Below are 57,671 nucleotides of genomic sequence, written 5' to 3'. Positions count from 1 at the left end.
CTCATCCAGACGGCGTCCTCGCCCTCCTGGGCCAGACCGAAGACCTCGTCGGACCGGCCGATGGCGGCCAGCGCCTCCCCGGTACGGCCCATCCTCGCCCACGCCCTGGCGCGGGCGTTGTGGAGCATGGCCTGTTCGCGGGGCGTGAGGCGGTCCGCGCGCACCAGCCCGTTCTCCGCGTGCGTGAGTCCGTCGTCCGGGGTGCCGCACCAAATGGACTGCCGGGCGAGCCAGTTGAGGGCAGCCGCCCTCAGGTGCCAGTCATCGGCCCGTTCGGCACACAGCCGGCCGAACCGCAGGAGCCGCGTCGCGTCCTCATGTTCGTACGCGTCGAACGCACTCGCCCCCATCACGATGGACAGGCGCCCGACCGCGGCGAAGAGATCCGCTTCCAGGCAGGAGGGGTACTCGGCGGCGAGAAGGCCCCGGGCCCAGGACAGTTGGCCGTACAGGGAGCTGCGGACGATGCCGCCGCCCCCGTAGAGGTTGTCCCACTCGGCGATGGTCGCGGCGGCGGCGAGCACCTGGGCGATGTCCTCGGGGCGGACGACCGTGGGCGGTGCGGCCTGCTCCAGACCGGCGAGGCCGGGCGGAGATCCGTCGAGTAACCCGTCGTCCCGCGCGACACTCCCGGCCTGCGGGCGTACCGGAGCGGAACTGTCCGCATCGGCGCACTGCCCGGCGGCTTCCTTCTCGACCAGGCGCCACAGCCGTCGCAGCGCTCCACCGGCCTCCAGGGCGTCGTCGAGCCGGCCGGCCAGCTCGGCGCCGCACAGGCGCTCATCCTTCTCGATGCGCTCGATCATCGTGCCACTGAGGTGCACTTTCGCCCCCAGCCGCTTCGAGGAGAGCCCTCTGGCGTTCCGCCAGTTGCGGAGTTCCTTGCCCCACCAGGCGCGTGCGGACTTGGTGTCATCCAGGGGCTTCGGCTTCTGCGGCATTTCCTCTTCCATCGGCGCCTTGACGCGGACAGCTGTCGCGGCTGTGGACTGTCTGCATCACCATCGGCCGATGCGGCTTTCCCCTGCCCCGGCCATGTCCTACTCGGACTGGATACCGTAACCAGGCGTCGGGACAGGCTGTTTCAGGCAGGATCACGCGCATCGGCGGGGCCGCCGGACCGCGGACCGGGTCGGCGGGACCGGGTCCCGCCGCTGCTGCGCAGGGATGCGGTGAACCGGCCCCAGGCCGGGTGCGTGAAGGCGAGGACGGCGCCATCGGCCGTCTTCGAGTCGCGCACGAGGAGAGTGTGCTGCCACCGGGCGCACTCCACGCACTCGCCGTTGGCGTGGGCGCTGTAGCTGCTCTTGAAGAAATCTGGCTGGAACTGTCGGGCCACGGGTATCCCTCGTCACTTCCGGCTGCGCAGGTGCGTCCTGCTCGCCTCGGCGATCAGTTCGGCCGAGGCGGTCGCGTCCAGCGCCTCCTGGCGCAGGAAGTCCATGGCCTCGGTGTACTGCTTCAGGGCCGGGGGCTCCTCCAGGAACGACGAGCCGACCTGATTCTCCAGAAAGACGACGTCCAGGGAGGGGTCGGGGCCGCCGAAGACGATGAAGGTACTGAGGGCGGCGCTGTACGCCCCCGCCGAGAACGGCAGCACCTGGATGCTGATGCTCGGCTCCTGCCCCCGGGCGAGCAGATGGTCGAGCTGGGCGGCCATGACCTCACCGCTCCCGACCCTGCGCCGGACCACCGCCTCGTCCAGGATGACGTGGTAGACGGGCGGGGCCGCGCGGTCCAGGATCCGCTGGCGCAGCATGCGCACCCTCAGGCAGTCCTGCAAGTCCTGTGGCGGAAAGGTGTTTCCCGGGGTGGCCTTGATCTCCTGCGCGTAGCTCAGGGTCTGGAGCAGCCCCGGTACGACGCCCACGGTGTGGTGCCTGATGCGCGACGCCTCGTTCTCCAGGGCGAGCAGCATCCGCATCCGGCCGGGTAGCTTCCCGGCGAACGGGGTCCACCAGACTTCGGTGTCCCTGCTGTTCTTCGCCAGTTCGACCAGGGCCCGGCGCTCCTCGTCCGAGGCACCGTACGCGCGGCAGAGCTGGTCGACCTGGTTCCACCGCACGTTCCCCTTGGCCCGCTCGTACCGGCTGACGGTCGCCTTCGACACCCCGGCGCGCTGACCGGCTTCCTCGGCCGACAGACCACACGTGTCGCGCAGGGCGAACAGCCGGACACCGAGCTGCCGCCGCCGCGTGATCGGCCCCGTCCCTCCGGGCGGCTCCGCGGCCCCGGCAGGCACCGTAAGCCTTTCCGTCATGGCACTACCCCCTTGGACGCGTGCCGCCCCGGATCTCCCCGCCGGCGCGTAGCAGCCTCAAGGAAGTTACAGTGCGGCACCAGGATCGCGCTGCCGCCGCGTCGGCCCGCGCAACGGCCATGCGGACACTTGCGCTGCGAGCGTTACACCGGGAGAGATCCAGGGCCATACTCCAACTCGGTAGAAGCACAGGGCACTTCGAACCCGTTCCGAGTTGCCTGGTGTCGAATTGTCTCCACACCGAGGACTTCCGCGATGGGCCACACTCCGAGCAACCGCGCAGCGGATCGTCGCTGTGGGTTCCCGAACGCTCGCCCTGCCGCCTGCCGTACGCCGGCCGGTCCGATGCCCGTGGGCGGCCTCGGCGCAACCGTTCCGGATGCCGAACACACCGTACGGATCAGATCTGTTCGTCCCGTGTGAGAGCCGGGACCGCTGGCCTCGCGCCGGTCCCGCAGGTCCTCGGCAGCCGCCCACGCCCACCGTGCGGACGGCCGAGCCGCGCGCCCGCCCATGCCACCCCCGGGCCGTCCCGGCGGCCCGGCCCACAGACCCGGACATCCCGGCACTACGGAGTACGGACCTCATGAAACGCCATCTCCCGCGTATCGAGCAGCACGCCCCGACCGGCGGCATTCAGCCCAGGGTGCACGTCCCGGCCGGCTGTTCCTCACGCTCAGACCGGGCAGCCGTCTCCCTCACGTTCACGGGGGTCCGATGCTCGCGCTGACGCTGGTCCTCGCGGTGCTGGTGGTGGTCGGCTCGGTGCCGGCGGTCCGATTCCGGAGCTCGGCACGCCGGGCGGAACAGCGGGCCGGCCACCTGCACGAGCACGCCGAGCACCTCACTCGGCAGATGCAGATGACCGAGTACTTCGTGCGGCACCTGGCGACCACCGCCGTTCCGGTCCCTGCCGGCGGGGCCGGGACGGCTGAGGCGCGCGGTGTCGATGTGGCGGTTCCGCCGCAGCTGGCGGGCGTTCCGGTCGCCGAGGCCGTCGGAGCGCTGGCCGGACAGTTCTCCCTCGCCCTCGCGGTGGCCGGGAGAACGGCCGAGGAGAGGCTGGAACAGGCCCGCCGCGAGAACGGCGAGCAGGTCGCCCAGGTGCGCAAGGAGGCCGTGGACGTGGCACGGGCGGCGGTGAGGTCGTTCGCCGCCGGCACCGTCCACCGGGCGTCGAAGCTGGGCACCAAGGTCAGTTCGGGAGTACGTCAGCACGTCTCGGACGACGCGTACGAGACCCTGGTCGAGATCGACCACCTGACGCAGCAGATGCTGCTGACCGCCAGCGGGTACGCGGTGCTGGCCGGCGACAAGCTCTCGCGGCGCCATCCGGTGACCGCGCTCGGTGAGATCGTGCGCTCCGCGATGGGCCGGGTCGAGGGCTTCCAGCGGGTGCAGCACGCGGACATGAACACCTTCGCGGTGGAGAGCCGGGCGGTGGAGGCGGTGATCCACACGCTGGCGATCCTGCTGGACAACGCTCTGCGTTATTCGGCGCCGAACACCCGGGTGCACGTCTCCCTGGAGCACGGCAACGACGCGGTCTTCCTGATCGTGGACGATGCCGGGCTGCGCATGGAGGACGAACGGCTGGAGTGGGCCCGCCGGGTGATGTCCGGTGCGGAGCGGGACGACATCACGAAACTGGGCGCCTACCCGCAGACCGGCCTGCGCGTGGCCGGTGTCCTCGCCGCCGCCTACGGATACCGCGTCGAGGTGACGGCCCCCAACGTCTACGGCGGGACGCGCGCCTTCATCGTCCTGCCGCAGAAGCTCCTCACCAGGCCCCCCGCCCCGCAGCCGGCCGTCCCGGCGACCGCACCAGCCGCCCACCGCCGGCCGGCTCACGCCCCCGTCGCCGCGCCGGCCCCTGTCGCCGAAGCGGCCCCGCTCGCCGAACCGGCCGCTGCTGCCGAACCCGCCGCCGTTGCCGAACCCGCGCCTGCGGACTCCGGCACCACGGTGAGCGGGCTCACGGTCCGCCGGCGGTCCGCGCCGCCCGCCCGGCGTCACTCCGCCGCCGCGGAACCCGTGGAGCCCGGCCGGCCCGAGGTGGCGACCGCCTGGCTGAACGGTTCCCGCAGCGTCCGCGACACGCCGGGCACTCCCCCTGAGACCGAAGGACGTTGACCATGTCGACCACCAGCAACTCCCTGGGCTGGCTGCTGGACGAGCAGCTCGGTGAGATCGAGGGCGTCCGCTTCGCCGTGCTCATGAGCAGCGACGGCCTGCTGAAGGCGCGCACGAGAACCATGAGCCAGGAGGAGGGCGAGAAGTTCGCCGCGCTGACCGCCGCCATGCGTGCCGCGGGAAAGGCGTGGGACGACTTCACCGGCGGGGGCGGTGTCCGTCAGCAGATGATCGAATGCATCGCCAACATCGGCCTGACGACGGCTGCCGGGGACAACACGATGCTGTCCGTCTGCACCACCGGCCCGCACGCGGACGTGGGTCTGATCAGCCGCGAGATGGCGCAGCTCGCGGTGCAGGTGGGCCGGCAGCTGAGCACCGCGGAACGCGTCCCGGCGCAGGCGGACGGCGGCTTCCCGGCATGAGCGGGCCGCGGCGTGACGCGGATCTGGTCAGGCCGTACGTCCGCACCGCCGGACGGGTCCGTCCGCGCCAGGACGTACGCCTGGAAAGCGTGGTCATCGCCGCGACCGGCCCGACGGGCGCGCTCGGCCCCGATGCCCGGGGGCTGATGGGCCTGTTCGCCGGCGGGCACGGCGGTCTCGCCGTCGCGGACATCGCCGCCGCACTTCAGATGCCGCCCTCCACGGTGCGCATCCTCGTCTCCACCCTGATGGACAGCGGCCATCTGACCAGTCCGGTCGCCGCGGTCTGCGACCGACCCGAATCCGACCTCCTGCGAAGGGTGCGCGATGGCCTACGAGACCTGGTCTGACCCGAACGTCACCTATGTGCCGGCCACGGTGACCGAGTCCGCCAAGATCGTGGTCGCCGGAGGTTTCGGCGTGGGCAAGACGACCTTCATCGGCAGTGTGTCCGAGGTGACTCCGCTGCGCATGGAGGAGCCCATCACCGTCGACAGCACGGAAGTCGACGACCTGCGCGGGACGCCGGCGAAGACCACGACGACCGTGGGCATGGACTTCGGCCGCATCCATCTGGCCCGCGGTCATCTGGTCCTCTACCTGTTCGGGCTGCCTGGGCAGGAGCGCTTCCAGCTGCTCTGGGAGGACCTGGCCGAAGGGGCACTCGGGTGCCTGGTCCTGGCCGACACCCGCGACCTCGACGCCTGCCACGGCGCCCTGGGACTGCTGGAGACGCAGGGCATCCCGTACGCCGTCGCGATCAACACCTTCCCCGGCGCCCCCGCCTACGACCTGGACGAAGTCCGCCAGGCCCTCGCCCTGGACGCCGTCACCCCCCTCATCACCTGCGACGCCCGCGACCGCGGCTCCTCGCTCCACGCCCTCGTCGCACTGATGGACCACCTCGTGGAGCACCGCCCGGCCGCGCCCCCAGCCGCACCCATGGAGCCACTGGAGCCCCTGCGATGAATCCCACCAGCACCCGGCCACTGTCCGGGCAGGCCCGGTTCCCCCTGTACGGACCCGAGTTCGCCGACGACCCGCACGCCGCATACGAGCGGATGCGCCGCACGTTCGGCGCCTTCGTGCCCGTCGACCTGTCTCCCGGTATCCCCGCCACTCTGGTGATCGGCTACTCGCAGGCGCGCAGCATCCTCAACGATCCGCTGCGCTTCCCCGCCGACCCCCGGGTGTGGGAGCAGCAGGTGCCGACGTCGTGCCCGGTGCGGCCGATGATGGAGTGGCGGCCCAACGCCCTGCGCAGCGGCGGCACCGAGCACTCCCGCTACCGTTCCGCCAACACCGCCGGCCTCGACGCGATCGACCAGCACGAGCTGCGTGCCCTGGTGGAGAAGGTCGCCGCCGACGCCGTCAGCGGCTTCGGCTCCACCGGCCGTGCCGATCTCGCCACGCAGTACGCCTTCCCGATCGCCTTCCGTGTCCTGAGCACGCTGCTGGGATGCCCCGACGAGATCGGCGCCCGGATCGCCGACGGCATGTCGCGCATCTTCGAGACCACCGACGCCGCCCGCGGCAACGAGATCGTCACCGCGGCCATCGCCGACCTCGTGGGCCTGCGCAGGAGCCACCCGGCAAACGACGTGACCTCCCGCCTGATGGCCCACCCCGCGGGGCTGGACGACGAGGAGATGGGCCATCAGATCGTCACCCTCTACGGCGCCGGCATCGAACCGATGACCAACCTCATCGTCAACACCTGGTGGAAGATCCTCACCGACGACGAGTTCTCCGCCACGCTGCACTCCGCCGAGTCCACGATCCGCGACGCCCTCGACACCGTCCTGTACACGGACCCGCCGATGGCGAACTACTGCATCAGCTATCCGCGTTACGACTCGGACGTCGACGGCACCCTGCTCCCGGCCCACCAGCCGGTCGTCATCTCCATGGCCGCCTGCAACAACGACCCCGCGCTCACCGGCGGGCTCCCGCCGGAAGCCTTCATCGGCAACCGGGCCCATCTGTCCTGGAGCACCGGCCCGCACACCTGCCCGGCCCGCTCCCACGCCTACCTCATCGCCGAGACCGCCATCAGCTACCTCGCGGACGCCTTCCCGGAGATGGACCTCGCGGTCCCCGCCGACGAAGTGCGCTGGCGGCCCGGCCCCTTCCACCGTGCCCTGGAATCCCTCCCCGTCGTTTTCCCCGCCACTCGCTGAGGAGCCCCCGTGCCCGAACACCCGATACTCGTCCTGGACCCCGTCGCGGCGGACCACCACGCCGAGCACGAGGCCCTGCGCTCCCGCGGGCCGGCCGCCCGCGTCGACATCCTCGGTGTCACCGCGTGGTCCGTCACCGACCCCGTCCTCCTCAAGGAACTCCTGACGGACGCGCAGGTCTCCAAGGACGCGCGAGCTCACTGGCCGGCCTTCGCCGACACCGTCTCCACCTGGCCCCTGGCCCTGTGGATCGCGGTGAACAACATGTTCACCGCCTACGGCGGTGACCACCGGCGGCTCAGGCGCCTGGTCGCGCCGGCGTTCACCGCACGCCGCGTCCAGACCATGGAATCCTCCATAGAGGCGATCGTCACCGCCCTCCTCGACACCATCGGCTCCCGGCCGGCCGGGGAGAGCGTCGATCTGCGCGAGGAGCTCGCCTATCCGCTGCCGATCGCCGTGATCGGCCGGCTCATGGGCGTTCCCGACGACCGGCGCGAGGGCTTCCGCAGCCTGGTCGACGGGGTCTTCTCCACCGCGCTCGACGCCGACGAGGCCGCCGCGAACACGGCCTCCCTGTACAAGCTGCTCGACGAGCTGATCGACACCAAGCGCGCCGGGCCGGGCGACGACATGACCTCCCTCCTCATCGCCGCCCGGGACACAGAGGGCGACGGCAGCGCGCTGTCCGACGACGAACTGCGCGACACGCTCCTGCTGATGATCAGCGCCGGTTACGAGACGACGGTCAACGGGATCGATCACGGCATCACGGCCCTGCTCGCCGACCCCGAGCAGCTCGCCCACGTCCGCGCCGGCCGCGCCGACTGGAGCGATGTCGTCGAGGAGACCCTGCGGCACGAACCCGCCGTCAAGCACCTCCCGCTGCGCTACGCGCTCAAGGACCTGCCCCTGCCCGACGGACAGACGATCCGGGCCGGCGAGGCGATTCTCGCCTCCTACGCCGCGGCCAACCGTCACCCCGACTGGCACGGTGAATCCGCTGACCGCTTCGACGTCACGCGGCCGTCCTCGGAGCACCTCGCCTTCGGGCACGGCGTGCACTTCTGCCTCGGGGCGCCCCTCGCCCGACTGGAGATCGCCTCGGCGCTGCGGCTGCTGTTCGAGCGCTTCCCCGACCTCGAACTCGCCGTGCCCGTGGCCGATCTGAAGCCGCTGGCCTCGCTCATCAGCAACGGACACCAGTCTCTGCCCGTGCGGCTGCGGCCGACGAGCGCCTGACGCCGCTCTCGTCGGCGCCGAACGCCCGGGGCCGGCGCCCCCGCCGCGCGAGCCGGTTCGTTCTCGCGTAACGGGGGGGGCGGCGCCGGGCGGCTGCGACGGATCCGCGGCTACCGCCGCCCCAGCGCGGTGAGGGTGGCGTCGAGGCCGGCGGGGCGGGGACGGTTGTGCGGCAGCCTGGCGAGGACGGCGGCCATGCCGCAGGTGTTGGTGAGGGCGGAGAAGACCAGGCCACCGCCGATGGCGGCGGAGAGCACTCGGGCGGGGCGGTAGCGGGCGCCGACGGCGAGGCCCAGGACGACGAGGGACCCGGCGGCGAGGCGGACCTGGCGTTCCATGCCCCAGACGCGGGAGGCGTCCGTGGGCCGGTCGAGGGCGTGGCCCTGTTCCGCCCAGGCGGTGGTTCCGCCGACGAGATCGGCCGCGGGTATGCCCGCGGCGGCGAGTTCGCCGCACGCGGTGGCGGAGCGGTTGCCGGAGGCGCAGACCATCAGCAGGTCGCCGCCGCTGGCAGCGGCGGCCCGCAGCTCGGGCAGCGCGCTACGCACGTCGCCCAGGGGGATGTTGTGGGCGCCGGGAACGTGGCCGGAGGCGTATTCGCCGGGGGTGCGGACGTCGATGACGGTGTAGTGGCCGAGCCGGGCCGCTGCCTGGACGGGGAGGACGGGGATGGGGGCGGTCATGTGCGGTGTTCCCTTTCTGTGCGGGCCGGGGCCGGGTGCCCCGAACACGGTAGGATACCCCTAGGGGTATGAGTGGAGGAGGAAGCGTGGAGCTGGAGATGGCGGCCGATGAGCTGAAGTCGGTGCTCAACCGGCTGAAGCGGGCCCAGGGTCAGATCGCCGGGATCATCAAGATGATCGAGGAGGGCCGGGACTGCGAGGACGTGATCACGCAGCTGGCGGCGGTCTCCCGCGCCCTTGACCGGGCCGGGTTCGCGATCATCGCGACGGGCCTGCAGCACTGCATGGCCGATGGCGGGCAGGCGGCCGGGGACCGGGACCAGATGCGGGCCCGCCTGGAGAAGCTGTTCCTCTCCCTGGCCTGACGATCCGGCCTGATGACATGGCCTGATGACATGGCCCGACGACCTGACCTGACGATCCGGCCCGACAACGGCGGTCAGGTCAGGGCGTCGGCGAGCATGAACCCGGCGACCGCGAGGAGCACGGCGGCGAACAGCCGCCGCAGCCCGCGCCCGGACACCTTCTCCGCCAGCCGCTTTCCGTCCCAGGCGCCCAGGATCGCGGCGCCCGTGAACGGCGCCGTCACCGCCCAGTCCAGTCCCGCGGCGCCGCCGGAGCGGGTGACCAGGGACGCCAGCGAGTTGACCGTGATCACCAGCAGGCTGGTACCCACGGCAGCCTGCATCTCGAAGGCCAGGACGGTGACCAGTGCGGGAACCGCGAGGAACCCACCGCCCACTCCGAGCAGTCCCGTCACCGCGCCAAGCCCCGCCCCGGCGCCCCCGGCCCTGAGCGGGCGCACCGCCTGCGCGTGCCCGTCGGCCGGCGGGGCGGGGCGCAGCATCATCAGGGCCGCGAGGGCGGCGACCGCCGCGAAGGCCGCGGTGAGCACCGGCTGCGGGAGGCGGGACGCCACCAGTCCGGTGAGCGCGGCGGGGACGATACCGGCGGCGGCGAAGGCCGCTCCCGCTTTCCAGCGGACGTGCCCGGCGCGAGCGCGGGCGTACAGGGCGGTCGCGGAGGTGGCCGTGACGATGAACAGGCTCGCGGTGGTGGCCGCGGCCGGGGTGAAGCCGAGCAGATAGATCAGTGCCGGGACGGCCAGGACGCTGCCGCCTCCCCCGAGCGCACCGAGCGCCAGACCGACCACGGCCCCGGCGAGCAGGGCCAGGATCAGCGCGCTCACGCCGCCGAACCGCCCCTGCCTCCGGAGGAGGCGACGGTCAGGCCGGCGCTCCGGGCGGCGTCGAATCCGTCGTCGACGGCGACCACGTCACGGCCTTCGGCGTCGAGCAGGGACGCGGCGATCGCGGCGCGCATCCCGCCGGCGCAGTGCACCCACACCACTCCGGCCGGAACCTCGCCGGTGCGCCCGTGCAGTTCGTGAACGGGTATGTGCACCGATCCCCGCACGTACTCGCCGGCGCGCTCGGAGTCACGGCGCACATCCAGCACCACCACGTCGTCGCCGCGGCCGAGCGCCTGCTTCAGGGCGGCGAAGCCTGCGCGGGGGAAGGAACGCACGTCCTCGCCCGCCCGCAGCCAGGAGGACGGCTCCCCCGTGGCGGCGGCGGCCGGCCGCTCGATGCCGACCCGGACCAGCTCCCGCTGGGCCTCGGCGAGCTGTCCGGCGGATGCGGCGAGCAGGGTCACGGGCTTGCCCCACGGGATCAGCCAGGCCAGATACATGGCGAGGCTGCCCTCGGCCTCGAAGTTGAACGTGCCGGCCACATGCCCCCGCGCGAACGCGGTACGGCTGCGCAGGTCGACGACCCATTCCCCGGCGGCCAGGCGCTGCGCGATCTCCTCGCCGCCGGCGGTCCCGGGCGGGGTCAGGTCCATCGGCGCGGGGCCGTCCGCGTTGATCGGGCCCATGTGCGCGTAGTACGCGGGCACGTCCTCCAGCCCGGCGAGCATCCGCGCCACGAAGGTGTCGACGTCCTGGGTCAGGGCGTCGTTGCCGGCCCGCTCCTCGCCGATGGTGGTGGCATCGCCCTCGGCCCGGGAGGCGGAGCAGAAGCTCCCGAAGCCATGGGTGGGCAGCACCCGCACGTCGTCCGGGAGCTCGTCGGCCAGCCGGTGCGCGGAGGCGTGCTGGGAGCGGGCCAGCTGCTCGGTCAGCCGCGGTTCGACCAGGTCGGGACGGCCCACCGCGCCGGTCAGCAGCGACCCGCCGGTGAACGCGGCCACCTCCCGCCCGTCCTCGACGAGCACGTAGGCCGTGTGGTGCGGGGTGTGACCGGGAGTGGCCAGGGCCCGCAGGCTCAGGCCGGTGTCGACGGCGACGCTGTCGCCGTCGGCGACCGGGACCCGGTCGAAGGAGACCCTGGCCGACGCGGGCACCAGATACCGTGCGCCGGTCAGCCGGGACAGCTCCAGGCCACCGGTGACGTAGTCGTTGTGTATGTGCGTCTCCACCACGTACCCGATCCGCACTCCGCGCCCGGCCGCCGCCGCCATGACTCGCTCCACATCGCGCGGCGGGTCGACGACCACCGCCGTCGCGGTCCCGCCGGCGAGATAGCTGCGGTTGCCCAGGCCCTCGGTCTCCAGGGTGTCCACGAAGAACACGGCCGGCTCCCTCCATAGTGATGTACCCCGGGGGGTATCTTCACTTCACTGTAACAGTGATACCCCCTGGGGTATTTCTCGGAGCCGGGGCCGCCCCTGCGACGGAGCGACGTGCCCCGGAGGCACCACGTGAACCAGGTCCTGTCCGGCGAATCAGAGCATGATGAGCAGCCGTGTCTGCGGCTTGAGTTTCCTGTTCACCGAACGGCTCTGCACATACACCTCCAGCTTGGGATTGTTCCCCGCCTTCACCGAGACGGTTCCCTGAATGCCCGTACCGAACAGAAGACTGCGCGCCGCGTCTCCCGTATACGCGCGATCGGTGTCCTTCTCGACCACGATGACTTCCTTGTTCGGCTGAACCTGAGCCCGGGTGCCCAATTGGTAGTAACACGAACCTCGTTCGTACGTCACACCCGGATGCGAGTCGACGAAGGGACGGATCTCGACCTCCTTGTCGACCTTCAGAAGCCGGTACCTGTGGGCCGGAATGGGTTCGAGACTGGCCCGCACCTCATCAACCGATATGTCCTGGCCGACGGCGAACAGATTCTTCGTTCCGCGCACACCCTGCTCGCGGCCCCGCAGGAAGCTGGTGGCGGCGGCGCGCACGGTGCCGATCGCCTCCTCGACACCCTCCTGGGAGTCCGCGTCCCAGATGGCGATGTTCCCGGCCGGGAAACCGTAGTTCTGGGCGGTGCGCTTCGCCAGGGAGTTCGGAACGAGGATCGCGGACGTCCAGTGGCCCGGGAGCCCGCCCATCTTCCCCGCGATCCTGTCGAGCCAGGGGCCGAGGATCGACATGTCGCCGTCGTGCCGCCGGTCGCCGCCGGAGGCGTTCTCCTCGCCGTCCGTCACCACGATCTGAAGGAAGCTGTGCTCGCCGTACTCCTCCCAGATATGGCCCAGATCGTCCAGGGATTTCAACGAAGCCTCTATGAGCGCCGTCGCACCGTTGTTTACCCGGTACAGCCCCCGCATGGACGGCAAATGCTTCACATCCATGTCCCAGACCAGGTTCTCCACCCTGTGGTCAAAGGAATAGAGACTGATCCGGGTCTCATGACCGAGGCTGTCCGACTCGGCCTTCAGGCCCGCCACGAACTCGTCGACCACACGAATGAGCTGTTCCTGGTGCGGGCGCATGGAACCCGAACAGTCCACTACCAGCGCGACGTGATTCACCTTGTGCTGGATCTTGTTGGCGGACACTATTCTGCTCCTTCTCCGAAGGCTCCCCGAGTGATGTCTGAACTCTATGGGGAGCCACTGACAACGGAGTTCGAAGCCGAATCAGCCGGCCCGTCCCCGGACGAGGGGAAGGGCCCCACCCGAGCAGCGGTGGGGCCCTTCTGACGTTCGACGGCCTGGCGGCCGGTGGTTCAGTCCTCGCCCTCCAAGTCGCCTTCCGTCTCCAGGTAGACCTGCCGCAGCGCGGCGAGTACCGCCGGATCGGGCTTCTCCCACATGCCGCGGGACTCGGCCTCCAGGAGGCGTTCCGCGATGCCGTGGAGGGCCCAGGGGTTGGCCCGCTGGAGGAACTCGCGGTTGTCCGGGTCCAGCACGTACGTCTCGGTGAGCTTGTCGTACATCCAGTCCGCGACCACACCTGTCGTGGCGTCGTAGCCGAAGAGGTAGTCGACGGTGGCGGCCAGTTCGAAGGCGCCCTTGTAACCGTGGCGGCGCATCGCCTCGATCCACTTGGGGTTGACGACCCGGGCGCGGAAGACGCGCGAGGTCTCCTCGAGCAGGGTGCGGGTCCGGACGGTCTCCGGCCGCGTGGAGTCACCGATGTACGCCTCCGGGGCAGTGCCCTTGAGCGCGCGCACCGTGGCGACCATGCCGCCGTGGTACTGGAAGTAGTCGTCGGAGTCGGCGATGTCGTGTTCGCGGGTGTCGGTGTTCTTGGCCGCGACCTCGATGCGCTTGTACGCCGTCTCCATCTCCTCGCGGGCCGGGCGCCCGTCGAGTTCGCGTCCGTACGCGTAGCCGCCCCAGACGGTGTAGACCTCCGCGAGGTCGGCGTCCGTGCGCCAGTCGCGGGAGTCGATGAGCTGGAGCAGGCCGGCGCCGTACGTACCGGGCCGGGAGCCGAAGATACGGGTGGTGGCACGGCGTTCGTCGCCGTGGGCGGCCAGGTCCGCCTGGGTGTGGGCGCGTACGTAGTTCTGCTCGTCGGGTTCCTCCAGCGAGGCCGCGAGGCGGACCGCGTCGTCGAGGAGCCCGATGGTGTGCGGGAACGCGTCGCGGAAGAAGCCGCTGATGCGGAGGGTGACGTCGATGCGCGGGCGGCCGAGTTCGGCCGCCTCAATCGCCTCCAGGCCCGTGACGCGGCGCGAGGCGTCGTCCCAGACCGGGCGGACGCCCAGCAGGGCGAAGGCCTCCGCGACATCGTCGCCGGCGGTACGCATCGCGCTCGTGCCCCACAGGGACAGGCCGACCGAGGTGGGCCAGTCGCCGTTGTCGGCGCGGTAGCGGTCCAGGAGGGAGTCGGCCAGTGCCTGTCCGGTCTCCCAGGCCAGGCGGGAGGGCACTGCCTTGGGGTCGACGGAGTAGAAGTTGCGGCCGGTCGGCAGGACGTTGACCAGGCCCCGGAGCGGGGATCCCGAGGGGCCGGCGGGGACGAAGCCGCCGTTCAACGCGTGCACGGTGTGGTCGAGTTCATCGGTGGTGGCCGCCAGCCGCGGTACGACCTCGTTGGCGGCGAATTCGAGGATGTCCGCGACGGACCGCGGATGCCCGGCGGCGACCTCGGCAACGGCGTCCGGCGCCCAGTGCGCGTCCTCCATCGCCTGGACCAGGGCGCGTGCCTGCTCCTCGACCTGGTCTGCGGTGGTGCGGGTGGCCGCCGACTCGTCGAGGCCGAGTGCCTCGCGCAGGCCGGGCAGGGACGTGGTTCCACCCCAGATCTGGCGGGCGCGCAGGATCGCCAGGACGAGGTTGACGCGGGCGGCGCCGCCGGGCGCGCCGCCCAGGACGTGCAGGCCGTCGCGGATCTGCGCGTCCTTGATCTCACAGAGCCAGCCGTCGAGATGCATGATGAACTCGTCGAAGCCCTCGTCCCCGGGGCGGTCTTCGAGCCCCAGGTCGTGGTCGAGCTTCGCGGCCTGGATCAGGGTCCAGATCTGGGCCCTGATCGCCGGGAGCTTCGCCGGGTCCATCGCCGCGATCTGGGCGTGCTCGTCGAGGAGTTGCTCCAGCCGGGCGATGTCGCCGTAGCTCTCGGCGCGGGCCATCGGCGGTACGAGGTGGTCCACCAGGGTGGCGTGGACACGGCGTTTGGCCTGGGTCCCCTCGCCCGGGTCGTTGACCAGGAACGGGTAGACGAGGGGGAGATCGCCGAGAGCCGCGTCGGGGCCGCACGCGGCGGACAGGCCGGCGTTCTTTCCGGGCAGCCATTCCAGGTTGCCGTGCTTGCCGAGGTGGATCATCGCGTCGGCGCCGAAGCCGTTGTCGTCGGCGGAGGCGGCGATCCAGCGGTAGGCCGCCAGGTAGTGGTGCGAGGGCGGCAGGTCGGGGTCGTGGTAGATGGCGATCGGGTTCTCGCCGAAGCCGCGCGGCGGCTGGATGAGGATGAGCAGATTGCCCCGGCGCAGGGCGGCCAGGACGATGTCGCCCTCGGGGTTGCGCGAGCGGTCCAGGAACATCTCGCCCGGGGCCGGGCCCCAGTGCTCCTCGACGGCCTCGCGGAGTTCGGCCGGCAGCGTCGCGTACCAGCGGCGGTAGTCGGCCGCCGGGATACGGACCGGGTTGCGGGCCAGCTGCTCCTCCGTGAGCCACTCCTGGTCGTGGCCGCCCGCCTCGATCAGCGCGTAGATCAGCTCGTCGCCGTCGCCGGAGGCGAGGCCCGGCACCTCCTCGTCACCGAAGTCGTATCCCTCGGTGCGGAGCCGGCGCAGCAGGGCGACGGCGCTCGCGGGGGTGTCGAGTCCGACCGCGTTGCCGATCCGGGAGTGCTTGGTCGGATAGGCGGACAGCACGAGCGCGAGGCGCTTCTCGGCGTTCGGGATGTGGCGAAGCCGTGCGTGGCGTACGGCGATACCGGCGACCCGGGCGGCGCGCTCGGAGTCGGCGACGTACGCCGGGAGGCCGTCCTCGTCGATCTCCTTGAACGAGAACGGGACGGTGATCAGGCGGCCGTCGAACTCGGGGACCGCGATCTGGCTCGCGGCGTCCAGCGGTGAGACGCCCTCGTCGTTGCCCTCCCAGTCGGTCCGCGAACTGGTGAGGCAGAGCGCCTGGAGGATGGGTACGTCGAGGCCGGTGAGGGCCCCGGCGTCCCAGGACTCGTCGTCACCGCCGGCCGACGCCTCGGCGGGCCGGGTGCCGCCCGCCGCGAGCACGGTGGTCACGATCGCGTCGGCGCCCCGCAGCGCGTCGATGAGCTCGGTCTCGGGCGTGCGCAGTGAGGCGACGAACAGCGGCAGGGCGCGGGCGCCCGCGTCCTCGACGGCACGGCACAGGGTCTCGATGAACGCGGTGTTGCCGCTCATGTGGTGGGCGCGGTAGTAGAGCACCGCGATCGTGGGGCCGTCCGCCGCGCGGGGCGTGCGCTCCAGCGGGCCCCAGGAGGGCGCGGGGGCGGGCGGTTCGAAGCCGTGGCCGGTGAGCAGCACGGTGTCGGACAGAAAGCGGGCGAGCTGCTCCAGGTTGGCGGGCCCGCCGTGCGCCAGGTAGGCGTGGGCCTCGGCGGCGATGCCGATGGGGACGGTGGAGGCGGCCATCAGCTGTGCGTCGGGGGCCTGTTCCCCGGTGAGGACGACCACCGGGCGCCCGGTGGCGAGGACGTGGTCGAGGCCGTCCTGCCAGGCGCGGACGCCACCGAGAAGACGTACGACGACCAGGTCGGTTCCGTCCAGGAGCTGCGGAAGGTCCTGGAGCGGGAGCCGGGAGGGGTTCGCGTAGCGGTAGGCGACCGGGCCGTCGGAGGCGCGGGCGCTGAGCAGGTCGGTGTCGGACGTCGACAGGAGCAGGATCATGCGGCGTCTGGGCCTTCCTCGGGGTGTCCACGCCCCGGGCGGTGTCGTAATGGGACTCCCCTGCCCGGCCGGAGCCGGGTGAACGGGGAAGGGAGTTCCTGACTCACCCGGCCGTTGCGGCCGGGTTCACAGTGGCGGGACCGCGCCGGAATCGCACCGGGCTTCCTCCCCTGTCGCCGTCTGTGGCGACGACGGGCCGGACGGCCCGTCGCTAGGCATAGTAAGGGGCGCCTATCAACTGGGGCTCATACGGATCTGATGAGATGGTCGGTATGCTCGCCGCCATGCCCCCACCTGCCATCCTTCCCGCGCGCACAGGAGACGCTTCTCCCCGTGCCCGTGGCGACGCCTGCCCCGGGACGCTGCGGCTGCACCGGGCGGACGACGGGGCGCTGGCCCGCATCCGGATTCCCGGCGGCGTGCTGAGCGCGGCGCAGGCCGACGTGCTGGGGGAGTTGGCGCAGCGGCTGGGCGACGGTGAGTTGCATCTCACTTCGCGCGGCAATGTGCAGCTGCGCGGCCTGGGCCAGGACTGCGGCGGCGAACTGGCCTCCGGGATGGCCGAGTCGGGGCTGCTGCCCTCCGAGCGCCACGAGCGCGCCCGCAACATCGTGGCGTCCCCGCTCTCCGGGCTCGACGGCCGGGGAGAGCGGGACATCCGGCCGTGGCTGTCCGCGGTGGACGAGCTGCTGTGCGCGAGTGACACGGCGGCCGGTCTGTCGGGGCGGTTCCTGTTCGCGCTCGACGACGGACGCGGCGACGTGGACGCGCTCGGCGGGGACGTGACCCTGCTGGCGCGGAGCGACGGGTACGCGACTCTGCGGGTCGGCTCCGCGGAAAGCGCTGTACGGATACCTGACGCACGGGCGCCGCGGGCCGCCCTGATCGCCGCCGAGGCCTTCCTCGACGCCGCGGCCGGCTCCGGTGCCTGGCGGGTGACGGATCTGCCCGGGGACGGCGAGCCGCTCCTCGACGAGGTCGTACGGCGCCTGCGGCAGGCCGCAATCAGCTCCGAACGCACCGCCGTCCCCGTCCGCCCGCAGAAACCCGCGCCCCCGGATCCCGGCGTCGTGACCGGCCCGCACGGCACCGCCGCACTGTCGGCCGGAGTGCCCCTGGGGCGTATCGGCGCCGGCCAGTGGCAGGCGCTGACCAGCACCGCGAGGCAGCACGGGAACGGCGAACTGCGACTGACCCCGTGGCGCGGCGTCGTCGTACCCGGGCTGGAGCGGGGGCGGGCCGCGGAGGCGCTGGACCGGCTGGGGGCCGCCGGACTGATCATCGGGCCCCACTCCCCCTGGACCGGCGTGGGAGCCTGCATCGGGCGTCCCGGCTGCGCCAAGTCCCTGGCCGACGTGCGGGCCGAGGCCGCGGCGACCGTGGGCCCCGTCGGCGCACTGCCGGTGTACTGGTCGGGGTGCGAACGCCGCTGCGGCCACCCGCGCGGCGAGTGGGTCGACGTCGTCGCCACCCCGGGCGGCTACCGGCTCCGCACGGTGCGCGGCGAGGAGCGGGGCTCCCCGCTGACCGTCCCCGCCGACCCCCCGGCGCTCGCGGCCGCCGTGACGGCGGCACGGGGCACCCTCGGCTGACACCGCCCCGCACCGCGACACCGCGGCACCTGTACGTTCCACGCCCGATGCCCCCTGGCCCCTTCCCCGCCCGATGAAGAGAGCGACAGCACTGTGCACCAGTACGAGAAGGACGGACCGGCCATCTATCGCCAGTCCTTCGCCACGATCCGCGCGGAGGCGGACCTGTCCGGCCTGCCCGCCGATGTGAGCCAGGTCGCGGTCCGGATGATCCACGCCTGCGGGATGGTCGACCTCGTACGCGACCTCGCCTTCAGCCCGGACGCGGTGGCCCGTGCCCGTGCGGCGCTGCGGGCGGGCGCACCCATCCTGTGCGACGTGGCCATGGTCGCCAGCGGTGTCACCCGCAAGCGGCTGCCCGCGGACAACGAGGTGGTGTGCACCCTGTCCGACCCGTCGGTGCCCGCTCTCGCGGCGGAACTCGGCACCACCCGCAGCGCGGCCGCCCTGGAGCTGTGGCGCGACCGGCTGGACGGTGCGGTCGTCGCCGTCGGCAACGCGCCCACCGCCCTGTTCCGGCTGCTCGAACTCATCGAGGAGGGCGCCCCGCGCCCCGCCGCCGTCATCGGGGTCCCGGTCGGTTTCGTCGGCGCCGCCGAGTCCAAGGACGCCCTGGCCGCGCATCCGTCCGGCCTCGACCACCTGATCGTGCGCGGCCGGCGCGGCGGCAGCGCCATGGCGGCCGCCGCCCTCAACGCCATCGCCAGCGAGGAGGAGTAAGCGTGAGCGAGCAGAGGAACGGCCGGCTGTACGGGGTCGGGCTCGGCCCCGGCGATCCGGCCCTGATGACCGTACGAGCCGTGACCGTGATCGCCGAAGCGGATGTCGTCGCCTATCACAGCGCCCGGCACGGACGCTCCATCGCCCGGTCGATCGCGGCCGCCCACATCCGCGCCGACCACATCGAGGAGGCGCTGGTCTACCCCGTCACGACGGAGACCACGGACCACCCGGGCGGCTACCGGGGTGCGATGGAGGACTTCTACACCGAGGCGGCGGCCCGCCTGGCGGTGCACCTCGACGCGGGGCGCACGGTCGCGGTGCTCGCCGAGGGCGACCCGCTCTTCTACGGCTCGTACATGCACATGCACAAGCGCCTCGCCGACCGCTACCCCACCGAGGTGATCCCCGGAGTCACCTCGGTCAGTGCCGCCGCCGCCCGGCTCGGGACCCCGCTCGCCGAGGGCGAGGAGGTGCTGACCATCCTGCCCGGCACCCTGCCGGAGGACGAGCTCACCGCCCGGCTCGCCGCCACCGACGCCGCGGTGGTGATGAAGCTGGGCCGCACCTTCCCCGCCGTCCGCCGCGCCTTCGAGGCGTCGGGGCGGCTGTCCGAGGCCCACTACGTCGAACGCGCCACGATGGCCGGGGAGCGCACCGGCGACCTGGCCGGGATCGACGCCGGCTCGGTGCCGTACTTCGCGGTCGCGGTCCTGCCCAGCCGGATCGGCACCCCCCGCCCCGAACGCGCCCCGGGCGGCGGCGAGGTCGCCGTGGTCGGCACCGGCCCCGCCGGACCGCTGTGGCTCACGCCGGAGACCCGCGGGGTGCTGGCCGCCGCCGACGACGTGGTCGGCTACACCACCTATCTGGAGCGGGTGCCGGTCCGCCCCGGGCAGCTGCGGCACGGCTCGGACAACAAGGTCGAGTCCGAACGCGCCGAGTTCGCCCTGGACCTGGCCCGTCGCGGACGGCGGGTGGCCGTGGTGTCCGGCGGTGACCCAGGGGTCTTCGCCATGGCGACGGCCGTCCTGGAGGCGGCGTCCCAGGAGGAGTACGCGGACGTGCCGGTGCGGGTGCTGCCGGGTGTGACGGCGGCCAACGCGGCCGCCGCCCGCGCCGGAGCGCCGCTGGGCCACGACTACGCCACGCTCTCGCTCTCGGACCGGCTCAAGCCGTGGGAGGTCATCGCGGAACGGCTGCGGGCGGCGGCCTCTGCGGACCTGGTGCTCGCGCTGTACAACCCCGGCTCCCGCAGCCGGACCTGGCAGGTCGGCAAGGCCCGCGACCTGCTCCTGGAGCACCGGTCGCCGGACACGCCCGTGGTCCTCGGCCGGGACGTCGGCGGACCGGCCGAGAGCGTACGCACGGTACGGCTGGCAGACCTCGACCCGGCCGAGGTCGACATGCGCACGATCCTGATCGTCGGGTCCTCGCAGACGCGCTGGGTGCGGCGTGGTGACGGGCGGCAGATCGTCTGGACGCCGCGCCGCTACCCGGAGGGCTGAGCCCCGGGTCCCTCGCGCAGCCAGGCGAGGGCCAGGCCGGGGGTGGAGGCCACCGCGACGCCCTCGGGAACGGGTGGGCGGCGCACCACGATCACCGGGATCCCCGCTTCGCGGGCCGCGGTGAGCTTGGGGGCGGTGGCGGCGCCGCCGCTGTCCTTCGTGACGAGGACGTCGATACGGTGCCGGCGGATCAGCTCGCGCTCCCCGTCGAGGCTGAACGGGCCCCGTTCGAGCAGCACCTCCATCCGGGCGGGACGCGGGGGTTCGGGGGCGTCCACCGAGCGCATCAGGAACCACAGCCCGTCCAGTTCCGCGAAGGCGGCCAGCCCCATGCGTCCCGTGGTGAGGAACACGCGCCGCCCCAGCGCGGGCAGCGTCCGCGCCGCCTCGGCCAGCGAGCCGACCGGGTGCCAGTCGTCGCCGGTGCCGGGCACCCAGCCGGGCCGGCGCAGGGCCAGCAGAGGAACATGGGCAGTCGCGGCGGCTGCCGCCGCGTTGAAACTGATCGTCCCGGCGAAAGGATGGGTGGCATCGATGAGCGCGTCCACCTGGTGCGTGCGCAGCCACGCGGCAAGGCCGTCGGCTCCGCCGAATCCGCCGACGCGCACCTCCCCCGGCGGGAGCCTCGGACTGGCCACCCGCCCTGCGAGCGAGCTCGTCACCCGGGCTCCCTCCGGCAGGGCGGCCACCAGGAGTTCGGCGATGCGGCGGGCCTCCGTGGTCCCGCCGAGTACGAGTACGTGCATGGGATCCATCCGTGGGTGAGGCGAAGGGCGGGCGCAGCGCCCAACTCAAACACACCGGTCTGCGGTCCGGCTGGACGACCGGTGCCTGTGCGACCGCGGCGGCCACGGCCGCGTACACCGCCCTGCTGACCGGGGACTTCCCCGACCCGGTCACCATCACCCTGCCCCGGGGCCAGACCCCGGCGTTCGCGCTGGCGGTGGAGGAGCTGGCCGGGGGGCGGGCCATGGCGGGGGTGGTCAAGGACGCCGGGGACGACCCGGACGTCACTCACGGCGCTCTCGTACGGGTCACCGTCCGAAGGCTGCCGACGGGCTCGGGAGTGGTGTTCAGGGCCGGTCCCGGCGTGGGCACGGTCACCCTGCCCGGCCTGCCGCTCGACGTGGGCGAGCCCGCCATCAACCCCGTGCCCCGCCAGATGATCCGCGACCACCTCGCGAGGGTCGCCGCGGCACATCGCGGTTCGGGGGACGTCGAGGTCACCGTCCGCGTCGACCACGGTGAGGAGATCGCCCGCTCGACCTGGAATCCGCGGCTGGGCATCCTGGGCGGCCTGTCGATCCTGGGCACGACCGGCGTCGTGGTGCCGTACTCCTGCTCGGCGTGGATCGACTCGATCCGGCGCGGTGTGGACGTGGCCCGTGCGGCCGGCCACACGCACGTGGCGGGCTGCACGGGTTCCACCTCGGAGAAGACCGTCGTGGCGGAGTACGGGCTGCCGGAGATCGCGCTGCTGGACATGGGCGACTTCGCGGGCGCCGTCCTGAAGTACGTACGCCGTCATCCGGTGGCACGGCTCACCGTCTGCGGCGGGTTCGCCAAGCTGTCGAAGCTCGCCGCCGGCCACCTCGACCTGCACTCGGCCCGTTCCCAGGTCGACAAGCCGTTCCTGGCCGAACTGGCCCGGCGGGGCGGCGCGGACGAGGCTCTGGCCGCCGAGGTGGCCGGCGCGAACACGGGGCTCGCGGCGCTCCAGGCGTGCCAGGCACGGGGTGTCCCCCTCGGCGGCCTGGTGGCCGTGGCCGCGCGGGACGAGGCGCTGGCCGTGCTGCGCGGGTCGCCGGTCGCCGTCGACGTCATCTGCATCGACCGGGCGGGCACGGTCGTCGGGCGCAGCAGCGTGCGCTGACCGGCCGCCCGCCGGGGTGCGGGCGGCGTCAGCAGACGTGCCGGTCGCGTCCGGGCGAGTAGAGGTGACTGTCGCGGAACTGATCGGCGCCGAGCGTGCGGCCGACCATGATGACGGCGGTACGGATCACGCCCGCCGCCTTCACCTGCTCGGCGATGCCGTCGAGCGATCCGCGCAGGATGAGCTCGTCGGGACGGGAGGCGAGTGCGACGACGGCGGCCGGGCAGTCGGCCCCGTAGTGCGGCAGCAGCTCCTCGACGACCCGGTCCACGTACTTGGCGGCGAGGTGCAGGACGATCAGGGCCCCGCTGCGGCCCAGTGTCGCCAGGTCCTCGCCCTCGGGCATCGCCGTGGCACGGTTGGCCACCCGGGTGAGGATGACGGTCTGGCCGACCGTGGGCACGGTCAGCTCCCGCTTGAGTGCCGCCGCGGCGGCCGCGAACGCGGGTACGCCAGGGACCACTTCGTAGGGCACGCCCGCCTCGTCGAGGCGCCGCATCTGCTCGTTGACCGCGCTGAACACCGAGGGATCGCCCGAGTGCAGCCGCGCCACGTCGTGACCCGCCCGGTGCGCGTCCGTCAGCTCGGCCGTGATCCGGTCGATGTCGAGCTGCGCGGTATCGATCAGCCTGGCTTCCGGGGGGCATTCGGCGAGGAGTTCGGGGGGCACCAGGCTGCCCGCGTACAGGCACACCCCGCAGGCGGCGAGCAGGCGCGCGCCCCGCACGGTGATGAGGTCGGCCGCGCCCGGACCCGCGCCGATGAAGTACACGGTCATCTGTTGTCTCCTGATTGTTCTGCGCGGGCCTCCACCGGGAGTCCCGCGGTCGGGCTGATCGGGGGCTTGCGTACCGACCACTGGGTGACCGGCATCGCCTGCCGCCAGCCGGTGAAGCCGCCGACGGGCACGGCGTGCGCGACGGCGAGACGGACCAGCTCACCGCCGCGTCGGCGGTACTGCTCGGTGAGCAGCGCCTCGGACTCCAGCGTGACGGTGTTGGCGACCAGACGGCCGCCGGCCGGCAGCGCGTCCCAGCACGCGTCGAGGAGGCCGGGCACGGTCAGCCCGCCACCGATGAACACGGCGTCGGGCGCGGGCAGTCCGGTCAGGCTGCCGGGGGCCCGGCCGGTGACCACGCGCAGGCCGGGCACACCGAGGTGTTCGGCGTTGCGTGTGATGCGCTCCGCCCGCACGGCGTCGCGCTCCACGCTGATCGCCCGGCACGAGGGGTGGGCGCGCATCCACTCGACCGCGATGGACCCCGAACCACCGCCGACGTCCCACAGCAGCTCGCCCGGGGCCGGTGCGAGCACGCCGAGGGTCGCGGCCCGGATGTGGCGCTTGGTGAGCTGGCCGTCGTGTTCGTACGCCTCGTCGGGCAGGCCGGGGACGGCGCCGAGGCGCGGGGTGCCGGGGGCGCTCCGGCACTCGACCGCGATGACGTTCAGCGGATCGCCGGGCGGGTGCGCCCAGGAGTCCGCGGTTCCGTCGGTACTTGCCTCGTCCTCGCCACCGAGCTGTTCCAGGACGCGGAGCGGGCTCGGTCCGAAACCGTGTTCGCACAGCAGCGCGGCTACCACGGCGGGGGTGCCGGCGTCCGCGCTGAGGACCAGCAGCCGGCGGCCGTCGTACAGGGCCGCGGCCAGCCGGGCCGCGGGCCGCCCGACCAGAGTGATGACCTCGGTGTCCTCAAGGGGCCAGCCGACGCGGGCGCAGGCATAGGACACGGACGACGGGTGCGGCAGGACGCGCAGCCCGTCGGCACCGAGCACTTCGGTGAGCGCCCGGCCGATGCCGTAGAACATCGGGTCGCCGCTGGCCAGTACGGCGATCCTGCTCCCCGCGTGCGCGGCGAGCAGGCCGGGTACCGCGGGCCGCAGCGGTGAGGGCCAGGCCACGCGCCGTCCCGCGCACTCCGGCGGGAGCAGGCCCAGTTGACGCTCACCGCCGATCAGGACCTGCGCGGCGACGAGTGCCGAGCGTGCCGTGTCAGGCAGGCCCGACCACCCGTCGGCTCCGACTCCCACGACGCTCACTGCAGGTGGAACGGGGTGGGCGGCGGGTTCGGGAGTCACGGACGATACCTCGGTGTTCGGGGGCTGGCGCACCCGAACTCTACTGTCCGGCGTCGGCCGGTCACCGGCCAGGTGGACTTCACCTACCCTTATTGCAAACGGTGCGCAACTAGTAGCAGAAGGCAGGAGGCCGGGTTGGTATGGAGTCTCCACTGGTGCTGGGCATTGAGTCCTCGTGCGACGAAACCGGCGCGGGTCTCGTACGCGACGGGCGGCTGCTCGGGCACGTGGTCGCGTCGAGCATGGACGAGCACGCGCGATTCGGCGGAGTGGTCCCGGAGATCGCCGCACGGGCGCACGTGCACTCCTTCACCCCCGTGGTGCGGGAGGCACTGGACCGGGCCGGGCTGCGGATGGCGGACATCGGGGCAGTGGCCGTGACGACCGGGCCCGGCCTCTCCGGCGCGCTCCAGGCGGGCCTGGCCGGTGCGAAGACCCTGGCGTTCGCCCTGGGCGTGCCGCTGTACGGGGTGCACCACCTGGCCGGTCACGTCGCCGCCGACACCCTGGAGCACGGGCCGCTGCCCGATCCCTGCATGGTGCTGATCGTCTCGGGCGGCCACACCTCGCTGCTGCTCGTACGCGATCTGGCGCGGGACCCGATCGTGCACCTGGGCGACACCATCGACGACGCGGCGGGCGAGTGCTTCGACAAGGTGGCCAGGGTGTTCGGGCTGCCGTATCCGGGCGGTCCGGCCATCGACCGCGCCGCGAGGGAGGGCGATCCGCACGCCGTGGCGTTTCCCCGGCCGCTGACCGGGCCACGGGATTCGCGCCACGACTTCTCCTTCTCCGGGCTGAAGACCTCCGCCGCACGCTGGGCCGGGCAGCACCGGTTGCGCGGTGAGGAACTGCCGCTGGCGGACGGGGCGGCCTCGCTCCAGGAGGCCGTGGCCGACGTACTGACGCGCAAGGCGGTCGCCGCCTGCCGTGAGCACGGGGTGGGAACGCTGGTCGTGGTGGGCGGGGTGGCCGCCAACTCCCGGGTGCGGGCGCTGTCCGAGGAACGCTGCCGGGCCGCCGGGATCACCCTGCGGGTGCCCCCGCTGAAGCTGTGCACCGACAACGGCGCGATGATCGCGGCAGTCGGCGACCTCCTGGTCCGAGCGGGAGCCGAACCCGCCCCGCTGGACATGTCGATCGACCCGTCCGCCCCTCTGGAGTACGCCGCCCTGCACCCCGTCGCCCGCGCCGTCGGGGCGGCGTGAGGGGTTCCTGATTCGGCGGCCCCTGTCGGCGGAAGCCGTTCACGCCGCCTCCGTCAACTGGCGGGAGACGTAGGTCATGTGCTGGCTGTGGCCGGCCTGGATCCACGTTCCCGCACCTCCTGTCCCTTGTGTGCCGGTGCCCCGCGCGCACTGTTCGAGCCAGCAGTCGCCGTCGCTGAACCCCGCGCCGCGGTACTCCCGCGTCTCGGTGATCTGCCGCGCGAGCGACCTGATCCCCGCCGCCCGGTCCTCCCCGTCCGTTGCGGCCTTGGCCAGGAGGAAAGTGCGTTCCGTCGTGTACCGCAGGAGCCCCCACGGCGGGCCGCCTCCCCCGTCAGTCGGATAGTCGGCACCACGTGTGTGCTGAGCGCCGTAGTCGCCGTAGGTGAGACGCGGCACCACCGCTGCCCCGGCGTGCAGCATCATGTGCAGGATGTCCCAGTCGAAGCGGTGGGGTTCGGTCATCGCTCCCACGGCGAGATCGGTCACCGAGCACGGGACCGATCCCGCGAGGACCACCACGGTGCGCCAGCGATGGAGACGGCCGAGCAGATCCCACGCACGGAGCGCCCACTTGTCGGCCTGGTGGTGTTCATCGGTCACCTCCCCCAGGTCGAGCAGGAGATCGAGCGGCACGGTGCCGGCCCGCATGCGGTCGATCATGCTCTGGACGGCTTCGGACCGGCGCTCGTCGGGCAGTTCCGGCACCTGCACACGGATGCCCAGGCCGTTGCCACTCGCACGGGCAACCTCCGCAGCCGCTTCCTGCTGCCAGTCCGCTCGTTCGATCCCGGTCACCGGCCTCAGCGGACTGGCAGGCAGGTAATTCCAGAGCCCCGAACGGACGGGCCATGCCTCGTCCTCCACGTGGAAGGCGTCCACCCAGGCCGGGAGCGCTTGCTGCGCCTGCATGATCGAGACCGTCCTGCGGCGCACATGCGCGGCGAGGGCATCCTGGTTCCGGTCGTGCGGAACCGTCGGCCGCCGGCCGAACGGGCGGACCGGCCCCGTCCTCGGAGGGATCGTCCACAAAGGGGCGGTGGTCGCGCGGACCCACGGTTTCAGCCGGGCGTACGCCATGAGCGCGCTGCGTCGCGCCGGCAGGGCGGGTACGTAGATCGGTAAGGAATCCGCCATCTCGAACAGCCCCCGTCTTCCCCGCGAGAACGTCCTGTTCGCAGGGTCACCCGGGGCAGCCGGTACCGATAGAGGGCGTGTCCGGCCAAGGCCGGTATCGCGCCATCATCGACATGTTGACGGGCGACCTGGCACCGGCTGTGCGGGCGGTCCCGCTACCGCGGTGCAGCCCAGGCAGCGCGCGGGCTGCGGAGTGGACCCGTGATCCCGCCACCGGCCGGACCACCAGCGTCAGGGCACCCAAGTCCTGGCTGGGCAATGGAAGCTGGACCGTAAATGAACTCACTCCATTGCGCCACCCCATCACGCTGATGGGTGACTGCGCTCGGCGCTTCTGGCGGGCCAAGAGCATCTCCATGAACTCTCCTTGATCCGCCGCGCGTGTGTCGCGGCCGTCGTACTCGCGGCGACGGTGGCTCCGGCCGTGGCAGCACAGTCGGGTGGCAGCGACACGCGGGGCGGCACGGCCGCCCTGTCCGACATCGGGGCGAAGGCCCGGCTGCCGGACGAGAAGACCGTTCCGCACAAGCTCTCCTTCCGGGGCACGACGGTCGGCGGGCTGTCCGGGATCGACCGGGACCCGTGCACGGGCGAGTACGTCGCGATCAGCGGCGACCCCAGCCGCTACCTCGTCCTCGAACGCACCCGGGTGGCAGGCGCGGGCTACAAGATCCGCCTCTTCGACGCCACCACCCGCGGCGCCACCGACGTGCAGCACGTCGATTCCCTCAAGGGACAGAAGATCGTCCCGATGCGCAAGAAGCTGGTCGCGGACCTGGCCGACGTGGGCCTGTCCAGGATCGACAACACCGAGGGCATGACCTGGGGTCCGTCCCCGCCGAACGGCGAACGCACCCTGGTCCTGGTCAGCGACGACAACTTCGCCGAGGACGAGGTCACCCAGTTCGTCGCACTCGGCATCCGCTGAGCCACCGGTGGCCGGCGGACCGCCCAAGGGCTGAGGCTCCCCGCCGGCGCCGGCGGTGGTCCGTCCCGCCGCGCCATGGGCCGGCTTCCGCCCGTGACGCGGCATCACGCCGGGCCTGCCCACCCGTGCAGCCGGCGGACCGCCCGGTGTTCCGCTACCAGCCGGCCTTCACCCCGTCGTAGGCCGCACGGCAATCGGCGTTGGTGGCCTCGGCGGCCAGCTTCGTCATGGAGTTCTTCCAGACCTTCTTGGCCAGGTTCTCCAGCTCCCGCGTCTCGGCGGGTACGTTCGGGGCGTACTTCTTGATCGTCGCCATGGAGGACTTGGCGAACTTGTTGCACGCGGGGCCGGCAGCGTTGCGGTAGCGGGTGTCCAGGTCCGTCGCGACCGCCTGCCCGTTCTCGGTCGCCCAGGTGTTCCAGGCCGCGCACGCCACCTCGGTGAGGGCCTTCTGGTCGGCCTCGGTCAGGCCCATGATCTCGACCAGCATGGTGTTCTGGACCTTGTCGGGGACCGTGAAGTTCGCGACGGGGAACTTGTCGAGGGTTCCGAGCAGCGCCTCCTGACAGGCGGGGGGCAGCGGGGCCGCCTGTGCGGTGGAGGGCACGGCCAGTGCCGATCCGGACAGGAGAGCCGCAGTAAGGACAGTGCGCTGGACGGTACGCGAAAGACTCATGGGGCAGTGCTCCTCGCACGAAAGGGCATGTCGGTCCGGGCACCGCGTCAGCGCCCGACGGCTACAGAACGATCACCGTCTTCCCCAGGTCACGGCTTCTGTCGTCGGGACAGCCGATGGCACACAGTGTCGTCGCCCGTCCGTGTGACGAGCGAAGACCCACGGAACGGCCGGTGGTCCGGCGGTCATGTGGGCCGTACGCGCTCCGCGGACGAGCCGGGCTCCGGCGAGGTCAGGGGTCTGTCGGTGCCCTCCGCCGTCCCGCCCGCGGAAGCAGCCGGAACCCATGGCTTCCGTTCCGGTGGGAGCGCGTTCCGGGTGCGCCGACGGAAGACCAGGAACCCGGCCGACGCGGCGCCGATGAGCCAGAGGAACTGGATCACGAGGCCCTGGACGGCCGATGCGTCGGAGAAGGCCGCGGACATGCTGGCCTGCACAGCTCCGTACGTCGGCAGGAAGCGCACGACGGCGCTGTCCGACCCGGAGCTGGAGAGGGGGTTCTGCAGGGCGACGTCGAGGATGCTGATCATCAGGATGGCGAACATGCCCTCCACCTCTCGGCGGAGTACCGATCCGAAGACCACGCCGAGCGCGCCATAGGTCAGGGCGGCGCAGAACAGGGCGGCCGCGAGCATGACGGGCTGCCGCGGCGGCCAGGCGCATCCGACGGCGGCCGTGGCGTACGCGGCGACGGCGGCGCAGACCAGCGTGAGCGCGGAAAGCTTGGCGAGGACGAGGTGATACCGCGGGTATCCCGCCATGGCCAGGCGGCGGTCGAAAGCGCCGCCCGTGAAGGTGGCGGCGAACATCATGAACCCGGCGATCAGGGTGACCGCGTTCAGTGCGCCGGTGATCTGGGTGAGGTGATTGCCCGGCGGGGACAGGACCTCACCGGTGGCCCGGAGCCGGAAGGGGGCCGGCCGGTCGGGAATGGTCACATAGGCCAGGCCGATCCATACGGGGATGTACACGACCACCAGCAGCATCGCGAAGTGGTTGCGGGCATGTCCGATCAGCGCGTACCGGGACGCCGTGGCGAACAGGGACCAGTGCCGTCTCATGCCGCCGCCTCCGCACACCGTTCCTGCCCGTGCAGGCGCCCGCCCTCCAGGCGCCACAGCACGTCCAGCCGGTCGATGTCGTACGCCAGGTGCGAGACGACGAGCACCGAGTGCCCGGCGTCGCGCAGCTTCGTCGCCAGCTCCCAGAAGCGCAGATACGTCTCCCAGTCGAAGCCCTGGTAGGGCTCGTCCAGCAGGAGTACGTCCGGATCGTGCATGAGCGCCAGGGTCAGGTTCAGCTTCTGTCGCGAGCCCCCGCTGAGCAGGCCCGCACGCTGGTCGAGGTACTCGGTGAAGGCCAGGACCTCCATGACCTCTTCGGCCCGCCGCAGGTCCGCGAGCCCGAACGCCTTCTTGAAGAAGTCGAGGTGCTGGCGGACGGTGAAGGAGTCGTTCAGCACTACGGACTGCGGGCAGTAGCCGAACCCGCCGTTGTGCCGCACCGAGCCGCGGTCCGGCCTGAGTTCACCGGAGAGGATCTTCAGCAGAGTCGTCTTGCCCGCGCCGTTCTCCCCGACGATCCCGGCGAGGACGCCGGGCCGTAGCCGAAGGTCGACGCCCCGGAGAACGGCGTGCTGCCGGTAGGAATGGTGCACATCTGTGACGTCCATCGTGTTGCTCCGTCGTACCAGGTCTTCCTGATGGCCGCGGAACCGGTCCGCGTCTTCCGGTCGGCGGGGGCCTCCGGTTGGCCGCTCGGCGGCGGAACCGGTCCGCTGCTGCCCAACGAGCAGGCCGAGCAGCGGAAACGGCGCCGGAGGCGCGCCCGCTGCCCGGCGTCAATCCCGTGCATGACGTGTCACCCGCGCGATCATGTCTGTCCCCGAACAGCGGCCCCGAGGCCGCGGGGTGGCTAGCGTGACCGGGGCCGGAGTTCCGCAATCAGGTCCACGAAGGTTCCGGGCGGAACCGGCCCGCCCGTTCGGAGGCGGCGGACCGCCCCCGCGGTCCCGTTCCACGCGCGCACCGGCGACGTCGCGCCGTACGAGGGAAGGTCAGTCAGCCATGCGGAGAACGTGCGTGATCGGAGCGGGCCCGTCCGGCCTGGCCGCGAGCAAGGTCCTTGCCTCGCGCGGCGTTCCCTTCGACTGCTTCGAGGCCGGTTCGGGCATCGGCGGGCTCTGGCGGTACGGCAACGACAACGGCATGTCGGGGGTGTACGCGTCGCTGCACGCGAACATCTCGAAGGAGAGCATGTCGTTCTCCTCGCTGGCCATGCCGGAGACCTACCCGGTCTTTCCGCACCACAGCAAGGTCCTCGCCTATCTGGAGGACTACGCCGCGTCGTTCGGTCTGCACCGCCACATCGCGCTCGGCACGGAGGTCACCTCGGTGCGGCCCCTGGACGACGGCGGCTGGGAGGTCGCCCGCCGACGCCGCGGGGACACGGCGGCTGATGTGCGGACGCAGCGCTACACCGAGGTGGTCGTGGCCAACGGGCACCACTGGGACCCCCGTCTCCCGGACCCTCCCGTGCCCGGGGCCGAGGACTTCGACGGGCCCGCTGTCCACTCGCACGGCTACCGCTCCCCCGAGCCGTACGCCGGCCGGCGGGTGCTGGTGATCGGTATGGGCAACTCCGCGTGCGAGATCGCGGCGGAGATCTCCCGTACGGCGGCGCGGACGTTCCTCTCCGCACGCGAGGCGGTGCATGTGTTCCCCAAGATGCTGCTCGGCCGGCCGGCGGATCACTTGGTGTGGAGCCCGCTGTCCGGCCTTCCGCGGTTCCTCAAGGACCCGGCGATGGCGCTCCTCCTGCGGCTGACCCGTGGCGCCCCGGCTCACTACGGGCTCCCCGAACCGCTCCGCGGCCCCCTCGCCGCTCACCCCTCCACCTCGGACGAACTCCTCGTCCAGCTGGCCCGGGGCGCGGTCACCCCGAAGCCCGGCGTCAGCTCCTTCGGCCGGGACACGGCGGCCTTCACGGACGGCAGCCGCGAACCCGTGGACGCTGTGGTGTACGCCACCGGCTACTCCATCTCCTTCCCCTTCCTGGCCCCCTCCGTCTTCTCCGCCCCGGACGGCCGCACGGAGCTCTACCTGCGCACGATGCCGCCCCGGCTCCCCGGGCTCTACTTCATGGGGCTCGCCCAACCCGCCGGTGAGGCCTTCCCGTTGCTCGAACCGCAGGCGGAGTGGATCGCCGACCTGATCGAAGGAGCGGTCGCCCTGCCGTCGCCGGCGGACATGACGCGGGCGATCGCCCGCGACTGGCAACTCCATGACAGAACCTATGTGTCCACCTACCGTCATGGGATCGAGATCGACGTCCGCTCCTACCGAAGGGCCCTCCGTCGGGAAATCCGAGCGGGCAGACGCCGAGCACGCGGTGCGGTACCGCTCCTGTCCGGAGTGGCCGGTCCCGCTCCGGCGTCCGACGCCGTGTGATCCGCTCCGTCCGGACTCTCACTCGATAACCGGCGCCGAGCTCTCCTCCAGCTCAGCCACGGCCTGCTCCCACAGCTCCGGCAGCAGTTCCCCCAGCGGAAGGGAGCGGTCGGCGACGAAGGACACCTCGGCCCAGTCGCCGAAGAAGGACAGCCCGACCCCGAAGAGGTGTCCGGGCACGAGCAGGGGCAACAGCGCGGTGCCCGTCACCTGTGTCTCCCCCAGGCTCCCCTTGTCGGCGAGCGGCATGGAGGTGGTCATGACGTTGGTGACGCGTGGGGAGAGCATCCTTCGCAGGTACCACTCGGTGGGGCGGCCCGGCATGAAGCGGACCAGGTCCTGGATGGCCTGCCGCCATGCCTCGCCCCGCAACTTCCGGGTCGCGGCCATGACATGGTCCAGTCGCCGCAGGGACGCGTCACCGTCCCGGGACCCGTCCGGGTGTTCCGAGACGGTCCCCACCGGCAGCTCCAGCGGCAGGGCGAAGAGGCGGTTTCCCCACGTCTGGTCCTCGTCGGGGCGGCGTGCGTCGACAGGCAGCACAGCCGTCACCCGAGGCAGCGGTACGCCGGAACGGGCCGACCAGACCGACAACGCCCCGGCGAGTGCGGCCAGATGCACGTCGTGGGCCGAGCCGCCGCGCGCGGTACCGATCCGGCGGAGGGTATCCGCCGGTACGCGGCCCCGCGACAGCCGCCGCTCCCCGGAAGGAGTGAAGGCGGCGTCCTGGCGGTGACCGCGAACGGCGAGGGAACCGGCCACGAACTTCGTGGCCAGCCCGACAGCCGCACCCACCCGCCGGGGCACCCCGGCCCGACGGCTCCGGCCCGGCACCGGGCGCGCCGACGGCTCCCCCTCGCCCAGCATGGCCCGGAAGGTCATGGCGGCGGCCGAACCGTCCTGGCAGGCGTGATGGAAGCGGTAGCACACGGCGTACGCGTCGGGTTCGTGGCCGTGGATCAGCCACATCCCCCAGTACGCGCCGGGCGCGAACGGGGCGTTGAGCGCGGTGTGCAGGGCGGAGTCCCACCCGGCGGGTCCGGCGGCGACCACCTCGTGCACATGCCGGTCGACGGCGAAATCCGCGTCCGGTTGCCACCGGGACCGCCGACCGCCCTCGACCCGGCTCGTGAGCAGAGGCAGCTCGCCGAGGCGGAAGCCCACGTACGCGCGAAGGTCCGCCAGGGTGGGGGGCGGACCGCTGAGGTACGCGACGCCACCGGCGTCCCAGCGGACGTCGGGCCGACGGCGCTCCAGGCTGAGGAAGGCGCGGTCGACCGAGTGGGTGGGGTGGCGGGGAGAAGGGACAGACTGATCGAGCCGGACGGGCGGGGCGGACCTGGTGGACTGCTCTAGATCAGGCATGGGGCTTCGGGGCTCCGATTCGGGCCGAGGGCGAGCGCGCTGAAGGCAGGCAAGAGGGACGGGGGTAACGCGAGCGGACGGACGACAGGAGGCCACCGGCGCCGGGCAGCCCACCCGCCCCGGCCGGCCGCAGCGCACCGGTGCCCGGACCGGCCGACCATCAGGATGCCCCCCGGCCGGAGCTGATCCGTCCGGTACCCGCATCCCCGCTCCGGCCTCGTTGGCCGGATTCCTGTCGGGACGTCGGGCCGGCCGTATCCGCCCTCAGGCCTCCGCGACTCCCGGTTTCCATGCCGTGACCGGCCTGCTGCCCCGGCTGCCCGCAGCCGCCGACGACACGGCGGACCCTGGCTGACCGATCCAGGACCCCCGCCGGAAAGTTCCCTCGAAAGGAGGACGGGGCTCCGCTCGCCCCCTTACGGCCCCGGCTGTGTCCTGCCGCCGGCCGCGCCGCCCCGTACGTCCGGGCGGCCTGGCCGGCGGCGGGATTCCTCGGAACCGTGCAGGCGCGCGCGGGTCACGGTGCGGCGTACTTCGTTCGGGTGAGCAGAGGGAATCGAGGCTCGCGCCCCGCCCGCCGTCTGACATTGTGTGCCGTGCACCGGAGGTCACCGGGCCCAGGGAGGGCCTGAGGAACCCCGGCGGGACAGGGGGCGTCGGAGAACCGGCGAGCACCAGCCGGACCGGCCGGACGAGCCGGGCCGTGCGCGGTGCGACCGCCAGTGGCACCCCGCGTCGCAGGACGACCGGTGGCGTCCCGTTTCCCCCGCTTCCGGTCGCCGCAACGGCGGCACCCCAGCCTCTCCGCGCGCGGTCGCGGCCCGCCCCTCACCCTGCCCTTGGAGCCGCACTCGTGCACGTCGCCCTCACCGGCGCCACCGGATTTCTCGGACTGCGCCTGTTACGTCGTCTGCTCGACACCCACCGGTCGGTGACGGTCCTTGCCCACACTGGTTCGGGGAACGCCCTGCGCCGCATCAGCCGGTTCTTCGAACTGACGGGCTCGCCCGAGGAGTTCACCGCCGGGCTCCCCGATCGGTTGCGGGTGGTGGAGACCGATCTGGCACTGCCGCGGCTGGGGCTGTCCGGACGGGCGTTCCAGAAGCTGGCCGACGGCCTCGGCGCGATCTGGCACAGTGCGGGCAGCATCAATCTGGAAGGGGACCTTCCCGAGCTGCACCGGACCAACGTCGAAGGGACCCGGCACGTCCTGGAGTTGGCGGCCGCGGGCCGTCGGAAGCCCGTGGTCCATCACGTGAGCACCGCGTTCGTGGCCGGGGCCCGGCGGGACGGAGTGGCGTACGAGGACGAGCTGGACGATGCCCGCGGCTTCGAGAACGCCTACGAACAGTCCAAGTACGAGGCGGAGCTGCTGGTACACGCGTGGTCCCGGGAGCACGGCCGCCCGGTCCTGGTCCTGCGGCCGAGCATCCTGGTCACGGACCTGCCGCCGCACCCCGAGCTGCCCTCGCATCCGCTGCTGGTCATCGAGCGGATCCTGCGAGACGCGCGACGTGCCGCCGGCCCCGCGAGCTCCGGCCCGGCCGGTCGGCTCCGCGTCCGAACGGTGGGGCATCCGCACGGCCGGCTGAACCTGTTGCAGGTGGAGCACGCGGCGGAGGTCATGGTGCGGCTGGCCGGCCTGGCGCCCTCGGGCGGGGTCGACACGTATCACGTCGTCCATGACCGCGACGTGCCCGTACCGACGGTCGTGACCCTCCTGGAACGGCTGGTCCCGCTCTCGATCGACCTGGTCGCCACCAAGCCGGACGCCCCGTCGGCGCTGGAGGCGCTGCTGGACTTCTACCCGGGCATGACGGCCTACCTCGCCCATCGGCGGCGGTTCGACGACACCCGGGTCAGGACACGGCTGGGGCCGTCGGCAGCCTCCGCCCCGGTGGGCCTCGACTACCTCTGGTCCGGTCTGGCCCCGCGGGGCCAGGCCCTCTCCGGGCCGCCGGACATCGCCCCGGCCGTCTTCCCGTCCGCCTCGTACGCCTGACCAGCAGACGTCCTCTCCCGTTGGAGCCTTTCCGTGTCCGTCCTCGCAGTCGCCGGCTCCCCCGCCGCGTCCCCGCCGGTCTTCTCGCCCGAGGGGATCACGGCCCGTGCCCGGCGGATCCGGGAACCCGTCCACGTCGTCAGCGGGCCGGACCGCCGTGAGCTGGGGCTCGCGACCGGCCCCGTACCCGGCGGTCAGGTGCTCGGTACGCTGCCGCCGCTGTACCCCGAGTGGCTCGGCGGGCGCACCTTCTGCGAGGCGCACGGCGTCCGCTTTCCCTATGTCGCCGGTGAGATGGCGAACGGCATCGCGACCACCCGGATGGTCTCGGCGATGGCCGGGGCGGAGATGATCGGCTTCTTCGGCGCCGGCGGTCTGGCCTACCCCGAGGTGGAGCGGGCCGTGCACACGCTGGCGCACGAGCTGGAGTCCCGCCCGAACTGGGGCGTCAACCTCATCCACTCACCGGCCGAGCCGGCACTGGAGTCGCGCGTCGCCGAGCTGCTGCTGCGCTGCGGTGTCCCCCGGATCTCCGCGTCGGCGTTCATGGAGCTGACCCCGGCGGTCGTGCTGTGCTCGGCCCACGGTCTGCGCCGGGGCGCGGACGGCCGCATCGTCCGGCGTACCGGCCTGCTCGCCAAGGTCTCCCGGCCCGAGGTGGCCGAGAGGTTCCTCTCCCCCGCCCCGCCCGCGCTGCTGGGCCCCCTCGTCGCTCAGGGGAAGCTGACCCGGCAGGAGGCGGAACTGGCGGCCCTGGTGCCGGTGGCCGAGGACATCACCGTGGAGGCGGACAGCGGTGGGCACACCGACAACCGGCCGTTGTCGGTCCTGCTGCCGAGGATCGCCGCCCTGCGTGACGCGCTGTGCCGGCGGTTCGGCTACGGCCGGCCGGTCCGGCTCGGCGCGGCCGGCGGCCTCGGCACACCGGAGGCGGTGGCCGCGGCCTTCGCCCTCGGCGCGTCCTACGTGGTCGTCGGGTCGGTGAACCAGACGGCCACCGAGGCGGACCTGTCCGACGAGGCGAAGGCGATGCTCTGCGACGCCGACATCTCCGATGTGGCCATGGCGCCGGCGGCCGACATGTTCGAGCTCGGTGTGAAGCTGCAAGTGCTCTCCCGGGGAACGATGTTCGCCCAGCGGGCCGGCCGGCTCCACGCTGCGTACCGGGCCCACGGTTCGCTGGAGGAGATCCCGTCCGTGCTGCGCGCCTCGATCGAGCGCGACGTGCTGCGCGCCCCGTTCGACGAGATCTGGGAACGTACGCGCGCGTTCTGGGAGCAGCGCGATCCCGCGGAGATCACCCGGGCGCAGGCCGACCCGAAGCACCGCATGGCCCTGGTCTTCCGCTGGTACCTGGGCAGTTCCAGCCGGTGGGCGATCACCGGGGAGGGGTCGCGGCGGGCCGACTACCAGATCTGGTGCGGGCCGGCGATGGGCGCGTTCAACCGGTGGGTGGCGGGCACCTCCCTGGCCGACCCGGCGCACCGGTCCGTGGTGCAGATCGCGCTCAACCTGCTCGAAGGGGCCGCCGTACTCACCCGCGCCCATCAACTGCGCACGTACGGCGTTCCGTTGCCGTCCGAAGCGTTCACCTACACGCCGTGCGAGCTGGCGTGAGCGGCACCGGCGCCGCCGAGGCGTCAGCGACGACCGCCCGACCCCCAGGAGAGTCCGTGCCCGGATCCACCCCCCGCCAGGTCCCCATCGCCGTGGTGGGTGTGGGCGCCCAGGTGCCCGGCGCGACGGACGCGGCCGGCTACTGGCAGATCGTCACCGGCGGTCTCGACCTGATCACCGAGGTGCCCGCCTCCCGCTGGCGTGTGGAGGACCACTACGACCCGGACCCGGCCGCCCCGGACAAGACATATGCGCGTCGGGGCGCCTTCCTCTCCGAGGTGGACTTCGACCCGATGGCCTACGGGGTGCCCCCCGCCAACCTGCCGGCGACGGACGCCTCCCAGCTGCTCGCCCTGATGGTCGCCGACCAGGTGCTGACGGACGCCGGCGGTCCGTCCGGGGTGGACCGGGACCGGACCGGCGTCGTCCTCGGCGCGGCCGCCCTGGAGCTCCTTCCGCACATGTACGGGCGCACCCAGCGCCCCGTGTGGCTCGCAGGGCTGCGGGAGGGCGGACTCGGCGAGGCCGAGGCGCAGGCCGTGTGCGACCGCATCTCGGCCCGTTTCGCACCGTGGCAGGAATCGACCTTCCCCGGGCTGCTCGGCAACGTCGTCGCGGGCCGGATCGCCAACCGGTTCGATCTGCACGGCATCAACCACACCACCGACGCCGCCTGTGCCAGCTCCCTGGCGGCCCTGTCGACGGCGGTCGGTGAGCTGTCCCTCGGCCGGGCCGACCTGGTGATCAGCGGAGGCGTGGACACCGGGAACGACATCGGCATGTTCCTGTGCTTCTCCAAGACACCCGCGCTGTCCCCCAGCGGGGACTGCCGGCCGTTCTCCGCCGCGGCCGACGGCACCATGCTCGGCGAAGCGGTCGTCATGTACGCGCTGAAGCGGTTGTCCGACGCGGAGCGTGACGGCGACCGGATCCACGCGGTCATCCGGGGCATCGGCACCTCGTCCGACGGCAGGAGTACGGCGATCTACGCCCCGCTGCCCGCCGGCCAGGCGCGGGCCCTGCGACGCGCCTACGAGGAGGCGGGCTACGGACCGGACACCGTGGAGCTGGTCGAGGCGCACGGGACCGGCACGAAGGCCGGGGACACCGCTGAACTGGCGGCGCTCGGCGAGGTGTTCGGCGCGTCAGGCCGTACGGACGGGCAGTGGTGCGCGATCGGCTCGGTCAAGTCGCAGATCGGCCACACCAAGTGCGCGGCGGGTGCGGCGGGGCTGCTCAAGGCTGTCATGGCCTTGCACCACAAGGTACTGCCGCCGACGGTCAAGGTCGAACGGCCGAACCCGGCCGCCGCCACCCCTGACGGCCCGTTCTACGTCAACACGGAGACCCGCCCGTGGGTACGGCCGGCCGGCCATCCGCGCCGGGCGTCGGTGTCGAGTTTCGGCTTCGGAGGCAGCAACTTCCACGTCACGCTGGAGGAGTACGAGCCCTCGGGCGCCCCGGGCCGAGCGGCCCTGCGCCACCGCTCCGCGCCGAGCGAGCTCGTCCTGTTCAGTGGCGCCTCCCCGTCGGACCTGGTGCCGCCGCGGACGGACGACGGACGTCCGCTGGCCGCGCTGGCACGGGAGAGCCACACCTCCTTCTCGTCCGCCGACCGGGTGCGGCTGGCCGTCGTCGCCACCGATGTCGAGGACCTGCGGGAGAAGTACGCGCAGGCGGTCGCGCTGATCCGGCAGCGACCCGGCACGGGGTTCTCGACGCCCAACGGTGTCCGGTACGCGTGCGGGGAGGCCGCGCCCGGCCGCATCGGCTTCCTGTTCCCGGGCCAGGGGTCCCAGTACGTCGGGATGGGAGCCGATCTCGCGATGCTGGCGCCGGCCGCGCAGGCCGTGTGGGACCGGCTGGGCGGCGCCCGCTTCGACGGGCGGCCCCTGCACCGGGTCGTGTTCCCGCCACCTGCCTTCACCGACGAGGAACGCACCGCCCGGCGGACCCTGCTGGACGCCACCGAGTGGGCGCAGCCCGCGCTGGCGGTGCACGCGCTCGCACTGCTGGAGGTGGTACGGGAGCTGGGGCTGCGGCCGGACTGCGTGGCGGGCCACAGCTTCGGTGAGCTGGTGGCGCTGCACTGTGCGGGTGCGCTGGACGCCGGGTCGCTGGTGGGTCTGGCCCGTCGCCGCGGCGAGCTGGTGCGGGACGCGGCGGTCACCCCGGGCGCGATGCTGGCGGTGTCGGCGGACCGCGCACACGTGGCGGAGGTGCTGGCCGGTGGCGGGTTCGGCGATATCTGGCCCGCCAACCACAACTCCCCGTGCCAAGTGGTGCTTTCGGGGTCGGTGGAGGCAGTCGTGCAGGCCGAGAAGGCGTTCTCGGCCGAGGGGACCGGCACCCGTCGGCTGGCCGCGTCGACCGCCTTCCACAGCCCGCTGGTCGCCCCGGCCGTCGAGCCGCTCGCCGCGTACCTGCGCACGGTGCAGCTCACGGAGCCCCGGATCGAGGTCTACGGCAACACGGACGCGGCACCGTACCCGTCGTCCCCCGATGAGGTGCGCCGCCGGATCGCCGCTCATCTCGCCTCACCGGTGCTCTTCCAGGACCAGATCGAGGCGATGTACGCGGCCGGGGTACGGACCTTCGTCGAGGTCGGCGCGGGCACCGCGCTGACCGGCCTGGTCGGGCAGATCCTCGGCGACCGCGAGCACGCGGCCGTTCCCCTGGACCGGCCGGCCCGGCCCGGGGCCGACACCCTGCACGCCGCGCTCGGTGAACTCGCCGTACGCGGCGTCCCCTTCGATCTCGACACTCTCTGGGCGCCGTACTCCCCGCCCGGAACCCCAGCGAAGGAGCACGAGCCCCGAATGACCGTGAAGATCAGCGGAGCCAACTACGGCCGGTTGCCCGCACCCGGCGCCGCGTCCGCCCAGCCGCCGTCCGCTCCGGAACGTGAGCCGGAACGCCGGCCTCAGCCTGCCCCCGTACCCGTACCCGCGTCCGACACCCCGGCGGTCCCCATGCCCGCGTACGCCCCCTCCCCCGTCCACACCCCGCAGCCGGCGGTGTACGGGACAGCTTCCACACCCTGGCAGCCGGAGCCCGAACCGGTGCACGAGACCGATGCTCCTCACGACGCCGGGGCCGGGGGCGCCGTCGACGGTGACTGGCTCGCCGCCGTCGAGAGCGTCCAGCGGCAGACGGCGGAGGCCCACGCGGCTTGCCAACGCATGCTGACGGACAGCCATATGGCCTTTCTGCGGATGACCGAGACGACCCTGGCCGCGATGCTCGGGGTGTCGCACCCGGGCGGAGTCACGGACGTACCGGCTCCAGCGGTGCCGCTGCCGCTCCCCCGCGCTTCGTCACCGCGGCACGTACCGGCCCCCGTCGCGCCGCCGGCTCCCGTCGCGACCGGTGTTCCGGCAGCAGCACCCGTACCCGCTCCCGCACCCGTCGAGGCCGCAGCGGCATCCTCCCCCGCACCGGATCCCACCCCCGCTCCCACCCCGGCACCCGCCGCTGATGCGGGGCCCCTGTCACCGTCGGAGCTGGGGGAGTTGCTCCTGTCGGTGGTCGCCCGGCTCACCGGCTACCCCGCCACCATGCTCAACCTGGACATGGAGCTGGAGGCGGATCTGGGCGTCGACTCCATCAAGCGCGTCGAGATCCTGTCGGTCGTACGCCGGCAGGTCGGTGACATGGCCGCGGGAGACGTCGGGCAGCTCGGCAAGCTCCGTACGCTGCGCGAGATCGTCGAGACGCTCACCGCCGGCGCCCTCGCAGTGGGGGCCCCCGCGGACGTGCTCCCGGACCTGGTCTCCGCCGCCGTACCGGAGGCCCGCGAACATGCCGGGCCCTCAGGTACCGCCGAAGCCTCCGCCGTCTCCGAGGTACCCGAGCTGCCCGCCCCGCGCGCCGGGTCCGGCGAGGAGACGCCGCTGACGAGGCTGGTACCGCGCGTGGTGGAGTCGCCGGCGTCCGGGCTGGCCACGGCGGGACTGCTGGACGGGCCCGTCGTGGTGACCGGGCAGGGCAGGGACGGGTGCGGGATCACCGGCCTCGTCGCCCGGAAGCTGACGGAGCGCGGCGTGGACGCCACCGCCGTGGCGGAGGTGCCCGCGGACGCACGCGGTGTCGTCCATCTCGGCGGGCTCACCGCGAGCGACGCGCCGGAGGAGGCGCGGGAGGTCCACCGGTCGGCGCTCCGCGCGGCGCGGGCGGTGGCGGCACAGGCTGCCGAGGGCGGCGGGCTGTTCGTGACCGTTCAGGACACCGGGGGCGATTTCGGGCTCGGGGGTCACGCGCCCGGCCGTGCCTGGCTGGGCGGGGTCGCCGGTCTGGCCAGGACCGCGGCGAAGGAGTGGCCGGACGCCTCGGTCAAGGTCGTCGACTGCGAGCGGGGCGGCCGGGACGACGAGGAGGTCGCCGAAGCGATCGTGCGTGAACTGCTCGAAGGCGGAGCCGACTCGGAGGTCGGCCTCCGCGCGGACGGCACCCGCGCCCTTCTGCGTATGGTGCCCGAGCCGATGACGCCCGGCGGCACACCGCGGATCTCCTCCGCGTCGGTGATCGTGGCCACCGGAGGGGCCCGCGGGGTGACCGCCGCGGCGTTGCTCGACCTGGCCAGGACCCACCGTCCGCGGATCGTACTGCTGGGCAGGACGGACCCGGCCACCGAGCCCGCCGGGCTGGCGTCGGCGACCGACGAACCGGCACTCACCCGACTGCTCGCGGAGCGCTCCGCGGGGGACGCGGCGGACTCCTCGCCCGCCCGGATCGCGGAGCGGGCCCGGGAGATCCTGGCCGCGCGCGAGGTACGGACGACACTGGCGGGGCTGGAGGCCGCGGGGTCACCCGCCCGGTACGTCCGGGTGGACGCTCGCGACGGTGACGCCCTCGCCGCGGCTCTGCGCGACGTGCGCGAGACGTGGGGGCCGGTCACCGGCATCGTGCACGGTGCGGGGGTGCTCGCCGACAAGCGGATCGCCGACAAGACCGACGAGCAGGCCGAGCTGGTGATGTCCACCAAGGTGGACAGTCTGCGGGCGCTGCTGGCGGCCACGGCGGACGATCCCCTGGACACGGTCTTCCTGTTCTCCTCGGTGGCCGCCGTGTTCGGCAACCCGGGGCAGAGCGACTACGCCATGGCCAACGAGATCCTCCATCAGGTCGCGTCGGCCGAGCAGACCCGCCGCCCCGGCTGCCTGGTGCGTTGCACGGCCTGGGGCCCCTGGCGGGGCGGCATGGTCACCCCGGCCCTGGCCGCGCGTTTCGGCCGCTCCGGGGTCCCCCTCATCCCCCTGGACCAGGGCGCTGCGGCTTTCACCGCCGAGCTGGACGGCACCGCCGACGAGGCCCGCGTCGTCCTGGCTGCCGGGAACGATCCGGCGGCCCTGTCCCCGGCCGGTGATCCGCGTCGCGCACAGCTGCTGGTCCGCTCGGACACGTGGCCGCAGCTGGCCGACCACGCGCCGGCCGGAGTTCCCGTGCTGCCCGTGGCTCTGGTCCTGAACTGGTTCGCGGGCGCGGCCGCGGCGTGGCTGCCGGCTGCCGGACAGCTCGTCCTGCGCGATCTGCGGGTGTACAGGAAGTACGCCCTGCCGGAACTGCCCGGCGTGGGCCACCGGCTCACCGTGCTCGGCAGCCGGGGCGCGCCCGGTTCGCCATCGGGCCTGGAGGCGGAGCTGCGGGGCGAGGACGGCCTGGCGCACTTCCGGGCCGTCCTGGACACCGGGGCCGTGGAACCCGATGCGGCCGCTTGGGACGCCCCGGACGGCCTGAAGCGGCCGGACCGGGGCGCGTTGTACGACGGGGAGGTCCTCTTCCACGGCCCCCGGTTCCGCGCTCTGCGCGCGGTGCGCGGTGTCTCGGAGCACGGAGCCGAGGCGACCGTCGCCGGCCTGCGCGCCCTGGACTGGGCGGGTGAGCACGGGCCGCTCGATCCGGCCGCGGTGGACGGCGCGCTCCAACTCGCCCTGCTCTGGGGTGAGGAGGTACTCGGGGCGGCGACACTGCCGATGGCTGTCGCCGAGTGCAGGGTGCACCGGCGCGGCCCGGTGGACGACACCGTGCGATGTGTGGTGCGGGGACGCAAGGCCCACGACACGGGGGCGCGCTGCGACGCGGCACTGATCGACGCCGACGGGTCCGTCCGGCTGGAACTGATCGGTGTCGAACTCGTCCGCCGCCCCTCCTGATCCCGACCCTTCCCCGGCCCCGCCCCCGGCCTCCGCCCTGCCGTGAAGTGAGACCCTCATGCGTTTCGAACCGATCGCCGTCGTCGGCCGGGGCTGTGTGCTGCCCGGCGCGCTCGACCCGGACACGTTCTGGGAGAACATCGCAGCCGGCCGCATGAGCCTGTCGGCCGCCCCGGCAGACCGATGGCGGCTGCCGCGCCGATGGGCCATGGGCTCGGTGGACGACCACCTCGACCGCACCTGGACCGATGTCGGCGGTTACGTCCACGGGTTCGAGGCCGTCTTCGACCCGGGCGGCTTCCGGCTCGCTCCGGAGCGGATCGCCTCGCTGGACCCGCTCTTCCACTGGGTGCTGTACGGGGTGCGGCAGGCGCTCGCCGAGGCGGGCCGCGAGGGCCCGCTGCCGCGCGGGGGTCTGGTGCTGGGGAACCTGTCGTATCCCACACCCGCCGGGGCGGCCTTCGCCGAACACGTCTGGCTGTCCGCGCAACGGCCCCCGCTCCGTGACGCCCTGCTGACGGGTGAGCGCCGAGTGCGCCCCGACGCCCGCAACCGGTTCTCCTCCGGTCTGCCCGCCCGGCTCGCGGCCCGCGCGCTCGGGCTCGGGGCGGGTGCTTGGTCCCTGGACGCCGCCTGCGCGTCCTCGTTGTACGCGATCAAGCTGGCGTGCGACCGGCTGCACGACGGCACGGCCGACCTGATGGTGGCCGGTGCGGTCAGCCGCCCCGATCCCCTCTACCTTCACGTGGGGTTCTGCGGGCTGTCCGCGACGAGCCGCACGGGGCGCAGCCGTCCCTTCCACCGGGACGCGGACGGGCTGGTGCACGGTGAGGGCGCCGGGTTCGTCGCTCTGATGCGGCTGTCCGAGGCCCGCGCCGCCGGCCTGCCCGTGCTCGGTGTGATCCGCGGCGTGGGGCTGTCCAACGACGGGCGTGGTTCCGGGCTGATCAGCCCGTCGGAGGAGGGCCAGGTACGGGCCGTACGCCTGGCGTACGACGTGGCGGGCGTCGCTCCCGAGTCGGTGTCGCTCATCGAGTGCCATGCGACGGGGACGCCGGTCGGGGACGCGGTGGAGGCGCGCGGCATGGCCCGGGTCTTCGGGGCGGGTGACGACGTGCCCATCGGTTCGGCGAAGTCGAACATCGGGCACCTGCTGGCCTCGGCGGGCGTGGCGGGGCTGCTGAAGGTGCTCGGTGCGATGCGTGCGGGGGTCCGCCCGGCGACCCTCGGCGCGGAACGGCCGCTGGACGTGCTGGCGGGCACGCCGCTGCGGGTGCTGACCGCGCCGGAGGAGTGGGTGGGGCCGCGCAGGGCGGCAGTGAGCGCCTTCGGATTCGGCGGGACCAACGCCCACGTGGTCGTCGACCCTCCGGACGACGCTCCCCTGTCCGCCGTCCCCCGGCCGGCACGCGGCCGGGTGTCCGCCGTACGGCGTGGCGGACCGGCCGCCCATGCGCCGGCCCCGGATCCGGCACTCGGCGCGCCGGGCGCCCGTACACCGGTGGCGATCGTCGCCGTCGGTGCCCGGGTCGGCGAGGGAACGTCTGCTGAGGACTTCCGCCGGGCGGTGCTGGGCGGTGAACGGCGCGGTCCCGTCGCGGAGATCGCCGTGGAACTGACGGACCTGTGCTTCCCGCCGCTGGCCCTGGAGCGGGCCGTGCCCCATCAGCTACTGGTGCTGGAGGCGGCCCGGGAAGCCGTACGGAAGGTGCGCCTGCCCCGCGAGCGGACCATGGTGGTCATCGGAATCGGGGTGGACCCCCAGGTGGCCCGCGCGGGTGCCCGCTGGCGGGTGCCGTTCTGGCTGGAGGAGTCGGGGGTGCCCGTCACCGGTCCGACGGCGGCTGCCGCTCGGGAGGCGTTCGCTCCCCCGATGACGGCGGAGGGGGTGGTGGGCAGCATGCCGAACCTCGCGGCGAACCGCATCAGTACCCAACTGGATCTGGCAGGACCCGGGTTCACGGTGTCCGCGGAGGAGGCGTCCGGGCTGGTCGCGCTGGAGATCGCGGCTCGGGCCATCCGGTCGGGGGAGGCCGACGCCGCTCTCGTCGGTGCCACCGACCTGTCCTGCGAGGCGGTCCACCGGGCCGCCCTGCGGGAGCTCGGTCGCGAGGGCGGGCCCGGGGACGCGGCCGTCGTCCTGGTCCTCAAGCCCCTGGACGCCGCGCGCAGGGACGGCGACACCGTCGTCGCCCTGCTGGACGAGGACGAGGGGGACGCTGACGAGCCCGACGTGGTCATCGGCGACGGCCCCGACGCGGTGTTCGATCCGGCGTCGGCGTTCGGGCGTGCTCATGCCGCGTCCGGGCTGGTCTCCGTCGCGGTCGCGGCGCTCTCGCTCCAGCACCGCGCGGTCCCCCGTCCGGGCGGCCCCGCGGACACCGCGGCCGTCGCCCACACCGCGCGGGCCGTGGTCACACCGCTGGAGGGGCCGGCCGCGAGCGTACGGCTGCGCGCGGGTGACGCCCGGCCATGGCTGCGGGGCCCGGCTCCGCGCCTGCACGTCTTCTCCGGGGCCGACCGCAAGGAGGTGCTGGCCGCGCTGGACGCCGGTACGGAGTCCTCGGCCGGCCCGGCCCGGCTGGCGCTCGTGGTCGACGGCGACACCACGCCGGCGGACCGCAGGGAAGCAGCCCGCCGCTGGCTGACGGAGGGTGGGATCCGCCCGGCCGACGTGCTGTACCGGGACGGGCCGGTCACCGGGCAGACCGCCTTCGTGTACACGAACGGCTCGGCCGCCTACCCGGGAATGGGCCACGAGCTGATGCTCGCCCTGCCGTCACTGGGCGAGGCTGTCCGGGAGGAGCACCGGGCGCTCGGTACGCGGCTGCGGTCCCGGGCGGAGCCCGGAGTGCTCGGCCAGATCTGGGCCGCCGCCGAGCTGGCCGTCTTCCACACCGTGTTCAGCCGTGAGGTGCTCGGTCTGCGACCGGACGCCGCGATCGGGTACTCCTCGGGCGAGTCGACGGCCCTGGTCGCGCTGGGAGCCTGGCCGGACGCCTCGGGGCTGTACGAAGCCACCCGGGACAGCGGTCTGTTCACGACCGGCCTCACGGGTGAGCTGCGGGCGGTCCGCCGCTACTGGCGGCGGCGGGGCATCCAGGGCTCCCGGTGGGCGAGTTACCTGGTGGGCGCACCGCTGGAAGCCGTCCGCGCGGAGCTCGCCACGGAGACCGCGGTCCATCTGATGGCGGTGAACGCGCCCGGGGTCTGTGTCATCGGTGGCGAGTCACGGGCGTGCGCGGCCGTCGTGGCCAGGATCGGCGCCGACCGGGCGGTCGAGCTGGACTACGACATGGCGGCCCATGCCCCGGAGTTGGCGGAGGTCCGGGAGACGTGGCGCGAGACCCACCGCCGTCCCACGGTCGAGGTGCCCGGGGTGCGGTTCTACAGCGGGGCCACCGGGCGGGCGTACCGGCCGACGGCCGAGCGGACCGCCGAGGCGATCACCGCTCAGGGACTCGGCACGATCGACTTCGCGGCCACGGTCGAGCAGGCGTGGGCGGACGGTGTCCGGGTCTTCGTGGAGCACGGGCCGCGGAGGCTGTGCACCGGCTGGATCAAGCGGGTGCTCGGTGACCGGGAGCATGTGGCCGTCGCGCTGGACGCCCCGGGGGACACCGGGCTGCGGCAACTGTGCATCTCGGTCGGCGAACTCGTCGTCGCCGGAGTGCCGGTGCGGGCCGACGCGTTGCTCGCCCGGCTCGCCGGGGCCGCGACGGAACTCCCGAGGCCCGGCCCCACCGTCACTGTTCCCGTGCCCCCGTCGCCGTGCCTACCACCCCTGGAGCCTGCTGTGACCGTTCTGCCCCGGGCCCCCGAGCTGGCCCGGGTACCGGACCGGGAATCCGGCCTGCCCACCGGCTCCGCCACCGCACCGGACCGGGAGTCCGGCCGCCTCGCCACCCCGCCGGCCACTGTTGCCGTGCCCTCCCCCGGCGCCGCGGGACAGCGGTCCCGGCCGCCTGCCGGAGGCGTCCGGGAGCCGGGGGCCGCAGGGGTCGGGGCCGCGGTCGCCCGGCAGAGCCTGCGGGCCGCCGCGCTGCACCAGGAGGTCATGGCCGCGCACGCCGAGACCCATCAACGGTTCCTGCGGGTGTCCGCGCTCGCCGTCACGGCGCTGACGGCCGTCGGCACGACGAGATCCGGGCCCGGCCCCGTTCCCGTACGGCCGCCCGGCCCCACCGCACCGCACCCGCCCACGGGGCCTCCGCCCCCGGCCTTCGTGCGTCCCGCGCCCCGTCCGCTGCCGCTGCCCGCTCCCCCGGCGGAAGCGGCGCCCGCTCCGGCCCCGAAGCCGGGGCCGACGTTCGACCGCGCCCAACTGGAGTACCTCGCCTCCCGCGAGATCTCCACCCTGTTCGGTCCGCGCTTCGCCGAGCAGGACGGATACGCGGTGCAGACCCGGATGCCCGAGCCGCCCATGCTGTTCGCCGACCGGGTCACCGGCATCGACGCGGTGCCCGCAGCGCTCACCCTGCCGGGTCCGGTCCGCACGGACGGGAGGATCTGGACGGAGACCGACGTCCTGCCCGGCAGCTGGTACCTGGACTCCACGGGGCGAATGCCGGCCGGCCTGCTGATCGAGGCGGGTCAGGCTGACCTGCTCCTGCTCAGCTGGCTGGGTGTCGACCTCCTCAACCGGGGCGAGCGCGCCTACCGGCTGCTCGGCTGCGAGGTGACGTTTCACGGCGGCCCGCCGGAAGCCGGCGACACCCTGTGCTTCGAGATCCATGTCGACGGCCACGCGGAGGCCGACGGCGTCCGGCTGGCCTTCTTCCACTACGACTGCTACGTGGACGGCGAGCTGCGGCTCAGTGTCCGCGACGGCCAGGCCGGGTTCTTCACCCCCGCGGAACTCGCCGGCGGCGGTGGTGTCCGCTGGGATCCCGCCGAACACGCACCCGGCGACGGCCTGCCGCTCGACCCGCCGGCCGTGCGCTGCGAATCGACCCGTTTCGGTACGGACCGGGTGCGAGCCCTGGCGCAGGGGCGGCCCGCGGACTGCTTCGGGCCCGGTTGGGAGGCGACGGCGGCCCACGTCCGCTCGCCCGCGCTCGACGAGGGCCGACTGCTGCTGCTGGACGAAGTCACCGCGTTCGACCCGGCCGGCGGGCCGTGGGGCCGGGGATATCTGCGCGCCGAGACCGCGTTGTCCCCGGACGACTGGTTCTTCACCGGCCACTTCAAGAACGACCCCTGCATGCCGGGCACCCTGATGCTCCAGGGCGGTCTCCAGGCGATGGCGTTCTACCTGGCAGCCATGGGCTTCACCGTCGACCGGGACGGCTGGCGCTTCGAACCGGTCGGCGAGCATCCCTCCAGCGCGATGTGCCGGGGCCAGGCGACCCCGGAGGACCGGCGGGTCGTCTACGAGGTGTTCGTACGCGGCGTCTCGGCCGGTCCGGTGCCGACGCTCTACGCCGACGTCCTCGGCTCCGTGGACGGGGCGAAGGCGTTCCTGGGCCGCGACATGGCGCTCCGGCTGGTCCCCGGCTGGCCGCTGTCGCACTGGCGGGACTCGGGCCCGCCCGCCGTGCAGGCCGACGGGGACCCGGTGCCGCTACCGCGGCTCGGCGGGCTGGCCGGGCACCGGGAGGAGAAGCCGGTGGCGGTGGCGGCCGACGGATTCCCCTTCGACTACGCCTCGCTGCTGGCGTGCGCCTGGGGCAGGCCGAGCGAGGCGTTCGGCGCCATGTACGAACCCTTCGACGGCACCCGCAAGGTGGCCAGGCTCCCCGGCCCGCCGTACCACTTCATGAGCCGGATCGTGTCGGTGGACGGCCCGCAGGCCGGAATGCGGGAAGGCAGCGTCGTCGGCGCCGAGTACGACGTCCCCGACCGGGCGTGGTACTTCGAGCAGAACGGTGGCCACGCCATGCCGTTCGCCGTCCTCATGGAGATCGCGCTGCAACCGTGCGGCTGGCTCGCCTCGTACGTGGGCAGCGCGACGACCAGCGAGACGGACCTGCTGTTCCGGAACCTCGACGGGTCGGGAACGGTCACCGGCGAGGTCACCCCGGCGACGCGCAGGGTCCGTACCAGGGCCGAACTGACGCGTGTCTCGCGCAGCGGAGACATGATCATCGAGTCGTTCCGGGTGACGTGCACGGCCGACGACGTGCCCGTGTTCGAACTCTCCACGGTCTTCGGTTACTTCCCTCGGTCGGCCTTCGACGACCAGCAGGGTCTCGCCACCTCGGTGGAGGACCGGGCCCGCCTCGACGAGCCCTGCGGCCTCACGGTCGATCTGACCGCCCGCCCCGCCCGCTACTGCGCCGGTGAACCGCGCCTGCCGGGCCCGATGCTGCTGATGCTGGACCGGATCACGGGTTACTGGCCGGACGGGGGAAGCGCGGGGCTCGGCCGGCTGCGGTCGGAGAAGGACGTTCGCCCGGACGCCTGGTTCTTCCGGGCCCACTTCTTCCAGGACCCGGTGCAGCCCGGCTCGTTGGGCATCGAGGCCATGTGCCAACTGCTCCAGTACCACCTGCTCGAACGCGGCGCGGCCGACGGCGTCCCCCACCCCCGGTTCGAACCCGTGCTGCCCGGCCGCGAGGCGGCCTGGACGTACCGCGGCCAGATCACCCCGGCCAACCGGCTGATCCGGGTGGACATGGACATCGTGGAGAGCGGCACGGACACACGGGGGCCCTATGCCGTGGCGGACGCGTCGCTGTGGGGCGATGACACGTGCATCTACCGGGTGCGGGGGCTGGGCATGCGCGTGGTGCCGGGGGCAGCGGGCGTGCCGTGACGCACGGCGTGCGGCATCCCGCGTACCTCAAGGACGGGCACTTCGGCGGCGTCAGGGGTGTGTTGCTCCGGGGGAGGTGGGCTGGTGAAGTTCCCCGGTGAGCTGGACAGGCTGCCGGCGGCAAGGAAGCCCAGACCGTGACGCTGCGGTCACATGTCCTGAGTCGCAGCTCGCGTCGCTGTCCGTAGCCCGGTCTCGAATCGGCCATCTTGTGCCCTGGGAACGCTTGTTGGCCGGATGGCACTCGCCCTGCTCTGTATCGCTGCGTCAGCCCGCTACAAGGCGAGATGCGCCGCAGAGCTGCAAGAACCCAGGTGCCACACGACTGAGCGGCATGGTGCGCGCACCGCCACTGTGGGCCTCCACCTCGCAGGCACACCTTCCTCACTGACATGAACATGCATTTCTCGCCAACGGGGCAACGACGTGGCGGCCTTGACAGAGCCTCATGATCGTCCGGTGATACGCTCGCGTTCACATGCCACGTGAGCTTTCGCCGTGGCATGGCTACAGCCAGGGGGGCTCTCCGGGCGGTGACGTCTGCCCACAGCCGAGGGTCCGCTTGGACAGATTTCGAGAGCTGGACTCCAGCCGCTCAATAGAGAGTCACATGACGAATTTTTGGCAGGATCCGACAGTCTGGGCGCTTGCCGTCGGCGTCGCTGTCGCCGCCACGGCAATCACTCGCCAGCGAAAAACGATCAAGGCGCTACGTCGTCAAAAGCAGGGCCTTCAAGGTGAGCTGACCGAATCGCAGGGCAGGGCCGCCGACCTCGAGTCCACCGTCACCGAGCTGCGCAGCGGCTACGACGAGGTGGTCCGCCAGGCCAAGGAAGAGGCGGAGGAGGCCACAAACACCGTACTGAAGTCGGCCATGCGGACCCTTCAAGGCCTCGCCGCGGAGCAGCAGCGGGCCATCTCCGGGCTGCAGAAGAAGTACGGCGACTCGGCCGTGTTGCGGGACATGCTGGAAATCGACCACATGAACTCGCAATTCAACCGGCGTGCGCAGTCCATTGCTGTGCTGTGCGGCGGCTGGCTCGGCCGGCAGCGGGAGGCTGCATCGGTCTATGACGTGATCCGCGGAGCGCAGGGCCGTATCCGGCACTACCAGCGCATCGAAATCGCCTCACGGGTCGATTTCGCGGTGACCAGCCGTGCCGTCGAACCGATCGCGCTGACGGTGGCCGAGCTGCTCGACAACGCGACCAGCTATTCCGAGCCGTCCACCATGGTCGAGGTCGAGGTGCGGACGGTGCCCCGGGGCATCTGCATCGTGATCGACGACGCCGGTGTCGGCATGAGCGAGGAAGAACGGACGAACGCCACCGCTCTGCTGTCCAGCGGGTCCGCGGTGAGCGTTTCGGAGCTCGGCAACCCTCCCGCCTTCGGTTTCGCGGTGATCGGTGCCCTGTGTGCGCGGTTCGGGTTCACGGTCGCCATCGACAGCACCTCTCCCTACGGCGGCGTCCGCGCGGTGGTGATGGTGCCGAAGGAGTTGTTGACCGAGATGCCCGAGCCCAAGACGCCCGCTTCCACGCAAGAAGTCAATGCCGCTGCCGCGAGCCGCGGTTCGGCTCCTGCGGCAACAGAGGGCGGGCTGCCCCGGCGACGGAACAAGCGCGCCATGGCGCTCGTGCCGGACAGCGGCCGCAGGTCTGATGAAGCGCCGCCGGCCCGGTCAGCAGAGGCACGGGTGGCGGCCATGGGCGCATTTCAGCGTGGCACTCTCAGCGGTCGAGGTGCGGGGGTACCGGCCGCCGAAGGTGATACCGCTGCCGATTCACACGAAGGATTCGATGCCCCGTGAGCGACGAACTGTCCTGGATGCTTGAGGACGCGCTGCAGATTCCGCATGCTCTCCACGCGGTCCTGATATCTGCCGACGGCCTCCAGATGTCCCGTACTGCGGAGATTGACAGGGGCGATGCCGACAAGGTGGCCGCCGCCGTCTCCGGCCTGCAGTCGCTCAGCCGCGCCGTCAGCTTCTTCTGCGGTGAGCACGGAGCGAACTGGCGCCAGACCCTCATCGAGTTCGACGGGGGCTGGGTGTTCCTGAACGCTGCGGGCGGCGGCAGCTACCTCGCCGTGGCGGCGTCGGCCGAGGTCGACATGCAGGACATCACGTACCGGATGCAGCAGCTGGTCAGCCGGCTGGGAAAGGCGATGTCGACCGGCCTTCGCGGCGACACGGTCACCTCATGACGGAACCCGGTCGTCCCGAGCCCGAGTTCGTGTCCGAGGCCGGAGAACTAGTCCGGCCCTACGTCATCACCCGTGGCCGTGACCTGATCGATGAGGACGAGTTCGCCCTCATCACTCTCGTTACGACGGCCACCGACGAGCAGCAGCGCCCCCAGCGGCTCTCGCCCGAGGAGCAGCAGATCCTGGAGATGTGCTCCAGTGGCTACCTCTCGGTCGCGGAGATCGCCGCGCACTCCCAGCTGCCGCTCGGGGTGGTCAAGGTGCTGCTCAGTTCCCTCGCCGAGGGGGGCTATCTCGTGACCCGGGCGCCGGTGCCCTCGGCCCGTCCCACCAACAAGGCCTTGCTCAAGGAGGTGCTCGATGGCCTCAAGGCTCTCTCTGTCTGAGGATGCCTACGTGCCCAGCGGCGCACAGCAGACTGCAGTGAAAATCCTGGTCGTCGGGCATTTCGCCGTCGGCAAGACCACCCTGATCGGCTCACTTTCCGAGATCACGCCGTTGTCCACGGAGGAGCGGATGACGACGCTCTCGGAGCGCGTCGACGACCTCAAAGGGGTTCAGGGAAAGACCACCACCACCGTCGCCCTGGACTTTGGCCGGCTGACGCTGAGCGAGCGCATCGTTTTGTATCTGTTCGGCTCCCCCGGACAGCAGCGCTTCGTGAGTCTGTGGGACGACACGGCCCGCGGAGCGCTGGGCGCCCTGGTCCTGGTGGACCCCGAGCGCCTGGCCGACTCCTTCGACGTCATGGATCTGGTCGAGAGCTACGGCCTCAACTTCGCCGTGGCCATCAATCACTTCGACGGCAGTACGGTCCACACCCCGGAGGAAGTCCGGGAGGCACTCGACCTGCTGCCCGACACCCCCGTCGTCACCATCGACGCACGCGACGAGAAGTCGTCCGTCGACGCCCTGATCACCTTGGTCCGCTATCTGCACGAGCGCGCCGACCTGGAGCACGCATGACATCCCCCTCTGTACCTCCGCCCGGCTGCCCCGCACACGGCAGCGGGCAGCGCATACCCCTGGACAGCGCGGAGTTCGCTGCCAATCCGCACGCGTACTACCGCTACATGCGCGAGCTCGGCCCCACCGCTCCGGTCACCATCGCCCCCGGCGTGGAGGCGACGCTGGTGACCGATTACAACGCGGCTCTGGAACTGCTGCAGGATTCGACGACCTTTCGCAAGGACTCACGCCGCTGGCGTGCACTGGCTGAGGGCTGCATCCGCCCCGACAGCCCGGTCCTGCCGCTGCTGGCCTACCGGCCGAACGCGATGTTCACCGACGGCGCCGAGCATGTGCGGCTGCGGCAGGCCATCACCGACTCCTTCGCCCGCGTCAGCAACAAGCGGCTGAACCGGATCGTCAGCCAGGCAGCCCAGTTCCTGATCAACCAGTTCAGCGCCCGCGGCAGCGCCGACCTGCTCCGCGACTACGCCCAGCAGCTCCCGCTGTACGTGTTCAACGAGCTGTTCGGCTGCCCGGCAGAGATCGGTGACCGGGTGCTGTTCGGCATCTCCGGCATGTTCGACGGAGTCAACGCCGAGGCGGCCAGCCAGGTCCTGCTCGGAGCGGTCAGCGAGCTGGTGGCGCTCAAGCGCGCCCAGCCCGGGGAGGACATCACGTCCTACCTGATGCAGCATCCGGCGCAGCTGAACGATGAGGAACTGGCGCACACGCTGGTGTTGCTCCTCGGTGCGGGCGGCGAGCCGGAGGGCAACCTGATCGGCAACGCTTTCTACACGATGCTGACCAACGAGGAGTTCGCGCGCCTGGGGCAGTTCGACAAGGCTGTGGACGACACTCTGTGGCGCAATGCGCCGATGTCCAACTATGCGCCCCATTACCCGGTGGTCGACACGGACGTGGCCGGCGACAAGGTGCGCGCCGGTGACCTGGTGCTGGTGTCCTTCGGCGCCGCCAACACGGCGCTCGCGGACCGCGGTGCCGACACCCGCGGTCACCTCGCCTGGAGCTCGGGCCCGCACGCCTGCCCGTCGAAGGAGCCGGCCAGGCTGATCGCCCTGACGGGCCTGGAGACGCTTTTCAACGCCCTGCCCGACGTTGAACTCGCCGTCCCCGCGGACAGCCTCGCCTGGCGGCCCGGCCCCTTCAACCGGGCCCTGGCCTCCCTGCCCGTCCGGTTCAGCGCAGTCACCCCGCGCGCCGCGGCCGCACCGGAGCCGACGGCCGTGCCCCGCTACCAGGCACCCCCCGTCGCGGCCGCACCCGCGCCCGCGGCGCCGCAGCCCACCGGCAAAGCGGGGCGCTGGAGCAGCTTCATCAACTGGCTGACGGCCCAGTAGCCCACACCCCCTGTGATGCATGTGACACAGGCAGTTGAGGTAGCCTGCATGAAAGATCAACTTCCTGGGTAGGACGGCGCGGAGTGTCTGGAGTGACACAAGATGAAGGAGAGGTAGTGGATCTCGCAAGCATCTCCGCGCCCCCATCCGCGAGCGCCCGACCGGGCCCACAGCGCACCACCCCCAGCAGACGGAACCCGTGCGGGGGCGGCGACCCCGACCAGCCGCAGGACCGAATACCCGCTGCTCCCGGCAGCGGACTGGCCCTCGTCGCCTCCCTTGTCGGCGGAGCACGTCCCCGCACTCCCGCACCGTCCAGACGCGTTACGCGCCACGACGTGCGAGGCACACCATGACCTCCCGCCCGGGCCCCGGCATACCGGCAACCAGCCCCGGTGGGACGACGCTCGGCGACCACGTACTCGGTCAACTGCGGCGCCTGGGCGCCACAGTGGGTCTGAGCGAGGCGGACACCGAGCTGTACGGACAGGTCCTGATCGACTCCCTCGCAGGCGCCGCCCACCGGCCGCTGTCCCTGCCGCCGGCCTCGCCCACCTTCCTCTCCGATGACCACACCCCCGTCGAGTTCTCCCTCGCCAGCGCTCCGGACGCCGCCCCGGCCCTGCGAGTGCTCGTGGAGCCCGGGTGGGCCCACAGCGACATGGCCGACAGCGGCCGCGCCGGGCTTGCGGCCATCCGCGCAATGGGCGCCCGCTGGGGCTTCGCCACCGACCAACTCGACGCCCTCGCCGACCTGTTCTTCCCCGCTGCAGCCCAGGGCCCCCTGGCCCTGTGGTACGCGCTCGATCTGCGCGCCGGAGGGGTCCCAGGGGTCAAGGTCTACCTGAACCCCTCCGCCTCCGGCCCGGAAAGCGCGGCCCGCACCGTGCACGAGGCACTGCGGCGGCTCGGCTACGGCCAGGCCTTCGAGCAACTGCCCCCGGCGGCCGGCTATCCGTTCCTCGCTCTGGACCTGGGCGCCTGGACGTCCCCCCGCGTCAAGGTCTACGTGAGACACCCGCGCATGTCAGCCGATGACGCCTGCGCGCTCAGCCGTACCTCCGGAGCCACAGCGGCCGACATCCGCCACTTCTTCCACGCGGCCGCGGGCTCCCTCGCGCCGTCCGAGCGCGGCGGAAACGACACCCTGCGACTGGTGCGGCGGCCGGCGCTCACCTGCCACTCCTTCACCGAAGGCGACAGCAACCCGAGCGGCTTCACGCTCCACATTCCCGTTCGCGACTACGTGCGCGATGACGAAGAGGCCCTCGCCCGCGCCACAGCCCTGCTGACCCGGGCCGGCACGGACCCCACCGTCCTGAACCGAAGTCTGGGAGCCCTCACACAGCGAACCCTCGCCGACGGCGTGGGGCTGATCGCCTACCTGGCCCTGGTGTACGAGCGCAACCGGCCGCCCCGGCTCACCGCCTACCTGAGTTCCGAGACCTACCGCGTCCGGCCGCCGCAGGAGCAGCACCCGCGGGGCACCTGGATGCCTGCGCAACGCACCCAGAGGGTCCCGGACCTCGGGCACCAGGCCGTCGGCCACGTCAGCCCGCACACCGCACAGAAGGAAGTCACATGGAGCCCTACCGCATCAAGGTCGTAGAACCTCTTGCTTTCACCACCCGGGAGGAGCGCGAGGCCGCGCTGACGCGGGTCGCCTACAACCCCTTCGATCTGCGGGCCGACGAAGTCACCATCGACCTGTTGAGCGACTCCGGGACCGGTGCCATTTCCGCAGACCAGCTCGCCGCAGGAATGCAGGGCGACGAGTCCTACGCCGGCAGCCGCTCCTTCTACCGGTGGCACGAGGTCGTCTCCGAACTCACCGGCTACCCCCACATCCTGCCGGCCCACCAAGGCCGCGCGGCCGAGCGCATCCTCTTCTCCTCGCTGCTGCGGCCTGGCACGAGTGTGCTGTCCAACACGCACTTCGACACCACCCGCGCCAACGTCGAACTGACTGGCTGCACGGCGTACGACCTGCCCTGCGCCGAGGCGAAGGACCTCGACAGCGACTTTCCGTTCAAGGGCAACATCGACCTGATCGCCCTCGAACAGGCCCTGGAGAACGCGGACCGGACGCCCGTTGCGGCCGTGCTGATGACCATCACCAACAACGGTGGCGGGGGCCAGCCGGTCAGCATGGACAACCTGCACCGCACCGCCGAACTGTGCCGCCGTCACAACGTGCCGATGATCCTCGACGCGGCCCGGTTCGCGGAGAACGCCTGGCTGGTGACCCAGCGCGAACCCGGCTACGCCGACCGCACCCCGCGCCAGGTCGCCGAGGAAGCCTTCCGCCTCGCCGACGGCTGCGTCATGAGCGCGAAGAAGGACGGGATCGTCCACATTGGCGGCTTCATCGGTCTGAAGGACGCCGAACTCGCCGAGCGGTGCGGGGGTCTGCTCATTGCCACCGAAGGATTCACCACCTACGGCGGTCTGTCCGGACGTGACCTCGAGATGATGGCGCGCGGCCTCCTCGAAGTGACCGAGCCGGCCTACCTCGCCGAGCGTGCCGACATAGCCGCCTATCTCGCCGCACGCATCCGCGAGGCCGGCGTCGACATCGTGGAACCCGCCGGTCTGCACGCCCTCTACGTCAACGCCGGGCGCCTCCTGCCCCACATCCCCCCGCACCAGTACCCCGGCACCGCACTCGTCTGCGAGCTCTACCTGCGCGGAGGCATCCGCTCGGCGGAGCTGGGGTCGCTGTACCTCGGTGAAGAGGACGAGCACGGCAACCCTGTCAAGACGGCGCCCTACGAACTTGTACGGCTGGCTCTCCCCCGACGGGTCTACACCCGCAGCCACTACGACCACGTTGCCGCCACCCTGGCAGATATCGCGAAGAATCCTGAATCGGTCCGTGGCTACCGGGTTACGGGTCAGTCCCCGATCCTCCGACACTTCAGCATCAAACTGGAGCCCGTGAAGTCCGGCGACTGATCAGCACTCTTCGTTCGTTACGACGCGAGCCCAGCCATCAAAATCCTGAAGCGGTGCAGATCTTTCGGCTGTACCGGTCCAGCGACAGTGCGGCGGCCACGGGAAGGCCCCACCCTGGTGGTGGATTCCGTCGGTGATGGTCATGCCGACGGAATACGACAGCCACTGCCCCCGGCTTGGAGAGCCAGTCGAGGAAGGCGTGGGTCCCGCCGGCGGAGTCGGTGCGGATCAGAGTCTTCCGTCCCCGCCTCAGGTGCTTTGGGCAGTTGGGCCAGGGCGAGTTGGGTGGCCTCGATGTGATCACTGGCGGAGTCCGCGCCGGGAGCGGACCGCGGGTATGCCGCTGATCAACGGACGTAGGGTCCTTCTGAGCGGCCCCGATCGATACCGCCAGGAGGAACAGCGAGCTCGTGCCCTGCTCTTCGTGGCGGCGACCAGGGCACGGGACGAGCTGATCGTCACCTGGCACGGCCGGGCAAGCCGTTACCTTCCCCGGCATGCCGACCGCGACGCCGGCCGTGCGTCGTCCCTGCTGCTGGATGACGGTGCGCCGTCGGGTTCGAACGCGGCCTGACACCGTCACCAGGCCGCCTGGCTCTGCTGGGACTCAACCTGCTCAGCCTGGAGGCGGCTCCCGTCACCACGGGGCGGATCGCGGAGCTGACC

42 protein-coding genes, 1 pseudogene and 1 riboswitch (1 of these 44 running past the window's edge) are annotated in these 57,671 nt (G+C 72.3%); of the genes and pseudogenes, 26 read left to right on the top strand and 17 right to left on the bottom strand.

The window, feature by feature from the left end; all coding sequences use genetic code 11:
* The 3 genes from AB0I52_RS29040 to AB0I52_RS29030 all read right to left on the bottom strand — a co-directional run.
* Positions 1 to 941: the 5' portion of a helix-turn-helix transcriptional regulator gene (locus AB0I52_RS29040; protein ID WP_363077570.1), read on the bottom strand. It extends 364 nt beyond the left edge of the window; the window shows 941 of its 1,305 coding nt (coding positions 1-941); the start codon lies at positions 939 to 941; its stop codon lies beyond the left edge, outside the window.
* 143 nt (positions 942 to 1,084) lie between these two features.
* Positions 1,085 to 1,339: a DUF397 domain-containing protein gene (locus tag AB0I52_RS29035; RefSeq protein WP_363077568.1), complete on the bottom strand. Its 255-nt coding sequence runs from the start codon at positions 1,337 to 1,339 to the stop codon at positions 1,085 to 1,087.
* A gap of 12 nt (positions 1,340 to 1,351) precedes the next feature.
* Positions 1,352 to 2,260 carry a helix-turn-helix transcriptional regulator gene (locus AB0I52_RS29030; RefSeq protein ID WP_363077566.1) on the bottom strand — a complete coding sequence of 303 codons (909 nt, stop codon included), beginning with the start codon at positions 2,258 to 2,260 and terminating at the stop codon, positions 1,352 to 1,354.
* A 717-nt stretch (positions 2,261 to 2,977) separates the two neighbouring features.
* Between AB0I52_RS29030 and AB0I52_RS29025 the strand changes: the two genes are divergently transcribed.
* The 6 genes from AB0I52_RS29025 to AB0I52_RS29000 are packed head-to-tail and all read left to right on the top strand — an operon-like array spanning position 2,978 to position 8,240.
* Positions 2,978 to 4,393, top strand: coding sequence for an ATP-binding protein (locus AB0I52_RS29025; RefSeq protein WP_363077564.1), 1,416 nt, complete (start codon positions 2,978 to 2,980; stop codon positions 4,391 to 4,393).
* 2 nt (positions 4,394 to 4,395) lie between these two features.
* Positions 4,396 to 4,818, top strand: a complete 423-nt coding sequence (locus tag AB0I52_RS29020; RefSeq protein WP_363077562.1) for a roadblock/LC7 domain-containing protein — start codon at positions 4,396 to 4,398, stop codon at positions 4,816 to 4,818.
* On the top strand, positions 4,815 to 5,168 hold the full coding sequence (locus AB0I52_RS29015; protein ID WP_363077560.1) for a DUF742 domain-containing protein: 354 nt from the start codon (positions 4,815 to 4,817) through the stop codon (positions 5,166 to 5,168). Before AB0I52_RS29020 ends, AB0I52_RS29015 begins: the two co-directional genes overlap by 4 nt.
* A complete protein-coding gene (locus AB0I52_RS29010; RefSeq protein ID WP_363077558.1) occupies positions 5,146 to 5,787 on the top strand; it encodes an ATP/GTP-binding protein in 642 nt (213 codons plus the stop codon). The genes AB0I52_RS29015 and AB0I52_RS29010 overlap by 23 nt, the downstream gene beginning before the upstream one ends.
* Positions 5,784 to 6,998, top strand: coding sequence for a cytochrome P450 (locus AB0I52_RS29005; protein WP_363077556.1), 1,215 nt, complete (start codon positions 5,784 to 5,786; stop codon positions 6,996 to 6,998). The genes AB0I52_RS29010 and AB0I52_RS29005 overlap by 4 nt, the downstream gene beginning before the upstream one ends.
* A 9-nt stretch (positions 6,999 to 7,007) precedes the next feature.
* Complete coding sequence (locus tag AB0I52_RS29000) at positions 7,008 to 8,240, top strand: cytochrome P450 (protein ID WP_363077554.1); 1,233 nt, start codon at positions 7,008 to 7,010, stop codon at positions 8,238 to 8,240.
* 110 nt (positions 8,241 to 8,350) lie between these two features.
* On the opposite strand, the gene AB0I52_RS28995 is transcribed toward AB0I52_RS29000, so the two are convergent.
* A complete protein-coding gene (locus AB0I52_RS28995) occupies positions 8,351 to 8,923 on the bottom strand; it encodes a rhodanese-like domain-containing protein (protein ID WP_363077552.1) in 573 nt (190 codons plus the stop codon).
* Between the two features lie 86 nt (positions 8,924 to 9,009).
* On the opposite strand from AB0I52_RS28995, the gene AB0I52_RS28990 reads away from it, so the two are divergent.
* Entirely contained in the window at positions 9,010 to 9,288 is a 279-nt protein-coding gene (locus tag AB0I52_RS28990) for a metal-sensitive transcriptional regulator (RefSeq protein WP_362960364.1), read from the top strand.
* A gap of 74 nt (positions 9,289 to 9,362) precedes the next feature.
* On the opposite strand, the gene AB0I52_RS28985 is transcribed toward AB0I52_RS28990, so the two are convergent.
* The 4 genes from AB0I52_RS28985 to cobN all read right to left on the bottom strand — a co-directional run bounded on the left by AB0I52_RS28985 (position 9,363) and on the right by cobN (position 16,476).
* On the bottom strand, positions 9,363 to 10,112 hold the full coding sequence (locus tag AB0I52_RS28985; RefSeq protein WP_363077550.1) for a sulfite exporter TauE/SafE family protein: 750 nt from the start codon (positions 10,110 to 10,112) through the stop codon (positions 9,363 to 9,365).
* Positions 10,109 to 11,497, bottom strand: coding sequence for an MBL fold metallo-hydrolase (locus AB0I52_RS28980; RefSeq protein ID WP_363077548.1), 1,389 nt, complete (start codon positions 11,495 to 11,497; stop codon positions 10,109 to 10,111). The genes AB0I52_RS28985 and AB0I52_RS28980 overlap by 4 nt, the downstream gene beginning before the upstream one ends.
* 153 nt (positions 11,498 to 11,650) lie before the next feature.
* The gene (locus AB0I52_RS28975) at positions 11,651 to 12,709 is read right to left on the bottom strand and encodes a vWA domain-containing protein (protein WP_363077546.1); all 1,059 of its coding nucleotides are present in this window, start codon (positions 12,707 to 12,709) and stop codon (positions 11,651 to 11,653) included.
* 170 nt (positions 12,710 to 12,879) lie between these two features.
* On the bottom strand, positions 12,880 to 16,476 hold the full coding sequence (cobN, locus tag AB0I52_RS28970) for a cobaltochelatase subunit CobN (RefSeq protein WP_363077544.1): 3,597 nt from the start codon (positions 16,474 to 16,476) through the stop codon (positions 12,880 to 12,882).
* A gap of 92 nt (positions 16,477 to 16,568) precedes the next feature.
* A riboswitch (cobalamin riboswitch) is annotated at positions 16,569 to 16,644 on the bottom strand.
* 104 nt (positions 16,645 to 16,748) lie between these two features.
* Here cobN and cobG point away from each other — a divergent pair.
* The 3 genes from cobG (at position 16,749) to AB0I52_RS28955 (ending at position 20,296) form a co-directional block, all read left to right on the top strand.
* On the top strand, positions 16,749 to 18,068 hold the full coding sequence (gene cobG / locus AB0I52_RS28965) for a precorrin-3B synthase (RefSeq protein ID WP_363077576.1): 1,320 nt from the start codon (positions 16,749 to 16,751) through the stop codon (positions 18,066 to 18,068).
* Positions 18,069 to 18,161: 93 nt separating this feature from the next.
* Positions 18,162 to 18,788 (top strand): precorrin-8X methylmutase, encoded by a 627-nt coding sequence (locus AB0I52_RS28960; protein WP_363077542.1) that lies wholly within the window; start codon positions 18,162 to 18,164, stop codon positions 18,786 to 18,788.
* Positions 18,789 to 18,790: 2 nt separating this feature from the next.
* Positions 18,791 to 20,296, top strand: a complete 1,506-nt coding sequence (locus AB0I52_RS28955) for a precorrin-2 C(20)-methyltransferase (RefSeq protein ID WP_363077540.1) — start codon at positions 18,791 to 18,793, stop codon at positions 20,294 to 20,296.
* Here AB0I52_RS28955 and AB0I52_RS28950 read toward each other — a convergent pair.
* Positions 20,281 to 21,042 carry a cobalt-precorrin-6A reductase gene (locus AB0I52_RS28950; protein WP_363077538.1) on the bottom strand — a complete coding sequence of 254 codons (762 nt, stop codon included), beginning with the start codon at positions 21,040 to 21,042 and terminating at the stop codon, positions 20,281 to 20,283. The genes AB0I52_RS28955 and AB0I52_RS28950 overlap by 16 nt on opposite strands.
* An 11-nt stretch (positions 21,043 to 21,053) precedes the next feature.
* On the opposite strand from AB0I52_RS28950, the gene AB0I52_RS28945 reads away from it, so the two are divergent.
* Complete coding sequence (locus tag AB0I52_RS28945) at positions 21,054 to 22,169, top strand: cobalt-precorrin-5B (C(1))-methyltransferase (RefSeq protein WP_363077536.1); 1,116 nt, start codon at positions 21,054 to 21,056, stop codon at positions 22,167 to 22,169.
* A 28-nt stretch (positions 22,170 to 22,197) separates the two neighbouring features.
* Here AB0I52_RS28945 and cobM read toward each other — a convergent pair whose 3' ends face one another.
* Positions 22,198 to 22,947 (bottom strand): precorrin-4 C(11)-methyltransferase, encoded by a 750-nt coding sequence (gene cobM, locus AB0I52_RS28940; RefSeq protein WP_363077534.1) that lies wholly within the window; start codon positions 22,945 to 22,947, stop codon positions 22,198 to 22,200.
* A complete protein-coding gene (cbiE, locus tag AB0I52_RS28935; RefSeq protein ID WP_363077574.1) occupies positions 22,944 to 24,206 on the bottom strand; it encodes a precorrin-6y C5,15-methyltransferase (decarboxylating) subunit CbiE in 1,263 nt (420 codons plus the stop codon). Before cbiE ends, cobM begins: the two co-directional genes overlap by 4 nt.
* Before the next feature lie 179 nt (positions 24,207 to 24,385).
* Between cbiE and tsaD the strand changes: the two genes are divergently transcribed.
* A complete protein-coding gene (gene tsaD / locus AB0I52_RS28930; protein WP_363077532.1) occupies positions 24,386 to 25,453 on the top strand; it encodes a tRNA (adenosine(37)-N6)-threonylcarbamoyltransferase complex transferase subunit TsaD in 1,068 nt (355 codons plus the stop codon).
* A gap of 39 nt (positions 25,454 to 25,492) precedes the next feature.
* Here tsaD and AB0I52_RS28925 read toward each other — a convergent pair whose 3' ends face one another.
* A complete protein-coding gene (locus AB0I52_RS28925; RefSeq protein WP_363077530.1) occupies positions 25,493 to 26,590 on the bottom strand; it encodes a hypothetical protein in 1,098 nt (365 codons plus the stop codon).
* Between the two features lie 424 nt (positions 26,591 to 27,014).
* Here AB0I52_RS28925 and AB0I52_RS28920 point away from each other — a divergent pair, with 424 nt between their 5' ends.
* A complete protein-coding gene (locus AB0I52_RS28920) occupies positions 27,015 to 27,518 on the top strand; it encodes an esterase-like activity of phytase family protein (RefSeq protein WP_363077528.1) in 504 nt (167 codons plus the stop codon).
* Between the two features lie 154 nt (positions 27,519 to 27,672).
* On the opposite strand, the gene AB0I52_RS28915 is transcribed toward AB0I52_RS28920, so the two are convergent.
* The 3 genes from AB0I52_RS28915 to AB0I52_RS28905 all read right to left on the bottom strand — a co-directional run bounded on the left by AB0I52_RS28915 (position 27,673) and on the right by AB0I52_RS28905 (position 29,866).
* Positions 27,673 to 28,194 carry a hypothetical protein gene (locus AB0I52_RS28915; protein ID WP_363077526.1) on the bottom strand — a complete coding sequence of 174 codons (522 nt, stop codon included), beginning with the start codon at positions 28,192 to 28,194 and terminating at the stop codon, positions 27,673 to 27,675.
* A 185-nt stretch (positions 28,195 to 28,379) separates the two neighbouring features.
* The gene (locus AB0I52_RS28910) at positions 28,380 to 29,255 is read right to left on the bottom strand and encodes an ABC transporter permease (RefSeq protein ID WP_363077524.1); all 876 of its coding nucleotides are present in this window, start codon (positions 29,253 to 29,255) and stop codon (positions 28,380 to 28,382) included.
* Complete coding sequence (locus AB0I52_RS28905) at positions 29,252 to 29,866, bottom strand: ABC transporter ATP-binding protein (protein WP_363077522.1); 615 nt, start codon at positions 29,864 to 29,866, stop codon at positions 29,252 to 29,254. The genes AB0I52_RS28910 and AB0I52_RS28905 overlap by 4 nt, the downstream gene beginning before the upstream one ends.
* 409 nt (positions 29,867 to 30,275) lie before the next feature.
* Between AB0I52_RS28905 and AB0I52_RS28900 the strand changes: the two genes are divergently transcribed.
* Entirely contained in the window at positions 30,276 to 31,643 is a 1,368-nt protein-coding gene (locus AB0I52_RS28900) for an NAD(P)-binding domain-containing protein (RefSeq protein WP_363077520.1), read from the top strand.
* 18 nt (positions 31,644 to 31,661) lie between these two features.
* On the opposite strand, the gene AB0I52_RS28895 is transcribed toward AB0I52_RS28900, so the two are convergent.
* Positions 31,662 to 33,008: a wax ester/triacylglycerol synthase domain-containing protein gene (locus tag AB0I52_RS28895; RefSeq protein ID WP_363077518.1), complete on the bottom strand. Its 1,347-nt coding sequence runs from the start codon at positions 33,006 to 33,008 to the stop codon at positions 31,662 to 31,664.
* Between the two features lie 853 nt (positions 33,009 to 33,861).
* On the opposite strand from AB0I52_RS28895, the gene AB0I52_RS28890 reads away from it, so the two are divergent.
* The 11 genes from AB0I52_RS28890 to AB0I52_RS28840 all read left to right on the top strand — a co-directional run bounded on the left by AB0I52_RS28890 (position 33,862) and on the right by AB0I52_RS28840 (position 57,005).
* Positions 33,862 to 35,010 (top strand): SDR family oxidoreductase, encoded by a 1,149-nt coding sequence (locus AB0I52_RS28890; RefSeq protein WP_363077516.1) that lies wholly within the window; start codon positions 33,862 to 33,864, stop codon positions 35,008 to 35,010.
* Between the two features lie 33 nt (positions 35,011 to 35,043).
* On the top strand, positions 35,044 to 36,627 hold the full coding sequence (locus AB0I52_RS28885; RefSeq protein WP_363077514.1) for a PfaD family polyunsaturated fatty acid/polyketide biosynthesis protein: 1,584 nt from the start codon (positions 35,044 to 35,046) through the stop codon (positions 36,625 to 36,627).
* Positions 36,628 to 36,683: 56 nt separating this feature from the next.
* The gene (locus tag AB0I52_RS28880) at positions 36,684 to 42,779 is read left to right on the top strand and encodes an SDR family oxidoreductase (RefSeq protein WP_363077512.1); all 6,096 of its coding nucleotides are present in this window, start codon (positions 36,684 to 36,686) and stop codon (positions 42,777 to 42,779) included.
* A 58-nt stretch (positions 42,780 to 42,837) separates the two neighbouring features.
* Positions 42,838 to 49,536, top strand: a complete 6,699-nt coding sequence (locus tag AB0I52_RS28875) for a beta-ketoacyl synthase N-terminal-like domain-containing protein (RefSeq protein WP_363077510.1) — start codon at positions 42,838 to 42,840, stop codon at positions 49,534 to 49,536.
* Between the two features lie 610 nt (positions 49,537 to 50,146).
* Positions 50,147 to 51,346, top strand: a complete 1,200-nt coding sequence (locus tag AB0I52_RS28870; protein ID WP_363077508.1) for an ATP-binding protein — start codon at positions 50,147 to 50,149, stop codon at positions 51,344 to 51,346.
* Positions 51,343 to 51,741 (top strand): roadblock/LC7 domain-containing protein, encoded by a 399-nt coding sequence (locus AB0I52_RS28865; RefSeq protein WP_363077506.1) that lies wholly within the window; start codon positions 51,343 to 51,345, stop codon positions 51,739 to 51,741. Before AB0I52_RS28870 ends, AB0I52_RS28865 begins: the two co-directional genes overlap by 4 nt.
* Entirely contained in the window at positions 51,738 to 52,127 is a 390-nt protein-coding gene (locus AB0I52_RS28860; protein WP_363077504.1) for a DUF742 domain-containing protein, read from the top strand. Before AB0I52_RS28865 ends, AB0I52_RS28860 begins: the two co-directional genes overlap by 4 nt.
* Positions 52,102 to 52,707: an ATP/GTP-binding protein gene (locus AB0I52_RS28855; RefSeq protein ID WP_363077502.1), complete on the top strand. Its 606-nt coding sequence runs from the start codon at positions 52,102 to 52,104 to the stop codon at positions 52,705 to 52,707. Before AB0I52_RS28860 ends, AB0I52_RS28855 begins: the two co-directional genes overlap by 26 nt.
* Positions 52,704 to 54,050 carry a cytochrome P450 gene (locus AB0I52_RS28850; RefSeq protein WP_363077500.1) on the top strand — a complete coding sequence of 449 codons (1,347 nt, stop codon included), beginning with the start codon at positions 52,704 to 52,706 and terminating at the stop codon, positions 54,048 to 54,050. Before AB0I52_RS28855 ends, AB0I52_RS28850 begins: the two co-directional genes overlap by 4 nt.
* A gap of 352 nt (positions 54,051 to 54,402) precedes the next feature.
* Complete coding sequence (locus tag AB0I52_RS28845; RefSeq protein WP_363077498.1) at positions 54,403 to 55,659, top strand: tryptophan dimethylallyltransferase family protein; 1,257 nt, start codon at positions 54,403 to 54,405, stop codon at positions 55,657 to 55,659.
* The gene (locus AB0I52_RS28840; protein WP_363077496.1) at positions 55,632 to 57,005 is read left to right on the top strand and encodes a tryptophanase; all 1,374 of its coding nucleotides are present in this window, start codon (positions 55,632 to 55,634) and stop codon (positions 57,003 to 57,005) included. Before AB0I52_RS28845 ends, AB0I52_RS28840 begins: the two co-directional genes overlap by 28 nt.
* A 120-nt stretch (positions 57,006 to 57,125) precedes the next feature.
* On the opposite strand, the pseudogene AB0I52_RS28835 reads toward AB0I52_RS28840, so the two are convergent.
* A pseudogene (locus AB0I52_RS28835) lies at positions 57,126 to 57,340 on the bottom strand (IS1380 family transposase); the annotation flags it as partial.
* 2 nt (positions 57,341 to 57,342) lie between these two features.
* Here AB0I52_RS28835 and AB0I52_RS28830 point away from each other — a divergent pair.
* The gene (locus AB0I52_RS28830; protein WP_363077494.1) at positions 57,343 to 57,579 is read left to right on the top strand and encodes a hypothetical protein; all 237 of its coding nucleotides are present in this window, start codon (positions 57,343 to 57,345) and stop codon (positions 57,577 to 57,579) included.
* The last annotated feature ends 92 nt before the right edge of the window (positions 57,580 to 57,671 follow it).

The organism is Streptomyces sp. NPDC050423, assembly GCF_040655445.1.
Lineage (GTDB): Bacteria > Actinomycetota > Actinomycetes > Streptomycetales > Streptomycetaceae > Streptomyces.
This window is presented reverse-complemented; position numbering and strand designations above follow the sequence as displayed.

What these genes read in the sequence shown, in the direction of transcription:
- AB0I52_RS28910 (WP_363077524.1), bottom strand. Translation starts at nt 29,255, where the DNA reads ATGAGACGGCACTGGTCCCTGTTCGCCACGGCGTCCCGGTACGCGCTG.
- AB0I52_RS28840 (WP_363077496.1), top strand. Translation starts at nt 55,632, where the DNA reads ATGGAGCCCTACCGCATCAAGGTCGTAGAACCTCTTGCTTTCACCACC.
- cobN (WP_363077544.1), bottom strand. Translation starts at nt 16,476, where the DNA reads ATGATCCTGCTCCTGTCGACGTCCGACACCGACCTGCTCAGCGCCCGC.
- AB0I52_RS28915 (WP_363077526.1), bottom strand. Translation starts at nt 28,194, where the DNA reads ATGAGTCTTTCGCGTACCGTCCAGCGCACTGTCCTTACTGCGGCTCTC.
- AB0I52_RS29005 (WP_363077556.1), top strand. Translation starts at nt 5,784, where the DNA reads ATGAATCCCACCAGCACCCGGCCACTGTCCGGGCAGGCCCGGTTCCCC.
- AB0I52_RS28860 (WP_363077504.1), top strand. Translation starts at nt 51,738, where the DNA reads ATGACGGAACCCGGTCGTCCCGAGCCCGAGTTCGTGTCCGAGGCCGGA.
- AB0I52_RS28875 (WP_363077510.1), top strand. Translation starts at nt 42,838, where the DNA reads ATGCGTTTCGAACCGATCGCCGTCGTCGGCCGGGGCTGTGTGCTGCCC.
- AB0I52_RS29020 (WP_363077562.1), top strand. Translation starts at nt 4,396, where the DNA reads ATGTCGACCACCAGCAACTCCCTGGGCTGGCTGCTGGACGAGCAGCTC.
- tsaD (WP_363077532.1), top strand. Translation starts at nt 24,386, where the DNA reads ATGGAGTCTCCACTGGTGCTGGGCATTGAGTCCTCGTGCGACGAAACC.
- AB0I52_RS28830 (WP_363077494.1), top strand. Translation starts at nt 57,343, where the DNA reads ATGCCGCTGATCAACGGACGTAGGGTCCTTCTGAGCGGCCCCGATCGA.
- cobM (WP_363077534.1), bottom strand. Translation starts at nt 22,947, where the DNA reads ATGACCGTGTACTTCATCGGCGCGGGTCCGGGCGCGGCCGACCTCATC.
- AB0I52_RS28855 (WP_363077502.1), top strand. Translation starts at nt 52,102, where the DNA reads ATGGCCTCAAGGCTCTCTCTGTCTGAGGATGCCTACGTGCCCAGCGGC.
- AB0I52_RS29025 (WP_363077564.1), top strand. Translation starts at nt 2,978, where the DNA reads ATGCTCGCGCTGACGCTGGTCCTCGCGGTGCTGGTGGTGGTCGGCTCG.
- AB0I52_RS28870 (WP_363077508.1), top strand. Translation starts at nt 50,147, where the DNA reads ATGACGAATTTTTGGCAGGATCCGACAGTCTGGGCGCTTGCCGTCGGC.
- AB0I52_RS29030 (WP_363077566.1), bottom strand. Translation starts at nt 2,260, where the DNA reads ATGACGGAAAGGCTTACGGTGCCTGCCGGGGCCGCGGAGCCGCCCGGA.
- cobG (WP_363077576.1), top strand. Translation starts at nt 16,749, where the DNA reads ATGCTCGCCGCCATGCCCCCACCTGCCATCCTTCCCGCGCGCACAGGA.
- AB0I52_RS28950 (WP_363077538.1), bottom strand. Translation starts at nt 21,042, where the DNA reads ATGCACGTACTCGTACTCGGCGGGACCACGGAGGCCCGCCGCATCGCC.
- AB0I52_RS29015 (WP_363077560.1), top strand. Translation starts at nt 4,815, where the DNA reads ATGAGCGGGCCGCGGCGTGACGCGGATCTGGTCAGGCCGTACGTCCGC.
- AB0I52_RS28845 (WP_363077498.1), top strand. Translation starts at nt 54,403, where the DNA reads ATGACCTCCCGCCCGGGCCCCGGCATACCGGCAACCAGCCCCGGTGGG.
- AB0I52_RS28895 (WP_363077518.1), bottom strand. Translation starts at nt 33,008, where the DNA reads ATGCCTGATCTAGAGCAGTCCACCAGGTCCGCCCCGCCCGTCCGGCTC.
- AB0I52_RS28905 (WP_363077522.1), bottom strand. Translation starts at nt 29,866, where the DNA reads ATGGACGTCACAGATGTGCACCATTCCTACCGGCAGCACGCCGTTCTC.
- AB0I52_RS29010 (WP_363077558.1), top strand. Translation starts at nt 5,146, where the DNA reads ATGGCCTACGAGACCTGGTCTGACCCGAACGTCACCTATGTGCCGGCC.
- AB0I52_RS28850 (WP_363077500.1), top strand. Translation starts at nt 52,704, where the DNA reads ATGACATCCCCCTCTGTACCTCCGCCCGGCTGCCCCGCACACGGCAGC.
- AB0I52_RS28925 (WP_363077530.1), bottom strand. Translation starts at nt 26,590, where the DNA reads ATGGCGGATTCCTTACCGATCTACGTACCCGCCCTGCCGGCGCGACGC.
- AB0I52_RS28995 (WP_363077552.1), bottom strand. Translation starts at nt 8,923, where the DNA reads ATGACCGCCCCCATCCCCGTCCTCCCCGTCCAGGCAGCGGCCCGGCTC.